The sequence below is a fragment of the Acidocella sp. genome (assembly GCF_052326845.1).
In the GTDB taxonomy this organism is placed as follows: Bacteria; Pseudomonadota; Alphaproteobacteria; order Acetobacterales; family Acetobacteraceae; genus Acidocella.
The window spans coordinates 1-52,506 of the sequence record NZ_JBKQJR010000074.1 but is presented as its reverse complement, the minus strand read 5'-3'; the positions used below and the strand labels follow the sequence as shown (position 1 = coordinate 52,506).

General features: G+C 64.1%; 51 protein-coding genes and 1 tRNA gene. 35 read left to right on the top strand and 17 right to left on the bottom strand.

Translation table 11 applies throughout. The features are described from left to right. From ACLPJJ_RS04910 to ACLPJJ_RS04820, 19 genes are all read left to right on the top strand, one after another. Positions 1-627: FliM/FliN family flagellar motor switch protein (locus ACLPJJ_RS04910; RefSeq protein WP_443589832.1), on the top strand; the 627-nt coding region annotated here is incomplete at its 5' end. Continuing rightward, the gene (locus ACLPJJ_RS04905; protein WP_443589831.1) at positions 624-887 is read left to right on the top strand and encodes a flagellar biosynthetic protein FliQ; all 264 of its coding nucleotides are present in this window, start codon (positions 624-626) and stop codon (positions 885-887) included. The genes ACLPJJ_RS04910 and ACLPJJ_RS04905, both read left to right, overlap by 4 nt. After that, positions 880-2,973 carry a flagellar biosynthesis protein FlhA gene (locus ACLPJJ_RS04900; protein WP_443589830.1) on the top strand — a complete coding sequence of 698 codons (2,094 nt, stop codon included), beginning with the start codon at positions 880-882 and terminating at the stop codon, positions 2,971-2,973. The genes ACLPJJ_RS04905 and ACLPJJ_RS04900 overlap by 8 nt, the downstream gene beginning before the upstream one ends. Continuing rightward, positions 2,966-3,529 carry a sigma-70 family RNA polymerase sigma factor gene (locus ACLPJJ_RS04895; protein ID WP_443589829.1) on the top strand — a complete coding sequence of 188 codons (564 nt, stop codon included), beginning with the start codon at positions 2,966-2,968 and terminating at the stop codon, positions 3,527-3,529. The genes ACLPJJ_RS04900 and ACLPJJ_RS04895 overlap by 8 nt, the downstream gene beginning before the upstream one ends. Beyond that, a complete protein-coding gene (locus ACLPJJ_RS04890; protein WP_443589828.1) occupies positions 3,526-4,323 on the top strand; it encodes a flagellar motor protein in 798 nt (265 codons plus the stop codon). The genes ACLPJJ_RS04895 and ACLPJJ_RS04890 overlap by 4 nt, the downstream gene beginning before the upstream one ends. 3 nt (positions 4,324-4,326) lie before the next feature. After that, complete coding sequence (locus tag ACLPJJ_RS04885; RefSeq protein ID WP_443589827.1) at positions 4,327-5,136, top strand: OmpA family protein; 810 nt, start codon at positions 4,327-4,329, stop codon at positions 5,134-5,136. Between the two features lie 9 nt (positions 5,137-5,145). Continuing rightward, on the top strand, positions 5,146-5,397 hold the full coding sequence (locus ACLPJJ_RS04880; protein ID WP_443589826.1) for a hypothetical protein: 252 nt from the start codon (positions 5,146-5,148) through the stop codon (positions 5,395-5,397). Continuing rightward, the gene (locus ACLPJJ_RS04875) at positions 5,394-6,047 is read left to right on the top strand and encodes a FliH/SctL family protein (protein ID WP_443589825.1); all 654 of its coding nucleotides are present in this window, start codon (positions 5,394-5,396) and stop codon (positions 6,045-6,047) included. Before ACLPJJ_RS04880 ends, ACLPJJ_RS04875 begins: the two co-directional genes overlap by 4 nt. Further along, entirely contained in the window at positions 6,044-7,384 is a 1,341-nt protein-coding gene (locus tag ACLPJJ_RS04870; protein ID WP_443589824.1) for a FliI/YscN family ATPase, read from the top strand. Before ACLPJJ_RS04875 ends, ACLPJJ_RS04870 begins: the two co-directional genes overlap by 4 nt. Further along, complete coding sequence (locus tag ACLPJJ_RS04865) at positions 7,381-7,806, top strand: hypothetical protein (protein WP_443589823.1); 426 nt, start codon at positions 7,381-7,383, stop codon at positions 7,804-7,806. The genes ACLPJJ_RS04870 and ACLPJJ_RS04865 overlap by 4 nt, the downstream gene beginning before the upstream one ends. Before the next feature lie 47 nt (positions 7,807-7,853). Continuing rightward, positions 7,854-9,071 (top strand): flagellar hook-associated protein FlgL, encoded by a 1,218-nt coding sequence (gene flgL / locus ACLPJJ_RS04860; protein WP_443589822.1) that lies wholly within the window; start codon positions 7,854-7,856, stop codon positions 9,069-9,071. Between the two features lie 11 nt (positions 9,072-9,082). Further along, positions 9,083-12,523, top strand: coding sequence for a sulfotransferase (locus ACLPJJ_RS04855; RefSeq protein ID WP_443589821.1), 3,441 nt, complete (start codon positions 9,083-9,085; stop codon positions 12,521-12,523). Beyond that, positions 12,520-13,197 (top strand): flagellar basal body P-ring formation chaperone FlgA, encoded by a 678-nt coding sequence (gene flgA / locus ACLPJJ_RS04850; protein ID WP_443589820.1) that lies wholly within the window; start codon positions 12,520-12,522, stop codon positions 13,195-13,197. Before ACLPJJ_RS04855 ends, flgA begins: the two co-directional genes overlap by 4 nt. Before the next feature lie 105 nt (positions 13,198-13,302). Further along, the gene (locus ACLPJJ_RS04845; protein WP_443589819.1) at positions 13,303-14,772 is read left to right on the top strand and encodes a flagellin N-terminal helical domain-containing protein; all 1,470 of its coding nucleotides are present in this window, start codon (positions 13,303-13,305) and stop codon (positions 14,770-14,772) included. Between the two features lie 66 nt (positions 14,773-14,838). After that, positions 14,839-16,233 carry a flagellar filament capping protein FliD gene (gene fliD, locus ACLPJJ_RS04840; RefSeq protein ID WP_443589818.1) on the top strand — a complete coding sequence of 465 codons (1,395 nt, stop codon included), beginning with the start codon at positions 14,839-14,841 and terminating at the stop codon, positions 16,231-16,233. A 14-nt stretch (positions 16,234-16,247) separates the two neighbouring features. Then, on the top strand, positions 16,248-16,622 hold the full coding sequence (locus ACLPJJ_RS04835) for a flagellar protein FliS (RefSeq protein WP_443589817.1): 375 nt from the start codon (positions 16,248-16,250) through the stop codon (positions 16,620-16,622). Positions 16,623-16,666: 44 nt separating this feature from the next. Next, a complete protein-coding gene (gene flgM / locus ACLPJJ_RS04830; RefSeq protein WP_443589816.1) occupies positions 16,667-16,921 on the top strand; it encodes a flagellar biosynthesis anti-sigma factor FlgM in 255 nt (84 codons plus the stop codon). Continuing rightward, a complete protein-coding gene (locus ACLPJJ_RS04825) occupies positions 16,918-17,382 on the top strand; it encodes a hypothetical protein (protein ID WP_443589815.1) in 465 nt (154 codons plus the stop codon). Before flgM ends, ACLPJJ_RS04825 begins: the two co-directional genes overlap by 4 nt. Before the next feature lie 176 nt (positions 17,383-17,558). Further along, positions 17,559-18,977, top strand: coding sequence for an APC family permease (locus ACLPJJ_RS04820; RefSeq protein ID WP_443589814.1), 1,419 nt, complete (start codon positions 17,559-17,561; stop codon positions 18,975-18,977). A 42-nt stretch (positions 18,978-19,019) separates the two neighbouring features. On the opposite strand, the gene ACLPJJ_RS04815 is transcribed toward ACLPJJ_RS04820, so the two are convergent. After that, positions 19,020-19,355 (bottom strand): (2Fe-2S) ferredoxin domain-containing protein, encoded by a 336-nt coding sequence (locus ACLPJJ_RS04815; protein WP_443589813.1) that lies wholly within the window; start codon positions 19,353-19,355, stop codon positions 19,020-19,022. Between the two features lie 57 nt (positions 19,356-19,412). On the opposite strand from ACLPJJ_RS04815, the gene ACLPJJ_RS04810 reads away from it, so the two are divergent. Together ACLPJJ_RS04810 and msrB are read left to right on the top strand one after the other, a co-directional pair. Beyond that, the gene (locus ACLPJJ_RS04810) at positions 19,413-21,401 is read left to right on the top strand and encodes a thioredoxin domain-containing protein (RefSeq protein ID WP_443589812.1); all 1,989 of its coding nucleotides are present in this window, start codon (positions 19,413-19,415) and stop codon (positions 21,399-21,401) included. Next, on the top strand, positions 21,398-21,847 hold the full coding sequence (gene msrB, locus ACLPJJ_RS04805; RefSeq protein WP_443589811.1) for a peptide-methionine (R)-S-oxide reductase MsrB: 450 nt from the start codon (positions 21,398-21,400) through the stop codon (positions 21,845-21,847). The genes ACLPJJ_RS04810 and msrB overlap by 4 nt, the downstream gene beginning before the upstream one ends. Before the next feature lie 6 nt (positions 21,848-21,853). Here msrB and ACLPJJ_RS04800 read toward each other — a convergent pair whose 3' ends face one another. Then, a complete protein-coding gene (locus ACLPJJ_RS04800; protein WP_443589810.1) occupies positions 21,854-22,867 on the bottom strand; it encodes an isopenicillin N synthase family dioxygenase in 1,014 nt (337 codons plus the stop codon). A gap of 47 nt (positions 22,868-22,914) precedes the next feature. Here ACLPJJ_RS04800 and xylB point away from each other — a divergent pair, with 47 nt between their 5' ends. Then, complete coding sequence (xylB, locus tag ACLPJJ_RS04795) at positions 22,915-24,405, top strand: xylulokinase (RefSeq protein WP_443589809.1); 1,491 nt, start codon at positions 22,915-22,917, stop codon at positions 24,403-24,405. A gap of 163 nt (positions 24,406-24,568) precedes the next feature. Here the strand turns inward: xylB and ACLPJJ_RS04790 are convergent, their stop codons facing one another. Both ACLPJJ_RS04790 and ACLPJJ_RS04785 read right to left on the bottom strand, forming a co-directional pair. Further along, positions 24,569-26,548, bottom strand: a complete 1,980-nt coding sequence (locus ACLPJJ_RS04790; RefSeq protein WP_443589808.1) for a hypothetical protein — start codon at positions 26,546-26,548, stop codon at positions 24,569-24,571. A 186-nt stretch (positions 26,549-26,734) separates the two neighbouring features. Next, on the bottom strand, positions 26,735-27,514 hold the full coding sequence (locus tag ACLPJJ_RS04785) for a DODA-type extradiol aromatic ring-opening family dioxygenase (protein ID WP_443589807.1): 780 nt from the start codon (positions 27,512-27,514) through the stop codon (positions 26,735-26,737). Positions 27,515-27,655: 141 nt separating this feature from the next. On the opposite strand from ACLPJJ_RS04785, the gene ACLPJJ_RS04780 reads away from it, so the two are divergent. The 5 genes from ACLPJJ_RS04780 (at position 27,656) to ACLPJJ_RS04760 (ending at position 31,430) form a co-directional block, all read left to right on the top strand. After that, positions 27,656-28,210: a NifU family protein gene (locus tag ACLPJJ_RS04780; RefSeq protein ID WP_443589806.1), complete on the top strand. Its 555-nt coding sequence runs from the start codon at positions 27,656-27,658 to the stop codon at positions 28,208-28,210. A gap of 19 nt (positions 28,211-28,229) precedes the next feature. Next, positions 28,230-28,814, top strand: coding sequence for a malonic semialdehyde reductase (locus tag ACLPJJ_RS04775; RefSeq protein WP_443589805.1), 585 nt, complete (start codon positions 28,230-28,232; stop codon positions 28,812-28,814). Further along, positions 28,811-29,452, top strand: a complete 642-nt coding sequence (gene tsaB / locus ACLPJJ_RS04770) for a tRNA (adenosine(37)-N6)-threonylcarbamoyltransferase complex dimerization subunit type 1 TsaB (RefSeq protein ID WP_443589804.1) — start codon at positions 28,811-28,813, stop codon at positions 29,450-29,452. The genes ACLPJJ_RS04775 and tsaB overlap by 4 nt, the downstream gene beginning before the upstream one ends. Next, the gene (locus ACLPJJ_RS04765; protein ID WP_443589803.1) at positions 29,449-29,862 is read left to right on the top strand and encodes a GNAT family N-acetyltransferase; all 414 of its coding nucleotides are present in this window, start codon (positions 29,449-29,451) and stop codon (positions 29,860-29,862) included. Before tsaB ends, ACLPJJ_RS04765 begins: the two co-directional genes overlap by 4 nt. A gap of 68 nt (positions 29,863-29,930) precedes the next feature. Then, positions 29,931-31,430, top strand: a complete 1,500-nt coding sequence (locus ACLPJJ_RS04760) for a Ppx/GppA phosphatase family protein (RefSeq protein WP_443589802.1) — start codon at positions 29,931-29,933, stop codon at positions 31,428-31,430. A gap of 17 nt (positions 31,431-31,447) precedes the next feature. Here the strand turns inward: ACLPJJ_RS04760 and ACLPJJ_RS04755 are convergent, their stop codons facing one another. The 6 genes from ACLPJJ_RS04755 to metZ form a co-directional block, all read right to left on the bottom strand. After that, a complete protein-coding gene (locus ACLPJJ_RS04755; protein ID WP_443589801.1) occupies positions 31,448-31,957 on the bottom strand; it encodes a flavin reductase in 510 nt (169 codons plus the stop codon). 21 nt (positions 31,958-31,978) lie between these two features. Beyond that, a complete protein-coding gene (locus tag ACLPJJ_RS04750; RefSeq protein ID WP_443589800.1) occupies positions 31,979-33,229 on the bottom strand; it encodes a DNA polymerase IV in 1,251 nt (416 codons plus the stop codon). Positions 33,230-33,242: 13 nt separating this feature from the next. After that, a complete protein-coding gene (locus tag ACLPJJ_RS04745) occupies positions 33,243-34,025 on the bottom strand; it encodes an SDR family oxidoreductase (protein WP_443589799.1) in 783 nt (260 codons plus the stop codon). Beyond that, entirely contained in the window at positions 34,016-34,681 is a 666-nt protein-coding gene (locus ACLPJJ_RS04740; RefSeq protein WP_443589798.1) for a hypothetical protein, read from the bottom strand. The genes ACLPJJ_RS04745 and ACLPJJ_RS04740 overlap by 10 nt, the downstream gene beginning before the upstream one ends. Positions 34,682-34,693: 12 nt before the next feature. After that, the gene (locus tag ACLPJJ_RS04735) at positions 34,694-35,752 is read right to left on the bottom strand and encodes an acyltransferase family protein (protein WP_443589797.1); all 1,059 of its coding nucleotides are present in this window, start codon (positions 35,750-35,752) and stop codon (positions 34,694-34,696) included. A gap of 118 nt (positions 35,753-35,870) precedes the next feature. Then, a complete protein-coding gene (gene metZ, locus ACLPJJ_RS04730; RefSeq protein ID WP_443589796.1) occupies positions 35,871-37,055 on the bottom strand; it encodes an O-succinylhomoserine sulfhydrylase in 1,185 nt (394 codons plus the stop codon). A gap of 196 nt (positions 37,056-37,251) precedes the next feature. Between metZ and ACLPJJ_RS04725 the strand changes: the two genes are divergently transcribed. Further along, positions 37,252-37,325 (top strand) — tRNA-Gly (locus tag ACLPJJ_RS04725). Between the two features lie 190 nt (positions 37,326-37,515). On the opposite strand, the gene hrpB is transcribed toward ACLPJJ_RS04725, so the two are convergent. After that, a complete protein-coding gene (hrpB, locus tag ACLPJJ_RS04720) occupies positions 37,516-39,906 on the bottom strand; it encodes an ATP-dependent helicase HrpB (protein ID WP_443589795.1) in 2,391 nt (796 codons plus the stop codon). A gap of 45 nt (positions 39,907-39,951) precedes the next feature. Here hrpB and ACLPJJ_RS04715 point away from each other — a divergent pair, with 45 nt between their 5' ends. The 4 genes from ACLPJJ_RS04715 to ACLPJJ_RS04700 all read left to right on the top strand — a co-directional run bounded on the left by ACLPJJ_RS04715 (position 39,952) and on the right by ACLPJJ_RS04700 (position 44,669). Then, positions 39,952-41,835, top strand: a complete 1,884-nt coding sequence (locus ACLPJJ_RS04715) for a protein-disulfide reductase DsbD family protein (protein ID WP_443589794.1) — start codon at positions 39,952-39,954, stop codon at positions 41,833-41,835. Between the two features lie 82 nt (positions 41,836-41,917). After that, on the top strand, positions 41,918-42,577 hold the full coding sequence (locus tag ACLPJJ_RS04710) for a class I SAM-dependent methyltransferase (RefSeq protein ID WP_443589793.1): 660 nt from the start codon (positions 41,918-41,920) through the stop codon (positions 42,575-42,577). Positions 42,578-42,634: 57 nt separating this feature from the next. Then, positions 42,635-43,474, top strand: a complete 840-nt coding sequence (locus tag ACLPJJ_RS04705; protein ID WP_443589792.1) for an AAA family ATPase — start codon at positions 42,635-42,637, stop codon at positions 43,472-43,474. 1 nt (position 43,475) lies between these two features. Next, on the top strand, positions 43,476-44,669 hold the full coding sequence (locus ACLPJJ_RS04700) for a vWA domain-containing protein (RefSeq protein ID WP_443589791.1): 1,194 nt from the start codon (positions 43,476-43,478) through the stop codon (positions 44,667-44,669). Positions 44,670-44,803: 134 nt separating this feature from the next. On the opposite strand, the gene ACLPJJ_RS04695 is transcribed toward ACLPJJ_RS04700, so the two are convergent. The 6 genes from ACLPJJ_RS04695 to ACLPJJ_RS04670 form a co-directional block, all read right to left on the bottom strand. Then, positions 44,804-45,292, bottom strand: a complete 489-nt coding sequence (locus tag ACLPJJ_RS04695; protein ID WP_443589790.1) for an Hsp20/alpha crystallin family protein — start codon at positions 45,290-45,292, stop codon at positions 44,804-44,806. 155 nt (positions 45,293-45,447) lie between these two features. Further along, on the bottom strand, positions 45,448-46,038 hold the full coding sequence (locus tag ACLPJJ_RS04690; RefSeq protein WP_443589789.1) for a nitroreductase family protein: 591 nt from the start codon (positions 46,036-46,038) through the stop codon (positions 45,448-45,450). Positions 46,039-46,151: 113 nt separating this feature from the next. Beyond that, positions 46,152-46,895, bottom strand: coding sequence for a CHAP domain-containing protein (locus tag ACLPJJ_RS04685; protein WP_443589788.1), 744 nt, complete (start codon positions 46,893-46,895; stop codon positions 46,152-46,154). 289 nt (positions 46,896-47,184) lie between these two features. Beyond that, positions 47,185-47,535 (bottom strand): RidA family protein, encoded by a 351-nt coding sequence (locus ACLPJJ_RS04680; protein WP_443589787.1) that lies wholly within the window; start codon positions 47,533-47,535, stop codon positions 47,185-47,187. 12 nt (positions 47,536-47,547) lie between these two features. Continuing rightward, on the bottom strand, positions 47,548-47,877 hold the full coding sequence (locus ACLPJJ_RS04675) for a hypothetical protein (RefSeq protein WP_443589786.1): 330 nt from the start codon (positions 47,875-47,877) through the stop codon (positions 47,548-47,550). Between the two features lie 53 nt (positions 47,878-47,930). After that, positions 47,931-48,932, bottom strand: coding sequence for an NAD(P)H-quinone oxidoreductase (locus ACLPJJ_RS04670; protein ID WP_443589785.1), 1,002 nt, complete (start codon positions 48,930-48,932; stop codon positions 47,931-47,933). Between the two features lie 76 nt (positions 48,933-49,008). Here ACLPJJ_RS04670 and ACLPJJ_RS04665 point away from each other — a divergent pair, with 76 nt between their 5' ends. The 3 genes from ACLPJJ_RS04665 to ACLPJJ_RS04655 all read left to right on the top strand — a co-directional run. Next, complete coding sequence (locus ACLPJJ_RS04665) at positions 49,009-50,157, top strand: ABC transporter substrate-binding protein (protein ID WP_443589784.1); 1,149 nt, start codon at positions 49,009-49,011, stop codon at positions 50,155-50,157. A gap of 196 nt (positions 50,158-50,353) precedes the next feature. Next, on the top strand, positions 50,354-51,214 hold the full coding sequence (gene coxB / locus ACLPJJ_RS04660) for a cytochrome c oxidase subunit II (RefSeq protein WP_443589783.1): 861 nt from the start codon (positions 50,354-50,356) through the stop codon (positions 51,212-51,214). Positions 51,215-51,226: 12 nt separating this feature from the next. Continuing rightward, positions 51,227-52,506, top strand: a 1,280-nt coding sequence (locus ACLPJJ_RS04655; RefSeq protein ID WP_443589782.1) for a cbb3-type cytochrome c oxidase subunit I, incomplete at its 3' end; no start/stop codon positions are given.

Sequence of the window (52,506 nt, the reverse complement as noted above, 5' to 3'; positions counted from 1 at the left end):
GAGGATGTTGGCTGGATTAACACCATTGAAAACTTGACAGAAGCAACGCCGGTTGAGTTGCGTTTCGAGCTGGCACGAGCCGTGTTGCAACTGGCTATTTTCGAAAATGTTCTGCCAGGCAGTATTTTACCTTTCACCCTCTGGCCGGATGCAGTGGCGGTGTCGGGCGACATAGACTTGTTCCGTGCTGATTATGGTCAGGACGATGGCCGTATCTGCTGCCGCATAAAAGCAGTGGAAGATGAAGGAGACGAAAATATGTCTGAACAGAAGAGCCGCGTAAATACATCCGGGAAGCTCGCCGATTCGGAGCGGGTTGAGCTTGAGAGTATCCAGGCATACCCTCGCGGTGGCCAGGTCATTTCCACACGTAATGTGCTCGACCGCTTGCAGGTTTCGGTTTCCGTGGAGCTGGGGCGTACGCAGATTACGGTGAAGGATCTTCGTGCGCTAAGGCACGGCCAGATTTTGTCGTTGGACCAGATGGTCGGCGAGCCGCTGACCATCTTTGCGAATGGTCAGAAAATGGCATTTGGCGAGGTCGTTGCCGTAGCAAACGACCGTTACGGCGTACGCGTTACGGCGTTAGTTGATGACGCAGGGCAGGATGCCGGAGGTACAACATGAGCGCGTCTGGCGTCAGTATCGGTGCCTGGATTGCGTTTGGTGAGTTCGCTGGCCCGGTCTTGCTGGTGATGCTCGTCATCGGCCTGGCAGCCGGCGTTTTGCAGACGGTAACGCAAGTGCGGGAATCTTCCATTCCTTTTGTACTGAAGCTGGCTGGGATGGCCGCTCTTATGACCGCTTGCGGGCAAATGATGCTTGGTGGTGTGGACGATTACGCTACCCGTTTGTTGAACGCAATTCCGGGATTGCTGCATGGCTGAAACCGCCGTTCTGCCGCGTGAAGGCGGCTTTAACCTGTCACAACTCTCTGGCCCCATCGTTATTCTTCTGGTGTTAGCGATGCTGGTTGTCCCGCTTCCACCGGCAGCCATCTCATTCTTGTTTGCGCTCAATATCTCGGCTGGCCTCGTTATTCTGGCCTCATCTCTCTATATCCATTCCCCGGCAGAATTTTCTTCTTTTCCGTCGGTTTTGCTAGCGACAACGCTGATGCGCCTGGCGCTCAATGTCGCCACGGCGCGCGCCATTCTGCTTAATGGTTATGCGGGACCCGGCGCGGCAGGACGGGTTATCGAATCTTTTGGCCAATTTGCAGTCGGCGGCAATTACGTGGTCGGCGGGATCATCTTCGTTATCCTTATCATCATAAACTTCGTGGTGGTAACCAAGGGGGCAAGCCGCGTGGCGGAAGTCTCCGCGCGCTTCATGCTCGATTCGTTGCCGGGACGGCAAATGGCGATCGATGCCGAGATTAACGCCGGCATTCTTTCGCCTCAGGCGGCTGAGCGGCGGCGTGATCTGCTACGGCGAGAGGCGGATTTCTTTGGCGCGATGGATGGTGCCTCGAAGTTCGTCCGCGGAGATGTTGTGGCGGCAATGATTATTCTTGTCGTTAACATGGTTGGCGGGTTGATTATAGGTACGCTGCAATATGGCCTTCCTGTCGCAGACGCGGCGCGCACCTACACGCTGCTGACGGTAGGTGACGGCCTGGCTGCACAGATTCCATCGCTGACCATCTCCATTGCGGCGGGCCTCATTGTAACGCGTGTTGCTACAGGCGAGGACATTGGCGCACAGATTAAATCTCAGCTGTCCAAATACCCGCAGGCGCTGGCTATTGCTGCGGGCATTACCGGCGCCATCGGCCTGGTGCCGGAGATTGCGCATATCCCGTTTCTGTTGCTTGCGGCGGCGCTTGGCACTGCGTCCTGGCGCCTCAGCCAAGCGGCAAAGGAGCCTGAAGCCGCAGCGGCCGGTACGCCGCAGGCAGCCTCCGTGGCGGGTGAGGTGAAGGTTGACTCCCTCATAGATGTCACAGGTGTTGATCCGTTGGGTATGAATATCGGTTTCGCCTTGGCGCCATTGGTTGGTCAGGGTGAGGGGCGCTTGCTCAATCGTCTTACCGCCGTACGCCAGCGTTATGGCCGCGCAATGGGTTTTCTTGTGCCTGCCGTTCATATCCGGGATTCGTCGGAATTGCCGGCGCATGGCTACCGCTTCACGCTACGCGGTGCTGCCATTGGCGGTGGAGAGGCGTGGCCGGGCCAGTGGCTCGCCATAGAAGGACCGATGGTAACGGAGAAGCTGTCCGTCGGGCGTGCCGTGAAGGACCCGGCGTTCGGTCAACCGGCCATATGGATACCGCAGGGCGCCATTCCCGCGGCGGAGGAGTTTGGCTACACGGTCGTTGACGCGCCGAGCGCGATAGCCACGCATTTTGCAGAAATTCTTAAGCGTCATGGTGCAGAATTGCTGGGGCGTCCGCAGGTGGAGGGGCTAATGACGCGTCTGGCAGAAACGACGCCGCGCTTGGCGGAAGATTTGCGGAGTAATCTTTCAGTAGGCCTTGTACGCCAGGTGCTCCAGGGCCTTCTGGCTGAGGAGGTGCCGATCCGTGACTTCGAGCGCATTGTCGAGGCGCTGGTGGAGGCTGCTGATGGCGGCGTTAAGGATGCGGAGAAATTGCTGGCCACCGTGCGGGTTCGTCTCGGACGCTTTATTGTCAGCCAAATCGTGGGGACGGACGCTACGTTGCGCGTTTCCGTACTGCCGCCGAAGCTGGAAGAGCTTGTAGGGAAATCCTTGCGTACTGCAAAGGATAGCGGCATCGGCGCGGAAATAGAGGCGGAGACCGCAACGCATTTGCGTGAAGCCGCAATGCAGGCAGCCCGCGCTATGCGAGCCCGCAGCATCAAGCCGGTACTCGTGGTGCAGGGCGTCATGCGCCGTGCGGTGGCGCGGGCGGTTGCCGGGGTTATCTCTGTTATCGCGTTGGAGGAAATTCCTGACACGACGCCATTGCAGGTGGTGTACACGGCTACCCCGGGAGAGACCAATGCATGAGATTGGGGCTGAAAGCCAGCCACAGCTTGCGGCACTCTACGGCCATTGGGTCAAACGCATGGCGTTGCTGCTCCAGGCGCGCATGCCATGGGCTGAGGTCGATGATTTGTTGCAATGGGGCGCCGTTGGCATGATGGAAGCGATGCAACGTTTCGATCCGTCAGTCGGTGGCAATTTCCAGGCCTTCGCGGTGCGGCGCATTCGTGGTGCAATGATCGATGGGTTGCGCCACGAAGGTTCGCGCAGGCGCGGGCAGATCATGTTCGAGCCCGAGGATATAGATGCGGCGGCACTCGCGAATGGCACAGCGCCAGAGGACCCCTTGGCGGCGCTGGTCCGGGCCGACAATCGCGCTCTGCTGGTGGAAGCCCTCAAGGCGCTGCCCAGGCTCGAATACCAGGTCTTGGCACTGCACTTCTATGAAGAGCTGAATAATCGTGAGATTGCTGCGATTCTTGATATCAGCGAAGGCTATGCCTCGCGCATTCGCAAGCGCGCATTGGAAACGCTTGCCATTTACATCAATGCCGCGACGAAAGGAGAGCCTGTCTCGTGACAAGTTTATTGGGGATTCTTGCCGGGTTCCTCGTTATCATCGGCGGCGCGCTCTCCGATAACGACCCGCTATCGTCTTTGTTCAGCGTCACGGCTGTCATCATCGTCATCTGCGGCTCCTTAACGGCCGTTACCGTGCAATTTGGCCTGCGTCAGATTCTGCTCGCATTCGAAGGTGTATTCTGGCTGGTTAAGCCGCCCCGGACTGATCTGCGCGCTTTTATCGAACAGGTGTCAGAATGGTCAGCAATGGCACGCAGCCATGGCACGTTAGTGCTTGAGTCTGTGATTCCAACGGTGGCTGACCCATTCCATAGGCAGGGTCTGCAGATGATTGTGGATAATACCGCGCCGCAGGATTTCGCCGCAATTCTTGCTATCATGGCAGAAAAGGCCGGGCGGACGCAGGAGGCGCCTGCCGAAGTCTGGGAGGCGCTGGGCGGTTATTCGCCGACGATCGGCGTGATGGGTGCGGTATTGGGGCTGATCCATGTGATGATGCGGCTCGATCATTCGGAGGAACTGGGCGAGGGCATCGCCACAGCCTTCGTTGCCACTATTTACGGTGTCGGCTTTGCGAATCTTGTTGCCTTGCCGCTGGGGGCGCATTTGAAGCAACTGGCGCGGGAGCTGGAACGTGAGCGCCACGTCGTCATCCAGGGGTTCTTACTGCTAGCTGAAGGGAAACCGGGCATGGTTATCAAGCAGCATCTGCAGAGTTTCCTGGAGGATGAACCAAAGGGCAAAGCTGCCCCAGATGGCGAGCCGGTAGTCATGCCGCAGGCGGCGGAGTAGTTCATGTCGTATGCCCGCTTACCGGGGCCAGGCAAGAAGCGGGAGAAGGGGCTCAACCACGAACGTTGGGTCGTCTCTTACGCTGATCTGCTGACCCTCCTGCTCGCCACGTTTGTGGTGCTATATGCATCCTCTACCAGGAACAAGAACAAGGAAGGTGAACTGACGGAAGCGTTCATCAAAGCCTTCCACGGTACGCCTCCCGCCGTTGTCGTGGCACAGCCCTCAGGTTCGCGTGGCGTGTTGCAGCATCAGGTCTCGCCTGTGCCTAAGCCGGTGGAAGCTCCCTCATCGGCGGCCTCGAAAATTCCCAATGACATGGCGCGCCAGTTGGCCGATGAGATGGCGACGCTGCAAGAGCTGCAAATGAAGCTCTCTGCCGTGTTCCAGCCGATGATCGACAAGCACCAGGTGACGGTGGCCAACGCGCCCTTGACCCTGACCATCCAACTCGATGCTTCGGTGCTGTTTTCTTCCGGTGAGGCAACGCTGAAGCCGGAGGCGGTGGCGTTGCTGAACCGGGTGGCAGCGGGGTTCGTCAAACTGCCGGACGGCTTCCGTATCGTTGTGCGGGGATACACCGATAATCAGCCGATCTCTACGGCGCAATTTCCGTCCAACTGGTCGCTTTCGGCCGAGCGCGCCGTAACCGTGGTGCAGCTTTTTGTAAAGAATGGCGTGAATGGAAACCAGCTCGCCGCAGAGGGCTTCGGTGAGTTCGCGCCTATCGCAGATAATGTCACCGATGCCGGACGGGCGCAGAACCGGCGTGTGGTGGTTGTGGTGCATGCACCGGACCCGGCACAGAAATAGGGGGAGTCAATGGGAAAGACCTCGCATAAGGCGAGTACGAAGAACACGCTGATGACGATTGCGGCGGCGGCCTCGTGGGCGGCGATGCACGAGCCTACGGTCCTGGATTTTGGCAGCGTAAGCGTATGGGGGTTGCAGACGCTGGCTGTAGCATTATTGGTGCGCGCCGTGTTGGCATTGCTGGCACCGGCGCTCGGTCTTTGCGGCGTGTTGCTACAGCACGCGTCGGCTGAAAGCCGAAATAAAGGCAGCGGCGCGTGAGCTTCGTCACAGTCTCCAGCATTCGCAACAAGGCGTTCGTACAAACCGTATTGGCGCAGGACACCGCCACGATTGCGGCGCAGGAAGCAGAAATCGCCCGGCGCGTGCGCCAGGAGGTTGCCAAGCTGCGGGAGAAGGCCGAAGCCGAGGGACGCACGGCAGGCGAGGCCGCAATGCGCGCTGAGATGGAGCCATTACAGGCTGCACTGGCCAGCGCCGTTGGCGTGCTGCACGAGGCGTCGGCGCAACTCGCCGCACCGCTGGCGCAAAAGGAACGTGACCTCGCAGGGCTGGTGATTGAACTTGCCTTCCTGTTGGCCGGACACATCGCCGGTGTGGATTTGTCTGGCGGCAATGCAGGGCTTGAGGCTCTGGTGACGAAGTTGCTCGATGAGGCTGCCGCTGAGCGAAGCCCTCGCCAGAGCGTGCAATTGCGGCTCAACCCTGCCGACCATGCGCAGTTGGCGTCAAAAATCTCTGCCGAGACGGCGCAGCTGATTGCTGACCAGAACATCGCTCCCGGCGGAGCGATGGTTGAAATCATCAGCCCTCAGGGCGACCCGCTCGACAAGATCGAATGGGATGCGACTCTGAAAGGCCGAACCGAGGCCATCCGCACGGCGCTGGGCCTGTCCGGAGCTGGGCCATGATCACCATGGAGGCTGTGCGGGCAATGGCCCAGGAGCGCGTGCGTGCCGCGCTGTCGGTTGACCCTGTGCGGCGGTTCGGAAGGATCGTGCGTTCCAATGGGGAGGTTCTGCATGCGAGCGGTATTCGCGCGCCGGTCGGCTCGCGTTGCCTGATCGAAATGGAAGCGGGAGCCCATCTGGCGGCGGAGATTGTGGGGTTCGAGGAAGGCGGCTTGATCCTCATGCCCGAGCAGGGCACGCGCGGTGTGATGCGCGGGGCAAGGGTCCGTGTCGAAGGCAGCGCGCATACGCCACTGATGGGTCCGGCGCTGCTCGGCCGGGTGCTGGATGCACGGGGCGCGCCGCTCGACGGGTTGCCGCCGCCAGCCGTCTCCCACCCCTGGCCGCTGATGGGTGTGCCGCTGAACCCGATGGCGCGCGAGCGCCTCGCCAAGCCGTTCGACGTTGGCGTGAGCGCCATCAATGCCCTGACCACGTTCGGACGCGGCATGCGTGTCGGGCTGTTCGCCGGCTCCGGCGTGGGCAAGACCACGCTGCTGGGGATGCTCGCGCGCCACGCCCAGGCGGATGTGGTGGTGCTGGCGATGATCGGTGAGCGCGGGCGCGAGATCCGCGAGTTCATCGAGGATCATCTGGCCGCTGCCCGGCCGCGTAGTGTCGTCATCGCCTCCCCGGCGGACGATACCGCGTTGGGCCGCGTGCATGGCGCCTACCGCGCCGCGGCGATCGCGGAGTATTTCCGCGACCAGGGCAGGCATGTGCTGCTTGTGGTGGATTCGCTCACCCGCCTGGCCATGGCCCTTCGGGAGATCGGCCTCGCGGTCGGCGAACCGCCAGCCACAAAAGGCTATCCACCCTCTGTCTTCGGGGCGCTGGCGGCCTATTTGGAGCGCGCGGGCATGGGGGCTGCGGGGCAGGGCTCCATCACCGGCATCTATACCGTGCTCGTTGAGGGGGACGACCATGTTGGCGACCCAGTGGCCGACACGGCACGCTCGGTGCTGGATGGACATATCGTGCTCTCCCGCGCCATGGCGGAGGCCGCGATCTACCCGCCCATCGACATCACCGCTTCGCTCTCCCGTCCCATGCCGGGCCTGGTGGAGCCGGAGCATATGCGGCTTGCCTCCCGTTTCCGCGCGCTCTGGGCCCGTAAGCAGGAGAAGCAGGACATCATCGATCTCGGTGCTTATGCCCCGGGCCGTGACCCTCTGCTGGACGAGGCGATCCGCCGGGCGCCTGCCATGGAGGCGGTCCTCCGCCAGGATAAGAACGCGGGCGTGACCCTGGCTGAGAGCGTCGCGGCGCTGCGGGTGGCACTTGGGGAGGCAGCTTGAAGGCAGCCACGCTGAAGCGGCTGGATCTGCTGGCCGCTTCCCGCGAGGTGGCGCTGCTGGAGACGATCCAGCGCCATAACGCGGCGCTTAAGCAGAACGAGTATCAGCGCGGCATGCTGGAGGCTTATCGCAGCCGCCTGGCGGCCAGCTGGCAGAGCGGTTCCGTGGTGAGCGCTGCCCAGGCGCGCCGGGCTGGCCAGTTCGCGGCCGGAACGCTCGGCGCGGAGGCGCAGATTGCCGAAAGCGCCGTGCGGACCAGGGAGCAACTGGAAGCCGCCATTGCCGACCTGGCCAGGTTGAAAGCGCACCGGCGCAAGCTGGCGCAGCGCCTGCGCGAGGCCGCGCGCCGGGCAGAGGCGCAGGCGGAGGTAAAAGCGGAACGCGACCGGCCTGTTCGTGGCAGGACACGGCACGTTTCGTAATCATTTCTAAAGAATTTACCTGCCATATGGTCTGAAAGGAGGCCAAAATGGACCTGTCATTCTTTTCCAGTTTCGGCACGTCGCTGGCCGCGCAGGAAGCGCAAATCAATACCCTGCAGCAGCAGGTCACCACGGGCCTGTCGGTGCAGACACCGGACCAGAATCCGGCAGCGTATGAAACCGGGGTGCTCGGCATGGACCAGGTCAACCAGCTGAATAACGACAATACCACCCAAGCGGCGATACAGGTTCAGCTTGGCAGCGTGAGCAACAGCTACACCTCGATGAGCAACGTGCTGGACAATGTCCAGGGCATTGTCCAGCAGGCGCTGAATGGCACGACGAGTGCCCAGAACATGCAAGCGCTGGGGACCCAGGTGCAGTCGGCGTATCAGCAGCTTGTTAGCATTGGTAACGCCACGGCGCCGAACGGCACTTATCTTTTCGGTGGATCACGTGGTGGCCTCACCCCGTTCCAGCCGGATGCGAATGGCAATATCGTTTACTTTGGCGACGGCGCGTCCTCACAGGCAGCAATCGGGCAAAATATGACGGCGAGCACCATCGCCAATGGCGATGCGTTCCTCTCCGGCCTGAGCGGAGATGGCGTTTCCAACGTCACTGCCACCAGCACCAATACCGGCAGCGGGCAGATCCTCCAGCAGGGTGTCGTCAATGCCGCGGCGGCAAATACGTTTCAGCAGGGGAATGCCGCCATCACCGTGAGCTTTGCCAATAGCGGCAACGGCACGACCTACACCGCCACGCAGAATGGCAGTGCCATCGCCAGCGGTGCGCTCTCCACCAGCAGGACGGGCGGCACCACGGTCCAGCTCGGGGGCGTGGATTACCAGATCAGCGGCAGCCCGGCCAATGGCGACAGTTTCACCATTTCGCCCAGCCGCCCGCAATCCGCCTTCGCGCTGCTAAAGACCGTGTACAATGCCCTCTCCAGCGCGGCCACGACGCCGGCGCAGGTGGCCCAGACCAACCAGGTGCTGAACCAGAGCCTGGCCGGGTTGGCCCAGTACCAGCAGACGCTGGTGAACGCGCAGGCGCAGAACGGCGTCACGCTGCAGGCGATTTCCGCCGCAGCCGCAGGAAACAGCAGCCAGGCCACCGAGGCGCAGACCAACGTGGACAACGCCACCGCCGCGAATATGCCGATGGCCATCTCCAACCTGGACCAAACCGTTACAGCCCTTCAGGCAGCGATGAAGACGTTCGGCACAGTGCAGAACCTCAGCCTGTTCAACTACGTATAAGCGAGGCCGCAATGTCGAATGCCATTTTCATCGTCGGCTATTACCGCAGCGGTACTTCCGCACTCTCCGGTGCTTTGTCCCGCGCCGGGGTCAAATTCTATAACGAGGCCGACCCGAACGAGCACAACCCGCTCGGCTTCTACGAAATTCCAGAGCTGATCCAGTATGACGTTGATCTCTTCTCCCGGCTGGGCGTGGACTGGATGGATGTGCGCAGCCTGCCGCAAGGCTGGGCTGAGCGCGCGGATCTCAGCGGTTATCTCTCACGGCTGGAAGAGATACTCCGCCGCCGCTTCAGCCAGAAGGACAAGATATGGGGGCTGAAGCACCCGCATCTTTGCCGCACCTTGCCAATTTACGAGCGCGCCGCGCGTCAGGCCGGGCACAAGCCGCATGTGGTGCATATCTTCCGCGACCCCTGGACGGCGGCTTCCAGCCAGCAGCGCAAGAACGGTCTGAGCCGTGCCCACGCCCTGCTGTTGTGGATGAGCTACCTCACCACGGGTGAACGCCAGGCCCGTCATTTGCCGCGCAGCTGGCTGACCTACCATGATCTGCTCGCCAAGCCGGCGGAGCAATTGCGCCGGATTGAGGCGGAGACTGGCCTTCCCTTCACCAAGCTGGTGCCGGGCGGGTTGGGGCAGGCCGCAACCTACCTCACGGCCCAACTCAACCGCAGCGAGGCTCTGCCGCAAGAGGGGCTGCTCCGGCCGTTGCACAAGCTGGTCGCGCGTGCCTGGGAGGCCATCCGGGCCCACGAATTCCAGCCTGCGCTATGGGACGAATTCGCCGAGGAAACATCGGATCTGGTCGGCTTCCTTAACGAGATCGGCGCGAGCCGGGGGCGGGCGATTCCCGCCCTGGGCGGTTCGCTGAGTCAGGCGGCGCCCGCCCTGGCTGAAAGGGCGGCGCTGCGTCCGCCGGAGCGTTTGGACGAGGGCGGCCAAGCCCGCCTGCTGGCGTTGCGCGAGGCGGCGGGGGCGCTGCCTCGTCTTACCGTCATCATTGCGGCGCCGCGCGGCCGGGTTCATGCGGTGAACGACACCCTGGAGTCCCTGCACGCACAATGGGAAAAACCGTCTAGTATCAAAGTCATCACCGCAGATCCGCTAGAGATCCCCGGCATCACCGCCATCGCCGCGCCGCCGGAGCCGGAGGCAATGACCCGGCTGGCCTGCGCGGAGCTGAACCAGGAAGCCGCATCGGCCGATTACGTGGCGATCATCAACGCGGGTGACACGGTGGCGCCGGATGCCTGCCTGCGCTTCGCCCTGGCGGCATCGGCCAGCGGCGCGGACATGCTGTATTGCGACGAGATCGTTCCGCGCGATGGCGGCGCCTGGGTGCGGCACAAGCCGGGCTGGGATGTCACCCGCCTGCGCCAATCGGCCTATATCGGCGACTGGGTGTGGTACGGCGCCAAGGCCGTGCTCCAGCTCGGCGGGTTCGATCCTGCACGAGCCGGGGCTGAGGAATTCGACTTCCAGCTCCGCCTTGCCGAACACGGCGCCAAGGTGGAACGCTTGCCTGAGGCATTGTTCTCCCGCTGCCCGCAGAGCCGGCGGGATGACATCAAGGCCGATATTTTCTGTGCTCGCGCGGCAATGTCTGTCGCGGCGCATTTGCAGCGTGCCGGCATGCCGGCGGAGGTGCAGAACCGCCAGCATCTTGGTCTGTTCCACCACATGCGCACGGCGGAAGATCCAGGCGCCACCGTCATCATGCTCTGCGATGGCGCGGAGATCCCGATGCTGGATCGCTGGATGACCGCGCTGCTTACCGGTCCGGTCCTTACCGGCCCCGTGATTCTTGCCGGTGCGGCGCTGAACCAGGGCATGCATAATTACCTGGCTGCGGTAACGCAGCAGGCAGCGGCGCTGGAGGGCAAGGTGCTGGCAGTCCCGCCCGCGCCCGGCCTCACCCCGGCAGATGCGCTGCGCCAGGCCCTGGCGATGGTGACGACGCCTTATGTCGCGGTGCTGGATGCGCGTTCCGAGGCTCTTACCCCTTACTGGCTACCGGCCCTACGGATGCGCCTGGCCGACCCTGGCGTGGCCATGGCGGCGGCGCGCACGCTGGTTCCCTTTGGCGGCGAGAAGAAGATCGCCCTCGTGCTGGGGCCAATTGTCATTGGTGCCGAGACGCGGCTTGGCGCGGCGCATACGGCGGAAGATCCTGGCCCTGGCGGCTGGCTCCTGGTCGACCAGGAGGCGAGCGCCATCGCCCCGCCCGGCCTGTTGGCCCGCACCCAGGCCCTGGCCGCCTGCACCTTCCCCGATCTGAGCGGCGATGCGCTCTGGATCGACCTCGGCGCGCAGATTCGTGCCCGTGGCGCCCGGCTGGTGTGGACACCGGACGTTTCCTTTGCCTCACCGCCCGAGGCGGTAAAGCTCGATGCGGCAGTGGATTTCCGCCGAGGGTCGAAAGTGGTGCAGGCGTTGCCCTGGGCCGATCCATACCACCACCCCGCGCTTTCGTTGCGTGGCGATCTGCTGGCCAGCGAAGCAAACCCCGGGCTGGTGCGCGCAGCGCCCGCAGATGAGCGTGACATGCTGATCACTGGCGCCCCGGAGTCCGGGGCGGCGGTAATGAACGCGGCGCGCGCATTGCGGCGCAGTGGCGCACTCTCGGCGGATTGGGCGCCGGAGCTGCCCACCGCTGCCGAGCTGGGCCGCCGCGCTCCGGCCGCTTGGCTGCGGGTCAACCCGCAACGTCCGCCTGCGCCGTACAGCCCGCCGTACAAGGCGCTGTTCACCACCCTGCCGGAACCGGAGGCAAAGCCCGTGCTTGCGGCGGCAAGCCGTGTCTACGCCACTTCTCCGGCGTTGGTGACACAGCTGAGCCGCATGTGCCCGCCCGGCCAGTCCGTGCAGCTTTGGCGCCCGGCCTTGTCCAGCCGCATCTGGGCTGAGTGGAAGCCAAGCACGGGGTTAAATACCAAGCCGCGCATCCTCTGGATCGACGAGGGCATCGCGCCGCCATGGTTCACCGATCTGGTCAACGCCACGCTGGACATCGCGGCCTGGATCGTCGTTGAACGCCCCGGCGGGAACTATGCCGGCCAGGTGGTGCGGATCGCCCCGCCTGAGTCCGAATACGCATGGGCGCAGACATTTGCCGAGCTCGGCCCGCAGATCATGGTTCGTCCGGCCAATACCGCCACATATGCCGATCATTATCCGGTGCTGCTTGCCGCCGTGGCGGGATGCCATGCCCTGGTTGACGAGCGGTTTGACATCCCCGCCAGTCTCGGCGCGGTGCGGCTGAAAAACCGCCTCTCCGCCTGGCAGATGGCCCTGAAGAGCGCCATTGCCGGCTTGGCCGGCACGCTGGCTCAGGGGGAGCGCGCGCGCAAAGCGGCGCTGGCGCTGCCCAGCATCGAGTCCGAGCTGCCGCCCTGGGCCGAGTTCCCCGCTGCGGACAGCGCTTTGCTGCCGAGTGCGGCCGAGTGAACTGGCAGGCACGGTCGCTTCTCACCGGCGCGCTCCTGGCCTGGCCAGCTTTGGCCAGCGCCAGCCAGAGCGTGGATGCGGTAACGGCTGCTGTCCAGCAGGCGGCGCAGATGGTCGCGCTGCCCGATGCCACCATCACCCTGGGGCCGGTGACGGGGGCGGCTTACATGCAAGTCTGCACGGCGCCGCTTGTGGTGAACATCAGCGGCGTCGCCCCCTACGAGCAGGCGGCGGTGAATTGCCCCGCGCCGGTCTGGACACTGTATGTCACCGTCACCGTGGCGCAGAGCGAAGATGTCGTGGTCGCCGCCCATCCTGTCACGGCGGGGCAGGTGCTGGCGGCTTCCGATCTCATGGTGCAACGAGAGCCGGTGCAGCTCTTCGCGGGCAGGCAGGTCTATTTCGACCCGGCCCAGATCGTGGGCGCGAGCGCTGTGATGTCTCTCGCCGCTGGCATGGTCGTCACCCAGGACGCGGTGCAGGCGCCGATGGTTGTCAAGGCGGGCCAGACGGTGGCCGTGCAGGTGACGAGCGGCGGGGTCGCCGTCTCCATCAATGCGGTCGCCAGCCAAGCCGGGCGGATCGGCGACACCATCCTGCTGACCAACCCCTCCTCCGGCCGCCGTTTTTCCGCGCAAGTCACTGAGGATGGGGTGGCTCTCAAGCTGCAATAAGCGGCTGTTTTGCCGGATTAAAAACCTAAAGAGGCAAAATCAGTAAAACATCACAACCAAAACGCGAATAAATAGGTACGGCAACCACAACCCAAGGAGATCACCATGTCGGCCGTAGGTTCCATTCTGACCAATACCGGGGCGCTGCAGGCGCTCAACTCCATCGCGAACACATCGATGACCAACAACAACCTGGAAAGCCAGCTCTCCAGCGGCCTCTCGATCAACTCGCCGTCGGACAATCCGGCTGGTTACATCACCGCCCAGGGTTTCACCTCCCAGCTGAACGGCCTGACGCAGGCGATCTCCAACGCCAACCAGGGCGTCTCCCTGCTGCAGACGGCGCAGGGAGCCATCGGCCAGCAGGTCAGCGTCGTGCAGCAGCTCAACTCCATCGCCGTGCAGGCCGCCAACGGCACGCAGACCTCCGCTGAATCGCAGTCCCTGCAGAACCTCGCCAGCCAGCTGACGGGGCAGGTCTCGACCATTGCCAGCCAGACCCAGTTCAACAATATCAATCTGTTGGACGGCAGCTTCACCGGCAAGCAGTTCCAGGTCGGTGCCAATGAGGGGCAGACGCTGAACCTCTCCATTGGCAACACCTCGGCCAACAGCATTGGTATGTATGCCACCGGTGCCGATACGGCGAATGTCTACAAAACTGGCGCCAGCTCTGCGAGCGGCGTTGTTTCGGCCGCTGGTGTGTTTGGTGCAGGGAAGGAAAAAATCACCGGACCAACGGGCGGCTCCGGTTCGTTTACCGTAGCCGCGAAAGAATCTGCGGCGGCGCTAGCAACGGCGGCCAATGGTATCTCCGGCCAAACTGGTGTTCAGGCCCAGGCGACCAACACAGCTACTTTCAGCGTGGCTGCTGGCACGACTGACCACAAAATCGCGTTCACGCTCCAGGCTGGCAATGGGTCTGGCGGGGCTAGCTCTGCGATTGGCACGGCGGTCAGTGTTGATGCGTCCAGCCTCGCGGAAGCTGTTTCTCAGATCAATCAGCAGAGCAGCACCAGCGGCATTGTTGCCTCTGACAGTAGCGGTAAGCTGACCCTGACGCAGACGGCTGGTCAGAATATCGCTTTCACGGCTGTCGGCACTGCAGCCAGCGGTGGCACGCTCAAAACGACGGCGGCGGCGCCACACACCGTCGCAGCCAACGATATTCAGCAGGGCCAGGTGCAGCTCCAGTCCAGCGCTGCTTTCTCGGCTGTTGGGTCGGCTACAGCGACGCTCGGTCAATCGGCGGCCTCGCTGAACTCCCTGGCGTCGATCAATGTCAGCACCACCGCTGGCGCCAACAAGGCGATCAACGTGGTGAAATACGCGCTCGCAGCGCTGAACAACCAGGGCGGGCAGCTCGGCGCGGTGCAGCAGAGCCTCACGGCCAACATCAACAACATGAACACCACCAGCCAGAACCTCACCACGGCTCTGGGCGTGGTGCAGGACGCCAACATCCCGCAAGTCAGCACCCAGCTGACCCAGTCGCAGATCCAGGCGCAGTCCGGCGTTGCCGCTCTGAAGTCTTCCACCCAGCTGCAGCAGTCCTACCTCTCGCTGTTGCCGTAAGCCAAACCGCGAGGCCGGGGCGCAACGCTCCGGCCTCCGTCCCTAAGCTCTTCCAACAGGTGACTCATGACCTCTGTCAGCTCCCTCAGTTCGTCGGCCATTACGTCTCAAATTGCCACGTACGAATCCAAGCTGCAGGCGCCCATCACCCAACTCCAATCCCAGGTTACGGCCGACAAGGCCCAGATTTCCGCCTGGGGCAAGATCAGCGGAGCGGTCTCGACGCTGTCCCAGTCACTGTCGAACATCAAAGACATCAGCTCCATCAACAACAAATCAACCAATACCACCGACAAATCGGTGGCCACTGTTACGGCCAGCAATTCGGCGGCGTCCGGCACGTATAATCTGACGAACGTCACTCTCGCCAAGCCGCAGGAAATCTACTCATCTTTGCTCGGCTCAGGTAATTCAACGCTCTCCGGCGGCAACGGCTCGCTCGTCTTCACGCTGAAAAGCGGCAAGAGCGAGACGGTCTCCATTGGTTCCGGCAGCCTGACGCTGAACGATGTTGCGGCCGCGATCGACAAGCAGGCTGGCGGCGTGCAGGCGAGCGTTATCGGCACTTCGGCCGGGGCGCGTCTGGTGCTGCAAAGCAGTGGTACCGGCAGCTCCGCGGCCTTCACGGTTTCGGGCACGGGCGCGCTGGCGCAATTCGATTTCAATCCAAGCTCCAGCACTGCCAATGGCGGCGAAACCCTGGCGCAAGCCGCGGCCAACGCATCGCTTACTCTCAACGGCGTGCCGATCATCAGCCCCACCAACACGCTGGGCAGCGCTATCGCCGGTGTCACCATCTCCCTCGTCGGTTCGGGTACCACGTCGCTATCGGTCAGTTCCTCGCCGACCAATCTTTCCAGTTCCGTGCAGGGCGTGGCCACGAGCCTTAACGCTGCCATTTCAACCATCGCGGCGGCAACGAAATTCGTTCCGGCGAGTTCGTCCAACGGTTCCGCGCAGTCAGGCGTTCTGCTGGGGAATTTCTCTGCCACGGAGCTGAAGAGCGAGCTGATGACGTCGATCAGCGGGCTGGTCTCCAGCGGGGTCAGCGCGGGCGCCGCAGGCTTGTCCATCAACAGTTCCGGCGCCGTCAGCTTCAATTCGACGAGCTTTGCCAGCGAGTACGCGAAGAACCCGGCCGCCGTGCAAAAGCTGGTCGCCAACCTGTATCAAAAGCTCAATACCATCACCGCCAGTGCAATTGGCAGTTCCGGCAGTTCGACAAGCAGCGCTGGTACAACGGCGAAGAGCACCGGCTTCATTGCGGCGCAGACGGCGTCATTGAACGGTGTGATCACTTCCATCGACAGCCAGGTCACGCAGCTTACAAAACAAGGCTCGGCGGCGCTGAAGAATTTGGAATCTCTGTATACAACGGCTGAAACCAAAGCCAGCTCGGCGTCGATCACCCAGACTTATCTCAACATTTTCAATAGCTCGTCCTCCACGAGCGGCGGCTAACCGGGACCAAGACCATGGATATGATCAACGAATACCGGGCGTCGATGTTCGACGGAAAATCTGATGTCAGCTGGCTGCATCAGGGGTGGCGTGGGCTGCGCCTGTATTGTCGCAGAGCCAAGGCCGCCATCGAGGCTGGGGACATGGCGACCAAAGCCGCGATGCTCGCCCGTGCTGATGAATTGTTGAATCTGATGAGCGGGATTCTCGATACCAGCGAGGGCAGCAAGCTCGGTCCTGCGCTCATGACCATCTACTCCGCCTTGCGCTTTACGCTGCTACGGGCCAATACGGACGACAGTAAATCGGCGCTCGACGACTTCGAGGCAGCGCTGGCGATTTTGGATCGTGATATGACAAAAGCGTCTGAAGGTGCATTGGCCGCATGAGCAACACCATTCCTCCGTTTCCGGCAGTATCGTCAGCTGCAATCATGAATGAAGCCGCCCCCACCACGACCGCCAAGCCGCGGGCAGCGGCGGAGGCCACGCCACAGACCGAGGCCGTGACCCTGAGTGATGCGGCGCAGACCAGTACGCAGTTGCTCTCCTCTGCACACCAGTCGGACGGCATGGATCACGCGGAAGTGGCGCGCATCCGCAGTGCGCTGGCCACGGGCAACTACAACGTGGCGCCGGAGGATCTGGCCCAGGCGATGGTCACCGTACTGAAAGCAACAAGCAAATGAGCATTACCGGCAAATTCCGTACCTTGGAGGTTAAGCCGGAGGCGCAGTCGGTATCCGGCACACTGGCCCGTGGCTTGGAACTGGTTGAGGATCTTGGCCGCAAGTTGCACCACCTCGACGACGTGATGCTCACTGGCAGGCCGAATGAAATCTCGGACGCTGCCGCCGCGGTGGAGTGGGCACTGAAGGATGCCTCTCCCGCCTTTGCGGAAATTGCCGCAACCATGGGCAGGCTCGGCGCCTCCAATTTAACGACCGCTGCAGAGCAGTTGCGGAGGATTCAGGAAGAGGACGCCGCCGGGCTTGCCGAGGCACTGCGCGGCTCGCTGGCTCGTTTTGCCAAACGGTCTTTCAGCGCCAACCGCCGCGCTCAGCAATTCAACAGAGGGCTGAGCGCGGCGCTTCAATCCCTCCAGGCGCTTGGTATGCAGGAGAGTGGAAGGCTGATCGCTGAAGCCTGACGTAAATTTGTTGCGCTGCACAAGACCTTTCGGGGCCGGTAAATAACCTAGGAAACGGAGAGAGGCATTGCCTTGTGCCTCAAGTTTGTCATATTGACGGATCGGGGCTGATGGCAGAGTTTGCCGACGCCACGTCACCGGCACAAAAAATGCATAAAACCTGAAGGGTTAAAAAAATGGCTACAATCACCCGGAGCGGACACCGCCTTCAGCGGGATAGCCTCGGCCTGTCTCAAATCGTCGCCGCCACGCTGGCCAATATTGCGCCGGCCATGAGCTTCTTCTTTGGCTTCGGCCTCATCGTTTCTGGCGCAGGCGTTGGCGCGCCGATCACCATTCTGGTGGCGATGGTGGTTGTGCTCTTCCTTACAAATACGCTGGCGGAATTTTCCAAGTATCGCCCCAGCGCCGGTTCCTTCGTGACGTTTATAGGCATGGCGTTCGGCCCCACGGCGGGTGCGGCGGCGTCCCTTTTCGTCGTTACCGGCTATTGCATCGCCGCCTCCTCGGTGGTCGTCATCGCCGGCGGCTGGGCGGCAAGCACGCTGCACCTCTTCCTAGGCATCAACATCCCCTGGCAGGTGCTGGCCGTCGTCGTCACCGGCATTGTCGGTATGCTGGTTGCGCGCGGTATCAGCCTCTCCACCACCTGGGCAGCGATCTTTTTCTATTTTGAGCTGGCCCTGCTGCTCATCGGCGCGGTGATCATGCTCGTGGTCAACCACGCTTCCATCTCCGCCGCGCCGCTGCTGTTTTCCAGCGTCAGCGGCGGCTGGAAGGGCATTGGCCTCGGCTTCCCGCTCGCCATCTACCTCTTCATCGGCTGGGAGAACTCGGCGATGCTGGCGGAGGAAACCACCAACCCCCGCCGGAACGTGCCGCGCGCGCTGATCATTGGCACGCTCTCCATCGGCATCCTCTACATGTTCCTGGCCTTTGCGACTGAGACGGCGTTCCACAACAATGTCACCGCCATCAGCAATTCCAGCATCCCGTTCGTCGACGCCTTCAAGGCGTCCGCCGCCGGGGTGCTGCTCATCGCCTATCTTGCCGGCGTGACCTCAATCTTCTCCTCGCTCATTGGTCTGACCAACGCCCAGGCGCGTATCCTGTTCAGCTCCTCGCGCGAGGGGTTGCTGCCGCCCTTCTTCGGCAAGATCCACCCGCGGCATAACACCCCACATGTCGCGATGTGGACATACGTGGTCATTGCGCTGCTTATCGTGCTGGTGTTTGGCACGGCTTATGCCATCGATCCGGTGACCTTGTTCGGCGATACGGGCACGATGGGGACCATTCCCGTCGTCATAACCTATCTCCTGACGAACTTGGCGTTGCCGGTGTACATGCTGCGCCATCACAAGGAGGATTTCGGCGTGGTGCGGCACCTCATAGTGCCGGTGCTCGGCACCGTCTTTATGCTGTTCCCGCTTTGGGGGCTGGTGCAGCCCGGTCAGCCATATCCGTTTAATCTTTACCCGTACTTGACGCTCGGCCTGTTCGTGCTGTCGTTGGTTTACGGCGCGATCCTCGCCAAGCGTGACCCGGAACTGGTGCAGCGCATCGGCTCCTACGTCGCCGACGAGGAATACTAACCAAAAGCTCAAGGGCGGCACTCAGGTGCCGCCCTTGGTGTTTCAGGGGAGCATCCGCTCCTTTACCCGCCCCCCGGCCTGGACGTGCTTTTCCAGCACCTCATCCACGGCTTCAAAGGAATCCAGCTTGTACCAGACCCCCTCCGGGTACAGCACAGCGCAGGGGCCCAGCTCGCACCGGTCCAGGCATCCCGCCTGATTGACGCGCACTCCCTCGATCCCCAGTTCCTTCACCCGCGCCTTCATATAGTCGCGGATTTTCTCGCTGCCTTTGCTGGCGCAGCATCCGCGCGGATGCCCCTCTGGCCGCCGGTTGCCACACACGAACACGTGGGTGGAGAAATAAAGTGCCGGATCATCGTCGAGCCGCTTACCCAAACCTGTTGCTCCTTGCCATTCGCACCTATCTAAGCCGCAAACTGGGGAGCAGGCAAAATGCGGAACATGCTGGGTGAGGCCTCCTCGCCCTATTTGCAGCAGCACAAGGATAATCCGGTCCACTGGCAGGTCTGGTCGCCCGAGACGCTGGCGCTGGCCGCCCAGCTTAACCGCCCGGTCCTGCTGTCCATCGGCTATGCTACGTGCCACTGGTGCCATGTCATGGCGCATGAAAGCTTCGAGGACCGGGAAACGGCGGAGCTGATGAACCGCCACTTCATCAACATCAAGCTGGACCGCGAGGAGCGCCCGGACCTCGACCAGATCTTCATGTCCGCGCTGAACGCCATGGGCGAGCAGGGCGGCTGGCCGCTGACCATGGTGCTCACGCCGCAGGGCGAGCCTTTCTGGGGCGGCACTTATTTCCCGCCCGCACCGCGCTTTGGCCGGCCCAGCTTCCGTCAAGTCCTCACGGCTTTGGCCAATGCGTGGGAGACCGATCAGGTGCGTGTCGGCGATTCCGTCGCCGCCTTGCAGAGCGTCCTCGCGGCGCAATCCGCGCCCCGCCCCGGAGACCCGCCCGGCCCGGCCACGCTGGATGCCACCCGTAACGCCTATCTGAGCGCCATGGACTGGCGGCGCGGCGGCATTGGTCAGGCGCCTAAATTCCCCAACACTCCTATCTTCCGCTTCCTCTGGCAGGAGAGTTTCCGCAGCGGCGATGCCCGCGCCGCCCATGCGGTGGAGTTGCTGCTGGAGCGCATGTCCCGGGGCGGCATCTACGACCATCTCGGCGGCGGCTACGCCCGCTACGCCACCGACGAAGCTTGGCTGATCCCGCATTTCGAGAAGATGCTCTACGACAACGCGCTGATTCTGGACCTGCTGGCCCTGGCCCATGCGCGTACGCCCAATCCGCTCTATGCCGCCCGGGCGCGGGAGACGGTGGCATGGCTGACGCGGGACATGCGCGCCGAAGGCGCGTTCGCCGCCGCCGAGGATGCGGATTCGGAAGGCGAGGAGGGAAAGTTCTACGTCTGGATCCGCGCGGAAATTTTCGACACCCTGGGTGAAGACGCCGAGTATTTTGCCCAGCACTACCCCGCGCCCGAACAGGGCAATTGGGAAGGCAAGGTCATCCTCGAACGCCGCACGCCCTTGGGCGAGGAAGACCGCCTGGCGCCGCTGCGCGCCAAGCTCCTCGCCCGGCGCGGCACGCGCACCCGCCCCGGCCGGGACGACAAGATTCTCGCCGACTGGAACGCGCTCACCATCGCGGCCCTTGCCCGGGCCAGCGCCGTGTTCGCCGAGCCCGCCTGGCTGGCCCTGGCTGAGGAGGTGTTCGCCAACATCCTGGCAAACCTCTCCGAGCCCGAGGGCGGCATCGCCCACGCCTACCGCCACGGCAAAATCTCCGCGCCCGGCCTGCTGGAAGACCAGGCCGCCATGCTCCGTGCCGCCCTGGCACTGTATCAGGCAACCGCCAAGCCGAATTACCTCGCCACGGCGCAGCGCCTGCTGTCCGTAACCGAGCGCAAATTTGGCGATGGCGCCGGATCGTTCTTCATGTCGGCCGACGCGGCGCAGACATTCGCCCCGCGTGCGCGCAATGTGCAGGATGGCCCGACCCCCTCCGGCATTGGCCTGATGGCCGAGAACTACGCCCTGCTGCACGCCCTCACCGGAGAGGCAGAGTACCGGCACAAGGCCGAGGCACTGCTCGCCGCCTTCGCCGGCAGTACAGACCGCCTCACCGGCTCGCCGGTGCTGCTGGCAGCGGCGGATTTGCTGGAGAATGCCGCCTGCGTCGTTGTCACTGGCGGCAGCGCCGAACTGGCGCAGGCCGCCCTTACCGCGCCGGACCCGGCCGTGGCCGTGCTTCAGGTTTCCGCGTCCGCCGACCTGCCGCCCGGGCACTCGGCCCAGGGCAAGACATCCACCCAGCCGGCGGCTTTCATCTGCCGCAGTGGGGTGTGTTCCCTCCCCGTGACCACGCCGGAAGCAGTGCGCGCCGCACTTCGCCGTGGCGGGGAGCCTGCGCCATGACCCGCCGTGAACTCCTCGCCGCCAGCGCTCTCGTGCTAATCTCCCGGCCCGCCGCCGCTTACGAGGTCTCGCATACCGATGCCGAATGGCGGCAAATCCTCACCGCCGCGCAATATTACGTGTTGCGGCAGCAGGGCACCGAGGCGCCATTCTCCTCCCCGCTGCTGAATGAGCACCGCAACGGCATCTTCGCCTGCGCCGGATGCGCGCTGCCCTTGTTCTCCAGCAAGACGAAATTCGACTCCGGCACCGGCTGGCCGAGCTTTTACGCGCCTCTGCCGAATGCCGTGCTGACCTCGGATGACAACTCAATGGGCATGGAGCGTACCGAGGTACATTGCCGCCGCTGTGGTAGCCATCTCGGCCATGTGTTCCCGGACGGCCCGCCGCCAACCGGACTGCGCTATTGCATGAACGGGTTGGCGCTGACGTTCATCCCCGCCTGAAACGCTTCAGGCTTTTTCGCGGTGATAGCCGAACGAGGCGTTGATCATGTCCAGCAGATGCTGCCCCGCCGTCGTCGGCTTGTATTTCGGCGTCTCCCCCGGGCGCAGGCATGTCGGCAAACATTCCACCGGCGCGTAAAAATCGGGGTCGAAGAAGAATGGCAGCGAGTAGCGCTCCTTGCCGGAAATGTTGATCACGCGGTGCTGGTTGGACTGGAACACGCCGTTCGTCCAGCGCTCCATCATGTCGCCGATATTCACCACGTAGCTGCCCGGCACCGGCGGCGCGTCGATCCACACGCCATCCCGCCTGCGCACCTGCAACCCGCCCGACATATCCTGGTGCAGCAGGGTCAGGCAGCCGTAATCAGTATGCGCTCCGGCGCCCAGGCGTGCCTCGGTCACGCGTCCGGTCTGCGGCGGGTAGTGCAGCGGGCCGAGCGTCGTCATCGTTATCCCGAGCCAGGGGGCGAAAAACTCCTCCTCAAGCCCCAGTGCCAGCGCGAAGGCGCCGATCATTAACCGCCCCAGCTCCACCATCTCGTCGTAATAGGACTGCATCACCTCCCGCCAGCCGGGGAGGAAATCCGGCCACTGATTAGGCCCGTGCAGCGGCACACCGGCCAGCACACGCGGGTGATCCGGTGGCAGGTCGCGGCCGATTTTGTAGCCTTCCTTCAAATCCCCTTCCGCTTGCTTGGCCGGGTCCAGGTTCTCGCCGCCCATGCGGAACCAGCCGCGATGGCAGGGGAATTTTTCGATCGCCACCTTTTCTTTTACCGCCTCGGGCAGCGCGAAAAACCGTTTCGCCTCGGCATAAACACGCGCGATCATCTCCTCCGGCACGCCATGGTTCACGGCATAGAAGAAGCCGATCTCCCGGCAGGCCCGGCTGATCTCCTCGACCATGGCCGCCTTGCCCGGCCCGCCGCGCAGGGGGGAGATGTCGATAATCGGGATTTGCGTCAGCGGCATTTGCGCGCCGCGCAGTGTGGGGTCCAGCTGTATGGTATCCGGCATGCCGCGGATGCTAATCTTCCCCCGTATTGGTTTCCAGGACAAAAACATTGGCAAAATATCTCCTCGGCATAGATCTCGGGGCCGGCAGTCTCAAAGCCACGATCATCGACGATGCCGGGCATGTCCTGGGCGAGGCGGGCCATCCGGTGACGACTTCGGTGCCGCGTTTCGGCTGGTCGGAGCAGGACCCCGCTGAGTGGTTCGCAGCACTTTGCAGCGCGGTGCCGCAGGCCATTGAGGCCGCCGCCATCCCTGCCAGCGCCATCGCGGGCATCGGCATCTCCGCCGGAGCCCATATCCCGGTTCTCACCGACGCGCAGGGCAGGGTGCTCCGCCCGGCCATCATGTGGAACGACCAGCGCGCCGCTGCCCAGGCCGCTGCCCTGCACGAGCGGGCCGGGGAGCAGATCATCGCCACCGCGCTCAACCGGGTGAATCCGACCTGGACCCTCGCCATGCTGGCCTGGCTGAAGGAGAACGAGCCGGAGGTGATGGCCCAGGCCCGGCACCTGTATCTGGCCAAGGACTACCTGCGGTTTTGCCTTACCGGCACGTGGGAGACGGATTTTTCCGACGCCATCGGCGCCCTGCTGGCGGATAACGCCAGCAAAACCTGGTCGCCGGAACTCTGCGCCCTCATCGGGCTGGACATGTCGCTGCTGCCTCCCATCGTGCCCGCGGAATCTGTGGTCGGCGGCGTCACGCCGGAAGCTGCCGCCCGCATTGGGCTGGCCGCTGGAACGCCGGTTGTCTGCGGCTCCAACGACACGACAGTGGAATTTTTTGGCGTCGGCGCCACCACGCCGGGCATTGGCGGGGTGAAGCTGGCCACCGCTGGCGTGCTGTATCTGGCAACCCATGGGCCCAGCGTGAACCCGCCAATCTCCTGCTACCCGCACATCATGCCGGGCATGTACTACACCGCCACCGGCACCAATTCCTGCGCTTCCGCGCATCGCTGGCTGCGCGACCTGCTCTTCGCCGAGGACGGGTTCGAGGGTATGGACGCACTGGCCGCCGCCACGCCGCGCGGCGCCAAGGGGCTGCTCTTCCACCCTTACCTGCAGGGCGAGCGCGCCCCCTACTGGGACCCTCTGCTGCGCGCGGATTTCATCGGCCTCACCATCTCCCACGGCAAGCCGGAATTCGCCCGCGCCCTCTACGAAGGGCTGGCCTTTTCCATCCGCGACCTGCTCCAGGCCGCGCAGGCTCTCGGTCTCTCCTTCGGCGCAATCCGGCTCATGGGTGGCGGTGCCCGCAGTGCGTGCTGGCGCCAGATCATCGCCGACGCCACCGGCCTCACCGTGGAGCGCACCGAAGCGGCGGATGCCTCCTTCGGCGCTGCGTTGGTCGCAGGCATCGGGGCGGGCGTGTTCTCCGGACCGGAGGACGCCGTGGCACGCTGCGTGCGGCTACTGGATACGACAGTGCCCGACGCCGAGGCGCATGAATTCTACACCCGGCTGTTCGGTATTTATAAGGATGCCCAGGCCGCGCTGGCGGGGATTAACCATCGGCTGCATGGGCTGGTGGAGTAGGGGGAGGTGGGTTTGGGTGGATTTACGACGGTCCACTTCTGGATCAGGGCTTTGAATACCGGACACTCGGCTCACCGCCGGAATGCGCGGACGCCCGCCTTTCGGCTTCGGCGCCTCAGGCGGCAGCAAGGGTTCAAGGGACTCTTAAAATCAGCTGCCAAGTTTAGCCTTTCTCCAGCGATAACATGACAGACAGTTCTCGTTTGTCGCCATTGTGAATAATCCCATCCGGAACAAACGTTTGATTTGCCGTCAAGGTAACAATCGAATCCGCTGGTATGTGAATGACCTGTACGGTTGCTTGCCCGATGAGATAAATGGCCTGACCCGATGGGGTGGTAACTGTAATTTGTACTGGGGCAGAAGGAGGCGGCCATTTCCGCGCTAATGTCAGCGTTATCTGTGTTCCGTGGGTAACAATACGAACCTGCCGCCCCATCCAATTCTGCGGTGCGGCTGAAGGCCAGTAATCGCCCTCCGTATAATAATAATCAAGCGCTGATGATAGCGGCACCTTCACGACATCGATCCCGTGGTCCATGTGCTGCGGCCAGCCCTGTGCGGTAATTGCGGCAACCAGCGCGGGCTTTGTGCCCGGTCCGATCAAAATGTCATCCACACGATGCATTCCGCAAAAAGCGGCAAGATCATTGCCGAAGTCGGGCCCAGGCACCCCCGTAAACAGCTCATTCAAAATTGGAAAACTCTGTTCCGAGGATGGAGTAAAGCCGGTATAGCCGCCCGATTGGGTGAATTGCATGCCTGCGTCCATCTGCCAGGCCATGCCACTCCCGCCTGCTCCAAAGGGAAGAATGATTACATTTGGCTTCGTCCCGAGCACTTGCTTTTCATTTTGCGGCGTAAAAAACGGCTGTGCTGGCCAGCGGGTCCAAGCATGCAGAGTTGAATTAGGCAAAATAAATAGGCATGCTAACCCAGCGAGTGCAAACCGCCATGACCGTTCGCGCCCAGTGCCCGGCGTCGCTAAGTATAACGCCGCGACAATCGCCGAAATAAGGGACACGTACATCGTGAAACGTGTTGGCAAGGCTGACCGCATCAAAGGAATTTTTTCGCCAAGCCACCAGGGTAATGGCATTTGAGTCTGCACTCCGGCGACATGAAGCCAGGGGCCCAGGCTCAATACAGCGAGCACAATCACCGTGATCAACAAGGCTTTAACATAGGGAAGAGTAATTTTGGCGTGAAAATAAAGCGCCATGAGAAAGATCAGGGGTAATCCCAGGTAGGCGCCCTGCTCCGATGCAAAGCCTGTGAACTGATCTGCCACAGCGGCAAATACCGTCCTCCCAAGGCGGGTAACGCCTGTCGGTATCAAGTAGTTTAGTGGGTCAGCTGAAAAAAATGTTGCGGAGTTAATTGCTGGCGGAACATCTGACAAACCTTTCACCAGATAAAACAAAAATGGCGTGGCCAGTATTGTCATGACCACACCGGCAAAAACAATATCGATTGCCAGACGCCACAAGCCTGGCCGATCCGTCTTTGGAGCAAAGGCTATGAAGATGGCCCAGGTGATTGCGCCGAGAAAGCATAATGTCGCCAAAATCTCGCTTGAAAGCCCAAGTTGAACCAAAAGAGTTACTGCTAGAGCCGTCACGAAGCCTGTGCGTCCTAGGTGTCCCTGCGCGCGTCGTACGCACAACAAGACCGCAATAGGCATCAGGAAGGTTAGATCGAGATTAAGATGTCCCAGAAGCTGGCCGTTTTCGTAAGACGAGAACCCAAATAAGTAGCCGCCAACAAGGGCAGCGGCCCAGTCGCCTGTCAGGTACCGCACCAACAGAAAGGCCGTCCACGCGGATAGGACTGGTGCCATCAAGGATAACAGGTTGTAGGATAGGACTGCGCCACCCAGCACCGTGATCGGGAAGCTTAACAGCGCAGCTGACGGCACTGATGTCCGCCATGTCATGTTATCGCCGTGAGGAAACCAAACATAATTTGAAATAAATGGATTAAGACCATGAGAAATAGCAAAGGGCCACCAATGGAGGAACCATATGAATGATGCCGCGTCTCCGCCATCTCCCAAGTACCAGCGTGTCCAGCTCCCCGTCTTCCCGAAATAAATCAAAGAAAAAATGACATAGATAAATAAAGGAAGAGCAACTATCAGCATGAAATGAGTCGTTGTCGTGCGAGTCTTGGTTTTTTGGGGACAAGCCATAAACGTATCACTCCAACTCAAAATTCAGTTTGATCGATCAAGTAGATCGGGACGCCGTTGCAGCTTGGGCGCTGAACGTCCGCGCCTGAGATCACCGTTCGGGTCGGCCTATGCCCGGCTTTGGCCGAAACCCGCCCCCTACTCAAACCGATAAGCATCCATCCGCAGCAAGCCGTACTCAACCGAGCTATGCAGAAGCTTGGCTTTCGGCGCAGGGCCCGCGGCGCCGATTGCCACATGCAGCGGCAGCAGATGCTCATCCGTGGGGTGCTCGTCCCGGGCATGGGGGGCAAGCTTGCGGTAATTCGCCAGCGCCGCCAAATCCCCGGCAAGGATCTTCTCGTTCATCCAGTCGGAGAAGACCTTCACGTCGGGCATTTCCGGCGCGTTGAAATCCCGCCCCCCGCGGAAACGGCTGAGGTCATGGGTGAAGCTGCCGCTGCCGATAATCAGCACGCCTTCCTCGCGCAGCGGGGTCAGGGCCGCGCCGAGGGCCAAATGATGGCCAGGACCAAGCTGGGTTTGCAGGGAAAGCTGCATTACGGGAATATCCGCCTCTGGATAGGCCAGCAGTAGCGGCACCCAGGCGCCATGGTCCAACCCGCGCGACGGATCCGTTTCGCAGCCCAGCCCGGCTGCCTGCAGGAGTGCCGCCGTCCGCTGCGCGAGCCAAGGGGCTGTCGGCGCATCGTAACGCAGCTCGTAGAGCGGCCGCGGAAAGCCGAAAAAATCATGGATCGTCGTATTGCGCGCCGGCGTGTTCACGGCGGGGGACATGGTTTCCCAATGCGCGGAGGCGACCAGAATGGCTTGCGGCCGGGGGATAACGCTGCCGAGCGTGCAGAGGAAACGGCGCGCCGGGGTATCCTCCAGGGCGGTCATCGGCGAGCCATGGCTCAGGAACAAGGTTGGCAACATGGAACGAGCTTGCCCGAGCCGCCGCTGCCCCGCAAGCCAAGCAACGCACGTTCCATCCATCCGGCCCCTTGTCAGACCGGGAAAAACAGCCAAACTAAAGCGCTATCAGGACTGTCCTTGTCCGCTTTTTGGGGAACAATAATGTTTATCGAGACCGAAGGCACGCCAAACCCCGCCACGCTGAAATTCCTGCCGGGGCGGGACATTCTGGGCGACAAGACCGCGGATTTCGCCGATGCCGACGCGGCGCTGATCTCCCCGCTGGCCGAGGCGCTGTTCGGCCTGCCCGGCGTGGCGCGGGTCTTCCTGGGCGCGGATTTCGTGACCGTGACGAAGACACAGGATGCGGATTGGCAGGCGCTGAAGCCGCAGGTGCTTGGCCTGCTCATGGAGCATCTGGTCAGCAACCGCCCCATCCTGCGCGAGAACGTGATCCTCGATGCCGAGGATGTGGACCCGGCGGATGCCGAGATCGTGGCGCAGATCAAGGAACTGCTGGATACGCGCATCCGTCCCGCCGTGGCGGGCGATGGCGGCGACATCATCTTCCGCGGCTTCCGTGACGGTGTGGTGAGCCTGAAGATGCAGGGCTCCTGCGCTGGATGCCCGTCCTCCACGGCCACGCTCAAGCATGGCATCGAGAACATGCTGAAGCACTATATTCCTGAAGTGGTCTCGGTTACACAGGCGGCCTGAGCTTCAGGAGAGAGACCAGATGGCATTGGATGACGCGGCGCTCGACGTGTTGTTCCGCAACGCGCGGACACAGTGGGAGTTTGCCGATGAACCCGTCACCGATGACGATCTGAAAGCCCTTTACGAGCTGGCGAAGCTGGGGCCGACTTCGGCCAATTCCTCGCCTGCCCGGTTTGTCTTTGTGCGCAGCCCGGAAGCCAAGGAGAGGCTGAAAGCCTCCCTGAGCCTGGGGAATATCGAGAAGGTGTTGGCCGCGCCGGTCACGGTGATCATCGCCTACGACCCGCATTTCTACCTCAAGCTGCCGCAGCTCTACCCCACCGGCGACGTGAAGGGCTGGTTCTCCGCCAACCCGGACCTCGCCGAGGAGACGGCCTTCCGCAATTCCACCCTGCAGGGCGCGTATTTCATGATGGCGGCCCGGGCGCTGGGCTTCGGCTGCGGCCCGATGTCCGGCTTCGACCGCGCCAAGCTGGACCGCGCCTTCTTCACCCAGAACAGCTGGAAGTCCAACTTCCTGCTGAATCTCGGCCGTCCCAAGGCGGTGGAACTGCCGCCGCGCCTGCCCAGGCTCGGCTTTGACGAGGTGGCGCAGTTCGCGTGAGCTGGCTGGCGATAGATGCGTCCGGCGGCCGTGCCGGTCTTGTCGTGGTCGGCGAGGATGGCGCAGCGCGGCACAAGGTTTTTGCGCCGCTGCGGCCGGGGCTGATCGAAACCCTGCCGGTGCTGCTGGCCGAGGCCGTGAAGGATGGCGGGATCACCAATGTCGCCGTCACCATTGGGCCGGGGAGCTTCACCGGCCTGCGGACCTCCATCGCCCTCGCCCAGGGTTACGCCGCCGCAGCTGGGTTGCCGCTCTGGGGCGTGAGCGTGGCCGAGGCTTATCATGTCCCATTCCCGCAGCTGCATCGTCCGCTTTGGGTGGTGGTCCGCGCCCGCCGTGGCCGGGTGTTCCTGCTGCGCGATGGCGCGGCGGAAGCCTTCGCCGATGAGGACGTCCCGGCAGCGCGCACGCCCATCGCCTTGGCGGGTGACGCGGCGAATGACATCGCCGCCCGGCTGGCCGCGCGTGGTGTGGATGTGATGCTGACCAACGCCAAGGCCATCGACCCAGTCTGGGTGGCCAGGGCCGCAATGGCCAGGCTCGCGGCCGGTCTCGCGCCGCAGCCCGCCCAGCCGCTTTACGTGGACCCGCCGGAAGCAAAACTCCCCGCCGCCGGGTTGCGCCCGCACCCGGTATGATCCGCGCCGGACTAGCCCACGCGCCGCTCCTGGCCGCGCTGCACGCGGAAGCCTTCCCGCGGGACCCGTGGGACGCCGCCAGCTTCGCCACCCTCTTCGGGATGCCCGGCGTCATCGGCCTGATCGACGAGCGCGGCGGCTTCCTGCTCCTGCGCATTGTGCTGGATGAGGCGGAAATCCTCACGATCGGCGTGACGGCGCCGCGCCAGGGCATAGGGCAGGCGCTGATGCGCGAGGGGCTGAGCTTGGCCGCCGCCAATGGCGTGCGGGAGATGCATCTGGAAGTCGCCGCCACCAACGCCCCAGCCCGCGCGCTTTACGGCAAGCTTGGCTTCGTCCAGGTGGGCCTGCGCAAGGCCTATTACCCGGATGGCGGCGATGCCCTGACATTGCATCTGGTTTTGGCCTAGAACGGCGCACTGAATATTTTCACGGAAAGTTATCTATGGCTAAAAATTTTCCCGGTGGAGAGTGGAGTATGGAGCAGATGATCTCCTCACCGGCCCAACACGCGCTGCGCCGCGCTGTTGTCGACCTTGGCTCGAACTCCGTCCGTCTCGTGATCTACGAGGGCGAGGCGCGGAATCCGGTGCAGATTTTTAACGAGAAGGCCGTGCTGCGCTTGGCCAGGGGCATGACCAAGACCGGCCTGCTGGATGAGGCCGCCATGGCCCAGGCGGAGACCGTGCTGCATCGCTACGCCGCCATTGCCCGCGCCATGGGCGCTGTGCCGTTCGACGTGCTGGCGACCTCCGCCGTGCGCGATGCCGAAAACGGCTCCGAATTCGTCAGCAAGATGATGGCGCGCAATCCGGAGATGCGGATCAAGGTCCTTTCCGGCGCGCAGGAGGCGGAACTCTCCGGCGAGGGCGTGCTGTGCGGTATCCCCGGCGCTGATGGCATTCTGGCCGATCTCGGCGGCGGCTCGCTGGAGCTGATCCGGCTGGATGCCGGCAAGGTGGGGCAGGCGGCGACCCTGCCCGTGGGCGTGATCCGCCTGGCAGACCGTTCCGGGGAGGATTTGCTGAAGGCCCGGACCATCGTCACTGCGGAGTTGGAGGCGGTTCCCTTCGCCGCCGAGGCGGCTGGTAAGGATCTTTACGTTTCCGGAGGCGCTTTCCGGGCGCTGGCACGCATCCACATCGCCCAGACCGGCTACCCGCTCAACATAGTGCATCACTACACCATCGGCCGGGAGGAAGCCCGGGACCTCGCGGGCGTGGTCAGCGAGGCCGGACGCAAGCTGATCGAGCGGATGCCCGGCGTGCCGCGCCGGCGCATCGAAGATCTGCCCTACGCGGCTGTCATCCTGCGCCGCTTGCTGCGCGCCACGGGTGCCGCCCGCGTGGTGTTCTCGGCCAACGGCCTGCGCGAGGGCTGGTTCACACGCATGCTGCCCGAGCATATCCGCGCCGAGGACCCGCTGCTGGCCGCCGGGCGGGACCTGACGCGCGGCATCATCCGCGACGCCAATTTGCCGCCGGCGCTGGTCGGGTGGACCGCGCCGCTCTTTCCCAATGAAACCCCGTCGCAGAAGCGCCTGCGCGATGCCGCTTGCTGGCTCTCCGACATCGGCAGCCACGAGCACCCGGAATACCGGGCGGAACAGGCCTTCCTGCGCGTCCTGCGTCAGGCCGGGATCGGGCTCGATCATCACGCCCGCGCCTTCCTCGCCCTGACCATGGCGCTGCGTTACGAGGCGCCGCCGGACGCCGCCTTCCTCGCTCCGGCCCGCACGCTGCTGGATCTGCACGCCACGCGCCGGGCGGAAACGCTGGGGATTGCTCTGCGCCTGGCCTACACGCTCTCCGCCGGTACGCCGCATCTGCTGGCCGGCACGGAGCTTGCCATGTCCGCTGAGCGCCTGACCCTGAGCCTGGCCGAGGCGAATGGCGTGTTCGCGGGTGAGGCTGTGCTGCGCCGCCTGGAGCGGCTGGCGCAGATGCTCGGGCTGGAGGCCGAAACCACGCTTAAATAAGCCGCAGCTATTCGCGGCTATTTCTGCTGGCCGTGGATGTGGTGATAGGCCCTGCCGTGATAGACCAGCCCGGACGAACTGGTGCCCAGGCGAATGGCCTGCACAGCGCAGAAGAACACCGTATGGGTGCCCACCTCAACGGTCTGGTCGATCTTGCAATCCAGGCTGGCGGCGGCGTTCTCCAGCGCCGGGGCGCCGGTCACAAGGCGGGTCCACCTCGCGCGGGCGAAGCGCTCCCCCATCGGCAGATTGCCCCTGCCGGCGAAGATGGGGGAAAGCTCCTCCTGCTCAGGCGCAAGGATGTTCACACACAACACACCGGCGTTCTTGAGTGTGTCGTGCAGGCGGCTGCTGCGGTTGATGCAGACGAGCATGGTGGCCGGGTCGTCGGTCACGCTGCACACGGCGGAAACGGTGATGCCGGCATCCCCCTCCGGACCTTTGGTGGTGACAATGTTCACCGCCGCGCCGAGGCGGGCCATGGCTTCACGGAACTGGGGACGGTCGATTGCGACTGATTCGCTCATGTGGATACTCTATTCATCCGATCAGGATTTCCGCAAGCCTCGCCCCCGGCGCACGACAGCTTCGCCAAACCGCGCCCGCAGCGTGTCGATGGCGGTCTGCCGGGCCAAGCGGCGTGGCGTGAGCGTGTCGGCAAGGTCGCCTTTATCCGCCAGCGCGGCATCCGCCAGCGGGCTGGCGCCGATGCCGATGAGACGGAACTTGGTGCCATCAGCCTCGCGCTTCAACAGCGGGCGCGCGGCTTCGAACAGCGTGTCGGGGAGCTGCGTGGGGTTGGGCAGGCGCTGGCTGCGGGTGCGCAGGGCGAAGGAAGCTGTCTTGAGTTTCAGCACGATCCCGATTGCGGCATGATCTTCCCGCCGCAGCCTGCGGCCCAGTTTCTCGCAGAGTTGCCAAAGCTCATCCTCCAGCGCCGATAGCTCGCGCAGATCGGCGGTGAAGGTGGTTTCCGCGCTGATGGATTTGCTCTCCCGCTTGGGCCGGACGGGGCGGTTATCCAGGCCTTGCGCCCCTGCCACCAAGGCGGGGCCATCCTCGCCCAGCGCCAGGGCCCGCCGCTCATCCAGCGCCGCCAGCTGCCCCACCCGTGTGATGCCCATGGATGCCAGCCGCTTCACCTGGACCGGCCCCACGCCAGGCAGGATTCCCACTGGCTCCGGTGCCAGCGCCTCCGCCGCTTCGGCGCCGAAGACGAAGAAGCCCCGTGGCTTGCCCCGCTCCGCCGCCAGCTTCGCCAGCAGCCGGTTGGGCGCCAGGCCGATGGACACGGTAATGCCCAGCTCCCTCTCCACCTGCCGGGCGAAGCGGTTGAGCACCACGGCCGGCGGCGCGCCGTGCAACGCTTCGGTGCCCGAGAGGTCCAGCGCGGCCTCGTCGATGGACTGCATCTGCACCAGCGGCGTCAGCGCTTCCAGCATCGCCCGCACCTGGCGCGAAACCCCGGCGTATTTCGCGCCGTCCGGCTTCAGCACCACCGCAATGGGGCAGAGCTGGCGCGCCTTGAACATCGGCATCGCCGAGCGCACGCCGGAGAGCCGGGCGATGTAGCAGCATGTGCTGACCACGCCTCGCGCGCCACCGCCGACGATGACAGGCACATCCCGCAGCTCCGGCCTGTCCCGCTTTTCCACGGCGGCGAAGAACGCGTCACAGTCCACATGGCCGATGGCAAGTTCGAACAGCTCAGGATGCCGGACGATGCGCACCGAGCCGCATTGCGGGCAGGCATTGCCCGTCTCAACCACCGCATCGCAGTCACGGCAGATCGCCGGCATGCCGCCTCACAGATCAAATCACCGAGTCGTCGATCACGTAGGCGGCGGTGAGCCCGCCATCAATGGTATAAGCCGAGCCGGTGATGAAGCTGGCCTCGTCCGACGCCAGGAAGGCGACGAGATTGGCGATTTCCGACGGTTGCGCGAGGCGGCCCATCGGCAAATAGCGGCGGCGGAGCTTCCAGGCTTCCTCATCCGCCAGGAAAGCCTGCACCAGCGGCGTGGCCGTCGGCCCCGGGCAGATGGCGACGGCGCGGAGCTTCTTGCGCGCGTACATGATGGCAATTTCGCGCGTCATCGCCAGCACCCCGCCCTTGGCCGCCGTGTAGGCGATCTGCGGAAACGCCGAGCCTACCAGCGCCACGATAGAGGCGTTGTTGATGATAACGCCGCTGCCGGATTTCAGCAGATGGGGAATCCCCGCCTTGCAGCACAGGAACACCGAGGTGAGATTCGCTGCGATGGTCTTGTCCCAGGTGGCGAGCGGGGTTTCCACCGGCCCGGAATCGTCATCGGCGCAGATCCCGGCATTGTTGAACAACGCGTCGATCCCGCCGAACGCCTCCGCGCCCTCGGCGAACATCGCCTCGCACGCCGCGTCATGCGTGAGGTTCCCGATCACCGCCACGGCCTGCCCGCCCGCGGCGCGGATCGCAGCGACGGTCGCTTCCGCGGTTTCGGCATGGATGTCCGCGCAGATCACCGCTGCGCCCTCGGCCGCGCATTTCTCCGCCGTGGCGCGGCCGATGCCGCTGCCCGCGCCGGTGACGAAAATACGTTTGCTCTTCAGACGCATGCCAGAATCTCCCGTAACTGCGCGGTCAGCCCGCCTGCGCCGGGGGCGACTGTTCCCTCGAACACGGCGGAGCCGATGGTGAAGGCATCCGCGCCTGCCTCCCGTAATGCCGCGATGCGTGCTGGGCTGTCGACACTGCCGGCGCAGATCAGCCGCCCTGTTCCGCAGCCACGCCGCGCGGCGCGCACCAGTTCCAGCGGCTCGGCTTCCGTGGCGCGGTAGGCGAGCAGATCTACCCCCGCGCAGCCCTGGGCGACGAATTTCGCCGTATGGGCCTCGATCAGTGCCGCATCGCCGCCGAGCCGCGTGGGGTGGCCGGATGGCGTGCCGGGGAACGGATAATACTCCACCTTTGTGCCGCGCAGAATCTCCAGCGTCTCGGCAACCTGCGTCCCGCCCAGCAGCCGGTCCACACCCAGCTCGGCACCCACACGAGCCGAGTGCAGCGCCGCCTCCGGCGAGGTGGCGACAACCTCCAGATAGCTCACCGCCCCGAGCGCCTTTATCTCCACATGCAGGCGGCGGAGCGTTTCCGCGTCAGCGCCGATGTCCTTGAAGCCGATATGGCGCAGGCCCAGTGCCGCGATCTCGGCCAACACCTCCAGGCAATCCGGTACCGTGCGGTCCTGCCGCGTCAGCATGAAGATGAAATCCATGCGCCATTAGTCTCATTCCCGCCCCGTGACGGCAATAACGCCGAACGAGAATCGATTATTTTGTTGCCGCATCAAGGGGCGCTCCATGGCGTGGTGCATCCAGGCCGCGCACAACAGAGTCAGCCCGATGCTCAGCGGCAGGAATACGGCGGTGAACCAGGCCGCGTTCCCATGCGCCAGGGGGCCCAGCAGCAGAGCCATGGCGCGCTGCACAGGTTCGTTCACCAGATAAAGAGGGTAGGATACTGCGCCGAGATACTGCACCGTCCGGCTTTCCAGCACCGCTCCCCAGGATTGGCGCTGCGCCAGCATCACCAGCCCCCAGGCCAGCGGTGTGAACACCTTCTCGACCCCGCCCGGCAGCGCCAGGGCGCAGGCGCCGATCAGGCAAAGCCAGAAGCTGCGTGCCCCCCCGCCGCGCAGCAACACGGCGCTGGCCAGCCCCAATGCGAAGAACGGCGCGGCATCCGGCAGAAAAGCGCGGCTAAACTCACTCCCCAGCGGCAACGCCCGGTACGCGGCGCCCAGCGCGAGCAGCGCCAGGGCAAACCGCCCGAGCCGGCGCGGGGCGGCAAGCCCGATCAGCACGTAGAATTGCCATTCCGTGGACAAGCTCCAGGCCGGTCCCAGCAGCGTGACATAGGCGTAGGGCAGGGCGCTCTGCGGTATCAGCCCATGCACGAGGGTAAGGTGCGCCAGCAGATGCGGCAGCAGCGGTTCCGGCAGCGCCGCCGCCATGATGTTCCGCCCTTCGGCCCCCACCCAGGGCAGCGCCGCCAGCGGATCGCCCAGCGCGGTGAGACACACGCTCGTTGCGAGAACCAGACAGTAAACCGGCAGCAGCCGCCTCGCCCGCGCCACCATGAAAGGGGCGAACCGCCAGTCGAAGCGCTCGAGAGAATTGGCGATCACCAGCCCGCTCAGGGCGAAGAACAAATCCACCGTGGCTTCGCCATGGTGGAACGGCGCGGTCACCCAGCCCGGCAGGCAGGTGAACGGCAACGCATGGCCGAGCATGACGTAAACCGCCAACACGCCCCGCAAGCCGTCCATTCGCGCCAGGCGCTTCATGAGTGCAACCTAAAAGAGAATCTAGGCTGAATAAATGCCTCAAATGATAGATTTACAACTTTAAATAGAAAAACATCCCACCCGGCCATGGGCATGGCGGGATGCCGCGTATCGTGGCTTAAGCCTTGGTGAGTGCCTGGGTCAGATCGTCGATCAAATCCTGCGTATCCTCAAGCCCCACCGAGAGCCGGATGCAGCCATCGGTGATACCCAGTTTCGCGCGTTCCTCCGCCCCGATGCGCATATGCGTCGTGGTCGCCGGATGGGTGGCGAGGGATTTCGTGTCGCCCAGATTGTTCGAGATGGTGATGATCCGGAACGCATTCATGACGCGGAACGCGGCGTCCTTGCCGCCCTTCACCTCGAAGGTCACCAGCGTGCCGCCGCCCGACATCTGCGACATGGCCAGCTCCCGCTGCGGGTGCGAGGCCAAGGTGGGGTAAAGCGCGCGCGCGATCTTCGGCGAGCTTTCCAGGAACTGCGCGATAGCCTCGGCGGATTTTGACTGTGCCTCGACCCGCAGTTGCATCGTCTCCAGCCCCTTCAGGATCACCCAGGCATTGAACGGTGACAACGCCGGGCCAGTATTGCGGAAGAAGGGCTGGAACACCTCTTCCATCCACTGCTTGCGGCCGAGCACGGCGCCGCCCAGCACGCGGCCCTGGCCGTCCATGTGCTTGGTGGCGGAGTACACCACCACGTCGGCGCCCAGCTCCAGCGGCTTCTGCAGCAGCGGCGTGGCGAACACGTTATCCACCACCACGATGGCGCCGGCCGCATGCGCCAGGGCGGAGACGGCACGTAGGTCCACAATGTCCAGCATCGGGTTGGAGGGCGATTCCAGCAGCACAAGCGCGGTGGGCTTGCTCAGCGCCTCTTTCCATCCCTCAAGATCGGTGCCTTCCACAAATACGGTCTCGATGCCGTATTGCGGCAGCAGCGTGCTGACGATCCAGTGGCAGGACCCGAACAGCGCCCGCGCCGCGACCACGCGCTGCCCGGCCTTCAGCCCGCACAGCAGCGCCGAGGAGACAGCTGCCATGCCCGTGGCGGTGGCGCGGCAGACCTCGGCGCCCTCGATCTTGGCCAGCTTCTGCTCCAGCATCGTCACCGTCGGGTTGGCGAAGCGCGAGTACTGGAAATGCTGAACCCGGTTATCGAACACGGCCTCCGCCATCTCGGCGCTCTCGTAGGTGAAGCCGGAGGTCAGGAACAGCGCTTCCGCGTTTTCCTCGATATTGGTCCGGATGCGACCGGCATGAATCAGGTCGGTGGCGAGGCGGGTCTTCGGCGTGTCGGACATAAGCGTGGCCTATCCAAAAATGCGTCCAGCCACGGGAGATTAAGGCGCGTCCGCGCCGTAGCCTCTTTAGCGCGCTTGTTTTGCTCCTGGCGGCTGCCAGCCTCGCCGCAATCCGGCCGGACAAATCACGAGGTTCCCATCGCTACGCCGCCCCGCTTGCGCGGTCAATGCTCCCGGGATATGTACGCCCCCATGGGCGGGTATGATGTAATGGTAGCCTGCTAGCTTCCCAAGCTCGATGCGCGGGTTCGATTCCCGCTACCCGCTCCAGTTTTCCCATTTAGAGGCTGTTTCAGAACTCGCTCTGGCGAGCTGGATAGCCGTGTTTTTCGGGTTGCGAAGCGCGCGCCATCGGTTCGAGCGCGCTGAGCAATGAGCGGAGCGTACTCAAGGTACGTGAGCACCGGAGCGCAGAAAAACGGGGCTAGGCAGCCGCCAGAGTAGAGTTCTGGAATAGCCTCTACTCAGTCCACGGCGTCTCCGGCCAATCATGCTTGGGGTAGCGCCCGCGCATGTCCCGCCGCGCATCCGCCCAGCCGCCACGCCAGAAACCGGCGAGGTCCGCGGTGATGGCGATGGGCCGCCCGGCCGGGGAGAGCAGCGCGAGTTGCAGCGCTACCTTGCCGCCCGCGAGTTTGGGCGTGGCGTCCGTGCCGTAGAACACATGCGCTCGCGCCGAGGCCACTGGCACCGGGCCGCTATAGTCGATCCGCACCGTGCCGCGTTTCAGCCTCAACTCGGCGGGCAGCTCCCGGTCCAGCCGCATGGCGCGCTCATGTCCCACCCAGTCCCGCAGCAGGGCCAGAACATCCACGCTTTTGGCGCCGCGCAGGCTGCTCATCCCGGCCAGGTAGGGCGCCAGCCAGTCCTGCACCGTGGCGGCCAAGGCAGGGCGGGAGAGGTCCGGGTAGTCCTGGTCGATCCCGCGCATCACCGCCACGCGGGCGCAGAAATTCTCCGCCGCCTCGGTCCAGTCGAGCTGGTCGAGCCGGGTGGAGAGCGCAATGGCGAGCGCCGCCTGCACCTCGTCCGGCGTCGCCGGGGCGTTGCGGTCGGCCAGCACCAGCGCGCCCAGCCGCACGCGCTCGCGCACCGAGACACTGCCGGACACCGGGTCGAACCCAGTCTCGCGCATGGTCCTGCATCTGGCGCGCAGGCCGGCGGGCAGCGCCTCCAACTCCAGCGGCGCGGCGAGCCTGATGCGGCTGCCCTTGGCCTCCAGCCCCGCCACCACCAGCAGCCGCGCCCGCACCAGCGGGTCGGCGGGGGAGAGATTGCCGGACCCGCCGCCCGAGAGCCGGTAGGAGCCAGCCTCGCCCCGCGCCTGGCCGATCCGGTCCGGAAACGCCGCCGCCAGCAGCGCGCCCGGTTCGCCGGCGGCGGGTGTTGCCCCCACGCCTAGCCGGTTGCGGTAGATTTTTGCCGCTTGCCGCACCCGCGCGAGCACGGCGCGGTCGCCTTCCCCGCGCCCTGCCAGCGCTTCCAGCCGCAGCTGCAAATCGGCCGAGGCATCACGGGATAGAAAATCCTTCTCCTCCAGAATCGCCGCGATCTCCGCCGCCATCGCCCGTTCCGGTTTGGCCTCGCTGGCCAGCATCATCGCGGCCAGACGAGGCTCGGCCCGTAGCCGCGCCATCTCCCGCCCCAACGGGGTGATCCGCCCGGCCTCATCCACCGCGCCCAGCTCCTCCAGCAGGGCGCGGGCGGCTTTCACCGCGCCTTCGGGTGGCGGGTCGATGAAGGGCAGGGTGGCAGGAGGCTCGCCCCAGGCGGCGCAGGCCAGCACCATGCCAGAGAGTTCCGCCGCCAGGATTTCAGGCGTCTCGAACAAGGCGAGGCCCCGGTGCAGTGCCTCCGACCACAGTCGGATGGCGACACCCGGCCCGAGCCTCCCCGCGCGCCCCGCGCGCTGTGTCGCCGCCGCCCGGCTGATGCGCAACGTGGCCAGCCTGGTCAGTCCGGTGCCGCCATCCAGCACCGGCGCGCGGCGGTACCCGCCGTCGATAACAATGCGCACGCCCGGCACGGTGAGCGAGGTTTCGGCGATGGAGGTCGAGAGCACCACGCGCCGCCCCTCATGCTCGCGCAGCGCCGTGTCCTGCGCCTCGCGCGAGAGGTCGCCATGCAACGGCAGCACCAGCGCGGGGCATTTCTCCAACGCCGTCTGGGTGCGGCGGATTTCCGCCATGCCGGGCAGGAACACCAGAATATCGCCCGGATGCGCCACCAGCGCCTCGCGCACCGCTTTCGCCGCGGCCTCCGGCAGATCCCGGGCGGACATGATGTCCCGCTTCGCATGCTGCACTTCCACCGGGAACATCTTCCCCGCGCTCTCGATCACGGGCGCGTCGAGCAGCGCGGAAATCTTCTCCGCCTCGGCGGTGGCGGACATGGCGAGAATGCGCAGCTCCGGCCGCAGGCTGCGCTGCAAATCCAGCACCAGGGCTAGCGCCAGATCCGCCTCCAGGCTGCGTTCATGCACCTCGTCGAAGATCACGAGGTTCACCCCGGTCAACCCCGGGTCGGCCAGCAAACGGGATGTCAGCAACCCCTCGGTGATGACCTCAACCACTGTCTCCGGCCCGACGGCGCTTTCCAGGCGGGTGCGAAAGCCGATCCTCTGCCCAGCGCTTTCGCCCAGAAGTTCCGCCATGCGCATCGCCGCCGCCCGGGCCGCCAGCCGCCTGGGTTCCAGCAGCAGGATCTTGCCCATGCCCGCCTGCATCGCCGCCAGCGGCACCAGCGTGGTCTTGCCAGCACCAGGCGGGGCGACCAGCACGGCGTTGCGGGCCTCCTGGTTCAGCGTGCGCAGCAGCTCGGGCAGAATGTCTTTTACGGGCAGGTCGATCATCGCGCCCGGATACCAGAGAGCGCCGCGCCATGCGATATTGCGACCATGCGCGCTTTGCTGGCCCTGTTGCTGCTGCTCCCCCATTTCGCTTTTGCTGCGGCCAGCAATGCGTTCACCTCTCCGCGCGACACGGTGCGGCTGATCTCGGAGACGAACGCAGCGCAGAACGGGGAGGTCCGCCTGGCGCTTGAATTCTCGCTGCAGCCGGGCTGGCATATCTACTGGCAAAACCCGGGGGATGCCGGTTTTCCGCCAAGGCTCACGGCATCGCCGCCCGTCAGCGTGAGCCCCATCACCTTCCCGCCGCCCGAGTATCTGCTGCAAGGCGGGGTGGGGGCCTATGTGCTCTCCGGCCATGTGGTGCTGCCCTTCACCGCCACGGGTGTTGGCGGGAGTGTCTTGGCCACGGCGTCCTGGCTGGTTTGTTCCGATACCTGCGTGCCCGAGCGCGCGAAGTTTTCCCTCAGCCTCACGGGCGGCGCCTCCGCCGAGCAAGCCCTGTTTTCGCCGCCATCTATTGTGTCGTCGCCCTTTCCGGCCATTCTGGCGCCCGATGGCACCCTCGCCGTCACCGGCCTGGGCGCGGGGCAGGTCGCGTCGGCGCGTTTCTTCCCCATTGCCCAGGGTGTGCTGGGCAATGCGGAGCTGCAGCCGCTAAGCTTCACCGCTACCGGGCTTACGCTGCGTTTGCCGCTCACCGGCCCGGCTCCGGTGCCGCTAACCGGCGTGCTGGAACTCACCGACCATTCCGGCGCGATGCAGGCGCTTGCCATCAGCGCTCCGCCCGGCGCAGTGCCATCTCATCTGCCATACTGGCTGCTCGCCCTGGCCGGGGGGCTGATCCTCAACCTCATGCCCTGCGTGTTCCCCATATTGGCGATGAAGGCCTTCGCCTTCGCCCGGCTCGGCGGCGCGGCGCATGGGCATATAAGGCGGGAGGCTCTGGGCTACGCCGCGGGCGTGCTGACGTCCATGCTCGCCCTGGCCGCTCTGCTCCTGGCCCTGCGCGCGGCGGGGGGGGCGGCGTTCTGGGGGTTCCAGTTCCAGTCCCCGGTTTTCGTGGCGCTTGCGGCCTGGATCATCCTCGCCGCCGGGCTGAACCTCGCCGGGCTGTTCCACCTCTCCGCGCCCGGGCTCATCCGGCACATTCCGGCCCAGCATAGTTTTCTCACCGGCCTGCTCGCTGTGCTCGTGGCGACGCCCTGCACCGCGCCCTTCATGGGCACGGCCATTGCCGCCGCTTTGGCGCTGCCCGTCCTGCCGGCGCTGGGCATCTTCGCGGCACTTGGCTTGGGGCTTGCCTTGCCCATCCTCATCATCGCCTTCATCCCGCAACTGGCGGCGCGGCTGCCCCGGCCGGGCGCCTGGATGCTCTGGCTGCAACGCGCTCTGGCGCTGCCGATGCTCGCCACCTTCGCTTGGCTCGCCTGGGTGCTGTTCCGCCAGTCCGGCGGTGTGGGGCTCTCCCTCCTGCTCCTGGGCGCCGCGATGCTCGCCGTGGCGCTGCGGCTTAAGCCCCCGGCTGCCCTGGCGGCGCTGGCGCTGCTGCCGTTTCTGCATGCCGCCCCGGCCGCGCAAGCTCTCACATTGCCGGGCGCGCAGCCCTATTCCGCCACCCGGCTCGCTGCCCTGCGCGCGGCCAACCAGCCGGTATTCGTCGACCTCACCGCCGCTTGGTGCGTCACCTGCCTGATCAACGAGACCACCTCCCTCGCCACCCCCGGGGTGCAGCGCGCTCTCGCCGCGCATCATGCCGCTTTGCTGGTGGGGGATTGGACGGATCGTGACCCTGCCATCACCGCCCTTCTCGCCGCGAATCACCGCGCCGGCGTGCCACTTTACCTCTACTACGCTCCCGGCGCCCAGGGCCCGCAGATCCTGCCGCAAATTCTCTCCCCTGGGCTGGTCATCGCCACGCTGAGCCGCTGAGACGTCGCGCCGCCCATTGCGCCGCCACGGCATTCTGCGCCAAGCTGAATGACAATTCGGTGACGGGATGCGAGGATTGCGTATGGGCCATGGATACGGGGCGGTGCTGAGGGAACGGCATTCGCCGATGGACGCGGACGAAATCCGCGCCGCCTATGAGCGCCAGGCCCGCACTTACGACAATCTTTTCGGCTTTGTCTCCCGCCGCGCCAGGGATGAGGCGATCAAGGCGGTCAACCGGCTTCCCGCCAAGACGGTGCTGGAGGTCGGCGTCGGTACCGGCCTCGCCTTGCCGCATTACAACCAGGACAAACGCATCACCGGCATCGACCTGTCCCACCACATGCTGGCCCAGGCCCGCGCCCGTGTCTCAGCACTTGGCCTGCGCCATGTCGAGGCTCTGCTAGAGATGGACGCACAGGCGACCAGCTTTGCCACCGGCAGCTTCGACGCCGCGGTTGCCATGTTCGTCGCCTCCGTGGTGCCGGACCCGCACGCCCTGGTGCGGGAGCTGCGCCGTGTGGTGAAGCCGGGCGGGACCATCCTGTTCGTTAATCACTTCGCACGGGAAAAAGGGCCGATGTGGTGGGCGGAGCGCGCCATGGCGCCGGCTTCATCCGCGCTCGGCTGGCACCCGGATTTCCGCCTCGGCCATATCTTCAGCCATGCCGATCTCGCCCACGCCAAAATCCGCGTGCTGCGCCCGCTTGGCCTGTTCCGGCTGGTGGAAATCCCCAACTAAGCCTGGGTTGACGTAGCGATGCGCGCGGCTACCCTCTGGGGATGAAGGGGACAGGCCATGCGCTTTGAAGGTACGGATAGTTTCGTCGCGACGGAGGATCTGAAAGTCGCGGTCAACGCCGCGGTGGCGCTGGAGCGTCCGCTGCTCATCAAGGGCGAGCCGGGCACGGGCAAGACCGTGCTGGCGCAGGAAATCGCCAAGGCGCTGAGCAAGAAGCTGATCTCCTGGCATGTGAAATCCACCACCAAGGCGCAGCAGGGGCTTTACGAATACGACGCCGTCTCCCGCCTGCGCGACTCCCAACTCGGCGACCCGCGCGTGCATGACATCGGCAACTATATCATCCGCGGCAAGCTGTGGGACGCGTTCGAGGCCGAAACCGCCCCCGTGCTGCTGATTGACGAGATCGACAAGGCGGATATCGAATTCCCCAACGACCTGCTGCTCGAACTCGATCGCATGGAATTCTTCGTCTACGAGACCCGGCAGACGATCAAGGCCCGGCAGCGCCCGATCATCGTCATTACCTCCAACAACGAGAAGGAGCTGCCGGACGCCTTCCTGCGCCGCTGCTTCTTCCACTACATCAAGTTCCCGGACCGGGAGACGATGCAGCGGATCGTGGATGTGCATTACCCCGGCATCTCCCATTTGCTGCTGCACGAGGCGCTGATCAGTTTCTTCGAACTGCGCGAGCTGCCGGGGCTGAAGAAACGGCCCAGCACCTCGGAGTTCCTCGACTGGCTGAAGCTGCTCCTGGCCGAGGATATCGGGCCCGAGTTGCTGCGCGAGCGCAACGCCGCCAGGCTGATTCCGCCGCTGCATGGCGCGCTGCTGAAGAACGAGCAGGACGTGCACCTGTTCGAGCGCATCGCCTTCATGGCGCGGCGGGGATAGCGTGTTCCTGGCCTTCTTCCTGGCTTTGCGTGCGGCGGGGGTGAAAGCCAGCCTGCGCGAGTTTCTCACGCTCCAGGAAGCCATGCTCCAGGGGCTGGCCGGGTTCGATGTCGAGCATTTCTACTACCTCGCCCGCGCCACGCTGGTGAAGGACGAGCGTTTTCTCGACAAGTTCGACGCCGTTTTCGCCGAGCATTTCAAAGGCGCGTTGAGCCCGCAGCCAGAAGCGGTGGGTGAGGTCGCGCCGCAGGAAATCCCGCGCGAATGGCTTGAGAAATTGGCGGAAAAGCTGCTCACCGAGGAAGAGAAAGCGCAGATCCAGTCGCTCGGCGGGTTCGAGGCGCTGATGGAAACGCTGCGCCGGCGCCTGGAAGAGCAGAAGGACCGCCACCAGGGCGGCAATAAATGGATCGGCACCGCCGGCACCTCGCCCTTCGGCGCCTATGGCTACAACCCGGAAGGCGTGCGCATCGGCCAGGAGGGCAGCCGTCATCGCCGGGCGGTGAAAGTGTGGGACAAGCGGGAGTTCCGCAACCTCGCTGGCGATGCCGAGCTCGGCACGCGTAACATGAAAATCGCGCTGCGCCGGCTGCGCCGCTTCGCGCGCGAGGGCGCGGCCGAGGAGCTGGACCTGACCGGCACCATCCGCTCCACCGCCCGCAATGCCGGGTATCTCGACCTGCAAATGGTGCCGGAGCGCCACAACGCGGTGAAGCTGCTGCTGCTGCTGGATATCGGCGGTTCGATGGACGAGCATGTGCATCTTTGCGAGCAGCTCTTCACCGCCGCCAGCTCAGAGTTCAAACATCTGAAGCATCTCTACTTCCACAACTGCCCGTATGAAACTCTGTGGCAGGACGCGCACATGCGCGCGGCGGACGCGGTCTCCACCGCCGACGTGCTGCATACCTATGACCATACGTGGAAGCTCGTGATCGTCGGCGATGCGGCGATGAGCCCTTACGAACTGCTCTCCCCGGGTGGGGCCATCTCCTCCTGGAACCAGGAGAGTGGGCAAACCTGGCTGAAGCGGATCCTCAATGCCTACCCCAAGGCGGCCTGGATCAACCCGGCGCAGGAGCGCCTGTGGCACTACACCCAGACCACGCGGCTGATCGCCGAGCTGATGGAACAGCGCATGTACGGCCTCACCCTGGAAGGGCTGGATCAGGCGATGCGCCGGCTGATGCGATAGAGCCCCCCTCAAAACCCTACTATGCCGGCCGCCTGGCACCGCATTTCTGCGCTCCGGTGCTCGAAATACGGCACCATTCAACTCGGCCTAGCGGGCTTTGTAAGGAGCTCTAAGCTTCAACCGGCGCAATTGGGTCAGGCCGTCTTCACTTCGATCTTCTTCGCTGTGTCGGCGGGAGAAGGCACTTTGGGCAGCGTTACCGCCAGCACGCCCTTGGCCACGGAGGCACTGATCGCGTCCGCATTCACCCCGTCCGGCAGGTAGAAGCTGCGCTCGAACGCGCCGTAGGTTCGCTCCGTGAGGTGGTAGTTCTTCTCCTCGGTCTTGGTTTCCTGCTGCTTCTCGCCCTTGATCACCAGGGTCCGGCCTTCCAGGGACACATCCACGTCTTCAGCCGCCAAGCCGGGCAGTTCGGCGGTCACCATGAAGGCCTTGTCGTCCTCGGTAATGTCCACCGAGGGTAGTTTTATGCTCTCGGCGCCCCGGAACAGAGACCAGGGCGACAGCGTCTGGCCGAATTGTTCGAAGACCCGGTCCAGCTCATCGCGGAAGGAGCGCCACGGATCATTGGGCTGCGGCGCCAGTGTGCTGCTTTTCTTCACGTCGACTTGTGTATCAGCCATGTGTGTCTCCATTGCAGAAGCATCAACCACGCGGAAATGGCCGAACGCCGCCTTCACGGATCTTCAGGACGGCAAAGCCACTCCCGCTCTTGGCGGCGCCATTTTAGGGAAATGCGCCCCGGATGTCTTGATCAAAATCAACTGGCCGAGGTGGCTCAGAAGCTGCCCTCGGAGACGAAGTCCGACAGCGGCTTGCGCGGGCTCGGCACCTCGCGGGCTTGCAGGGCCTCGGGCAGCAGCGTCTTCGGTCCCTGGCGGCCGATCGCCACCGCGGCTTCAACCTGGTAGCCCGCCGGCACCTTCAGCGCGGTGTACGCCCGGTCCCATTCGATGCCGGCCATGCCGTGGGCGTGCCACCCCATGTAGGCCGCCTGCAGCGCCAGATAGGCCCAGGCCGCGCCGGTATCGAAGGAATGGGTGCGCGAGGGAACCGGCGTGTCCTTGCCCGGCAGGGACATGGTTTCGGAGGACACGATGAACACGAGGGCGGATGCGGTCTTCGCCCAGGAGCGGTTGAACTCGTTCAGCAGGCCGAGCAGCTTGTCCCAATGCGCGTTGTCGCGCCGGGCATAGATGAAGCGCCATGGTTGCGAGTTGTAGGAGGAGGGTGCCCAGCGTGCCGCCTCGAACATGGTGCGCAGCGTGGCTTCGGAGATTTCCTCGCCGGTGAAGGCCCGCGGCGACCAGCGCTCCAGGAAGATCTTTTCGATGGGATGGTCAGCGGTGCGAGAATTGGCAGTGGTCATGTCTTGGATGCTCCTGTCTTTTTCCAGGAGCAGGCTAAGCAAAAACCACCAGTTTGGCAAAAGCTAATCGAATTTATGGAGTTATGCCTGTTCCCGTTCAGGAGCAGGAGGGGTTACTGCAGGTTGCGATCCGGTGCTTCGTCGCTCACCTGGGTAGCCGCAGGGGCTTCCGCCACTTCGTTGCCCTGGCCGTTGGAGGCGATCACAGTACCGGTGTCGGGCCGGTTATAGATGAAGCCGTAGGTCGGGTAAGGCGCGCCCCACTTGCTGCTGTCGCCGAGTTCGACCTGAACTTCCGACCAGTCGTTATTCGCGGAAACGTCCTGCACCGTCACGTCGTTGGTGATGGTGCCGGGGACCCAGTTAGCCTGGGTGATGAGGATGGTGCGGCTATCCATTACGGCGGTCACCACGGCCACGTGGCCGAGCGGCATGCGGCCGATGGAGCGGAAGTTCAGCACAGCGCCTTCTTCCGGCGCATTGCCGCGGGCATAGCGGCCGGCGGCTTCCGCCCACCACAGGAAGGCGTTGCCGGAGAGGTCGACATGCGAGACCTCGCGCGCATAGGGCACGCATTGCAGGCCGGAGTGGCGGTACTGCGCAGAGCGCAAGTGGCGGTAGTGGTAGGCGGTCGCAACCGTGTGGAAATGACCGGTTGAGGCCACATGATGCGTGTGGCTGGTGCTCGCCAGGGCGTGGTGCCCGGCGCTGGCGGTATGCACGTTGTGGATGCGCTTGTGGTGGATCGAAGCCATCGCGGCGTGGGAGGAAACGAGGGACGCGACGTAGAAGGAAACGCCCATAAGGATCTTGCGGGCAAAGCCCGAGAGACTGCAGGGTGTCTTTGTGCCGCCCATAAAATGCCTCATTCCCAGATCGCCAAAGTGAAAACCACTATGTGTCCGGGCTAAGGGTGGTTTGCGTTCTGCGCAACCCGCTACTGAGGCAAAAATACCACAGTGTGAAGATTTTGTGGTTTTTCTGTGGAGGTCGCAACAGAACTTAAGACAAAGTTCCTATCTGTTGCATTCGTAATGATGTTGCGGTGCAGCAGATACGAAAGCGCCGCCGCGAAACTCGTTTCCCGAGTCCGGCGACGGCGCTTAACTGGCTTAATATAAACGAAATAATTTAGGAAATCGGGTCTTACCTGCAGGCCGTGATCATGATTTCCACGAGGTAACGCGGGTCGGCCAGCTCGGCCTGGACGCAGGCGCGCACCGGGGCGGCGCCTTCCGGCAGCCAGGCCGTCCACACTTCATTCATCGCCGCGCGATCTGCAATATTTTTCAACCAGATATGCGCCTGGAGCAGGCGGGTATTGTCCGTGCCATGCGCTTCCAGCAGGGCGTCGATCTGCGCCAGGACATTCTCGGTCTGCGCGGTGATGTCCGCGTCCGGGTTCGTGGCGACCACGCCCATCGTGTAGACGAAGCCGTGGTACTCCACCGCCTTGGAGAGGACCGGGCTGGGTTCAGTGCGGATAATGCGGCTCATAGGGATACTCCGTCAGTTGATGATGTGCGGGGCCACGACCGGAACGCCGTTCACCACGGGTTGGCCGTTATTGTTGCCCGTTTCTTCGCAGTTCTGGATCTGGCTGTCGCTCTCGTGCAGCGCGCCCATGTGCTCGGCGTCGAACACATGCGTCGGCGTGGCGCCGTACATCAGCCCGTTCTGCGCCGTGTGCCCGGCGTCGCTGATGGTGTCCTGGTTGTACTGCGCGTCGGCCTGGGCGGTGCAGGCGGCATCCTCGGCCTGCTGCGCCGGGCTTTCAGGCGTGGAGGCGCAGGCGGCGAGGCCAAGGCAGGCGGTGGCGGCCAGCAGAATATACTTCATGTTATACGATCCCGGCTTCATGCGGCTCCGCAATAGCCCGATTTGGATAAAACTCAATCGGCGATGTGCAGCATGATCTTGCCGATATGCGCGCTGCTTTCCATGAGCGCATGGGCCGCCGCAACGTCTTCCAGCTCGAACACACGGTCGATGACTGGCGCCACCTTGCCGGAGGCCAGCAGGGGCCAGGCCTTCTGCTTCAGCGCCTGGGCGATGGCGCCTTTCTCGGCGGTCGAGCGCGGGCGCATGGTCGAGCCGGTGACCGTCAGCCGCCGGACCATCACCAGGCCCAGATCGAACCCGTCCGCCTTGCCGCCCTCCATGATGGCGACCAAAACCAGCCGTCCGCCCCGGGCCAGGCTCCGCAGGTTCCGCGTCGCGTAGGAGGCGCCGACCATGTCCAGCACCACGTCAACGCCGCGCTTGTCCGTGAGCTTGGCGATCACCTCGGCGAAATCCTGCCGCTTGTAGTTGATCGCCGTGGCGCCGTAGCGCTCGATGACCGCGCATTTCTCGTCCGACCCGGCGGTGGCGAAGACAGTCGAGCCCTGGGCGCGGGCGAGCTGGATGGCCGTGAGCCCGATGCCCGAGGTGCCGCCATGCACGAGCAGGCTTTCCGTTGGCTTGAGCCCGGCGATGTCGAACAGATTGGCCCAGACGGTAAAGAAATTCTCCGGCAGTGCTGCGGCGCGGATCGCGTCATAGCCCTCCGGCCAGGGCAGGCATTGGGCCGCCGGCACGGTCACGTATTCGGCATAGCCGCCGCCATTGCACAGGGCGGTAACACGGTGGCCGGGGTAGAAGCCGCTGGCCGTGGCGCCCAGCGCCACCACCTCGCCAGCCACTTCCAGGCCAAGGATCGGGCTGGCCCCTGGCGGCGGAGGATACAGCCCCTTGCGCTGCTGCACATCCGGCCGGTTCACCCCCGCGGCCATCACGCGGATCAGCACCTCGTCATCCTTGGGAACGGGGAGGGCTGTTCTCTCCACCCGCATCACCTCCGGCTCGCCGGGGGCGGTGACATTCACGTAGCGCATCGTGTCAGGCAGCGTCATGGCGCTAGAACTCCGCCCTTCAGGGCGTGGCGTCAACCCTTGCCCCCGCCCGGCGCAGATGCGAGTTAGGCTGTAAATGTCTCTCTCCCGCCGCCTCATGCTGGGTTTTGCCGGTGCCTGCGCGCTCGCGTCGCGGGCCGGGGCTTCCACGGTCTCTGCCCCTGCCGCGCCGTCTGCGCCGGTCATCGGGACGGTGCTGCCGCTCTCCGGCAATGCGGCGCTGCTGGGGGATGAGGTGCTGCGTGGCATTCTGCTGGCGGCTGACGCGGTGAACCAGGCGGGCGGCATTGCCGGCAAGCCGGTATCGCTGGTGCCGACGGACACGCCGGATCAGGCTTATGCCACGCAGGCGGTGGGGAACCTGATCTCGGGCGCGCATGCCAAAGTCATCCTCGGCAGTGGCATCTCGGCGCTTTCCTACCCTGCCTCCGCCGCGGCCGAGCTGGCGCAGACACCTTTTATAGAACTGACGGCCCTGGCCGACGGCATCCTCACACGCGGCTTCAAATACACTCTCCGCACCGGGCCGAGCGCGTTCATGGTGGGGCAGCTTGCCGCAGCCACCGTTCAGGCCCGCTTCGCCGGGCGCACGCTGGGGCTGCTGTACAATACCGGCGCCGATGATGGCGCAATTGCCGCCGCCGTGACCAGCGCGCTGAACGCGGCGAAACTGCCGGTGAAGCTCGCCATTGGCTATCCCGACGACGTGGCCGATCTGTACGACCAAGCCGGGCGGCTGATGCGCGCCAAGGTGGACGTGCTGCTGCATGCCGCCGGGCTGGATGACGCGCTGGGCCTCGCCTTGGCCATGCAGGCGCAGGGCTGGCGGCCCGGCACTCTGATCGGTTGTGGCGCTGGCTACCAGCTGCGCGAGACGCAGGCGGCGCTCGGTCCCGCCCTGGCGGGCACGTTTGTCATCGGGGCGCCATTCTACCCGGCCTCGGCAGCGGCGGTGCAGGAGGCGTATTTCGCCAAATTCGGCACCAAGCCGCGCTCGGCGGCCAGTCTCACCGCCTATGTTGGCGCAAAGCTGGTATTCGGGGCCCTGAACAAAACCAGTGGCGACCCGTCCAAACTCATCGCCACGCTGCGTGGCACGAATTTGCCGCGCGGCACGCTGAGCAACGGTTTTGGCGTGAATTTCGACCTGAGCGGGCAGAATGCCGGGAGTTTTGTCGTTCTGCAGCAATGGCATGGCGGCGGTCTTGTGCCGGTTGCCACCTAGGTGCGGCGGGCAAGCGTTCGACCCGCCTGACCTCTGCTTCCGCTGCATTGCAACAAACCCGCAAGTAAACTTGATATTGCGAGGTCCGCTCTATATCACTGATGATATACAAGGACCGATTGCACGGTCTGAATAAAAAGAACGGGGCACCAGAACAATGAAGCGGAGTGTTGTATCAGCCTTGGGCGCAGCAGGTTTGCTGGTCCTTTTTGGGCATGTCGCACTGGCCCAGGCCGCGGCGCCGGACCCCACCGCCGCGGTGAATAGCTATGTCGATGCGCCGTTCAATTGGGAACTGTGGTTTCCCGTGGCGGGCAGCCCGATGCAGGCCCAGATCGACTGGCTGATGCAATACGTACTCTGGATCATGGCCGGGGTCGTCGGCTTTGTCGGCATCCTCATGCTGTACGTGATCATCCGCTTCCGTGCCAGCCGCAACCTGAAGCCCAGCCAGGTCACCCATAACACGCTCATCGAGGTGATCTGGATCGTCTTGCCGGTGCTGATCCTGGCCGTCATCATCGTGCCGTCGATCGACCTGATCTATTATGAGGCCGATGACAGCAACCCGTACATGACGGTCACCGTCACCGGGCATCAATGGTACTGGGAATATAATTACAATTCCGTGCCGGGGCTGGATTACACGAGCTACATGGTGCCGGACGACCAGATCAAGCCCGGCCAGCTCCGCCGCCTCTCGGTGGACCACCCGATGGTGCTGCCGGTGGGCGAGAAGATCAGGTTCGTCATCACCTCCGGCGATGTGCTGCACGGCTTCTACCTGCCTTCGCTCGGCGTGCAGAAATACGCCATCCCCGGCACCACGCTCACCAGTTGGACGACGATCACCAAGCCCGGCACCTATTTCGGCCAGTGCAACCAGATCTGCGGCCTGGACCACGACGCCATGCCGATCGAGATCAAGGCTGTCCCGCTGGCCGACTATATTGCCTGGACCAAGACCGCGCTGGCCACCTACACGGATAACACCGTACCTGCCGCGCCGCTGTCTTCGCCCATGCCCCGCAACCAGCTGGCTGACGCCACGCGCTGAGGAGCCTGCACCATGTCCACAACCGCTCACGACCATGCTCACGGCCACGAAGGCCATGGGCACCACAAGCAGAGCTTCATCAGCCGCTGGCTGATGAGCACCAACCACAAGGATATCGGCACGCTCTACATCACCGCGGCGTTCATCGGCGCCTGCGTCGGCGGCGTGCTCTCCATGATCATGCGCCTGCAGCTGATGTATCCGCACAACGACATCATCACCAGCGGCAGCACCTGGAACGCGATCATCACCGCCCACGGGCTGATCATGATCTTCTGGTTCGTGATGCCGGCGCTCATCGGCGGCATGGGCAACTGGTTCGTGCCGATCATGATCGGTGCGCCGGACATGGCCTTCCCGCGCCTCAACAACATGAGCTTCTGGTTCCTGGTGGCGGGCTTCGTTTTCGTTATGCTTGGCCTGTTCCTTGGCTCCGGCACCGGTGCGGGGTGGACGCTCTATCCCCCGCTGGACAACGCGGAGTACTCCCCGGGTATCGCCACGGATTTCTCGCTATTTTCCATCCACCTTGTCGGCATTTCCTCGCTGCTGGGCGCGATCAACTTCATCGCCACCATCCTGAACATGCGCGCCCCCGGCCTGACCATGCACAAGATGCCGCTGTTCTGCTGGTCGATCCTGGTCACGGCCTTCCTGTTGGTGCTGGCGATTCCGGTGCTGGCCGGCGCCGTCACCATGCTGATCATGGACCGCAATTTCGGCACCTCTTTCTTCGAGCCCGCCGGTGGCGGCGACCCGGTGCTGTTCCAGCATCTGTTCTGGTTCTTCGGCCACCCGGAAGTGTACATCATGATCCTGCCGGCCTTCGGCATCATCAGCCATGTGGTTTCCACCTTCTCCAAGAAGCCGATCTTCGGCTATCTCGGCATGGCCTATGCGATGGTGATCATCGGCTTCGTCGGCTTCGTCGTGTGGGCGCACCACATGTTTGTCTCGGCCATCAGCACGGACTCGAAGATCTATTTCGAGGTCGCCACTCTGGTCATCGCCGTGCCGACCGGCATCAAGGTCTTCTCCTGGATCGCCACCATGTGGGGCGGTTCCATCGAGTTCAAGACACCGATGCTCTGGGCCGTGGGCTTCATCTTCCTGTTCGTCATCGGCGGCGCCACTGGCGTGGTGCTGGCCAATGCCAGCCTCGACCAGGAGTTGCATAACGACTACTTCCTGATCGCCCATTTCCACTATGTGCTGTCCATGGGCGCCGCCTTCGCGATCTTCGCCGGGTTTTACTACTGGATCGGCAAGATGGCCGGGCACCAGTACCCCGA

Coding starts and splice junctions, on each gene's coding strand:
- flgM (WP_443589816.1), top strand. CDS start 16,667: ATGAATGAAGCCGCCCCCACCACGACCGCCAAGCCGCGGGCAGCGGCG.
- flgL (WP_443589822.1), top strand. CDS start 7,854: ATGGACCTGTCATTCTTTTCCAGTTTCGGCACGTCGCTGGCCGCGCAG.
- msrB (WP_443589811.1), top strand. CDS start 21,398: ATGACCCGCCGTGAACTCCTCGCCGCCAGCGCTCTCGTGCTAATCTCC.
- ACLPJJ_RS04790 (WP_443589808.1), bottom strand. CDS start 26,548: ATGCTGATAGTTGCTCTTCCTTTATTTATCTATGTCATTTTTTCTTTG.
- ACLPJJ_RS04665 (WP_443589784.1), top strand. CDS start 49,009: ATGTCTCTCTCCCGCCGCCTCATGCTGGGTTTTGCCGGTGCCTGCGCG.
- ACLPJJ_RS04785 (WP_443589807.1), bottom strand. CDS start 27,514: ATGTTGCCAACCTTGTTCCTGAGCCATGGCTCGCCGATGACCGCCCTG.
- ACLPJJ_RS04895 (WP_443589829.1), top strand. CDS start 2,966: ATGCATGAGATTGGGGCTGAAAGCCAGCCACAGCTTGCGGCACTCTAC.
- ACLPJJ_RS04675 (WP_443589786.1), bottom strand. CDS start 47,877: ATGAAGTATATTCTGCTGGCCGCCACCGCCTGCCTTGGCCTCGCCGCC.
- ACLPJJ_RS04680 (WP_443589787.1), bottom strand. CDS start 47,535: ATGAGCCGCATTATCCGCACTGAACCCAGCCCGGTCCTCTCCAAGGCG.
- ACLPJJ_RS04880 (WP_443589826.1), top strand. CDS start 5,146: ATGGGAAAGACCTCGCATAAGGCGAGTACGAAGAACACGCTGATGACG.
- ACLPJJ_RS04750 (WP_443589800.1), bottom strand. CDS start 33,229: ATGCCGGCGATCTGCCGTGACTGCGATGCGGTGGTTGAGACGGGCAAT.
- ACLPJJ_RS04905 (WP_443589831.1), top strand. CDS start 624: ATGAGCGCGTCTGGCGTCAGTATCGGTGCCTGGATTGCGTTTGGTGAG.
- ACLPJJ_RS04825 (WP_443589815.1), top strand. CDS start 16,918: ATGAGCATTACCGGCAAATTCCGTACCTTGGAGGTTAAGCCGGAGGCG.
- ACLPJJ_RS04740 (WP_443589798.1), bottom strand. CDS start 34,681: ATGGATTTCATCTTCATGCTGACGCGGCAGGACCGCACGGTACCGGAT.
- fliD (WP_443589818.1), top strand. CDS start 14,839: ATGACCTCTGTCAGCTCCCTCAGTTCGTCGGCCATTACGTCTCAAATT.
- ACLPJJ_RS04885 (WP_443589827.1), top strand. CDS start 4,327: ATGTCGTATGCCCGCTTACCGGGGCCAGGCAAGAAGCGGGAGAAGGGG.
- ACLPJJ_RS04845 (WP_443589819.1), top strand. CDS start 13,303: ATGTCGGCCGTAGGTTCCATTCTGACCAATACCGGGGCGCTGCAGGCG.
- ACLPJJ_RS04810 (WP_443589812.1), top strand. CDS start 19,413: ATGCGGAACATGCTGGGTGAGGCCTCCTCGCCCTATTTGCAGCAGCAC.
- ACLPJJ_RS04690 (WP_443589789.1), bottom strand. CDS start 46,038: ATGACCACTGCCAATTCTCGCACCGCTGACCATCCCATCGAAAAGATC.
- ACLPJJ_RS04745 (WP_443589799.1), bottom strand. CDS start 34,025: ATGCGTCTGAAGAGCAAACGTATTTTCGTCACCGGCGCGGGCAGCGGC.
- ACLPJJ_RS04755 (WP_443589801.1), bottom strand. CDS start 31,957: ATGAGCGAATCAGTCGCAATCGACCGTCCCCAGTTCCGTGAAGCCATG.
- ACLPJJ_RS04820 (WP_443589814.1), top strand. CDS start 17,559: ATGGCTACAATCACCCGGAGCGGACACCGCCTTCAGCGGGATAGCCTC.
- ACLPJJ_RS04780 (WP_443589806.1), top strand. CDS start 27,656: ATGTTTATCGAGACCGAAGGCACGCCAAACCCCGCCACGCTGAAATTC.
- hrpB (WP_443589795.1), bottom strand. CDS start 39,906: ATGATCGACCTGCCCGTAAAAGACATTCTGCCCGAGCTGCTGCGCACG.
- ACLPJJ_RS04870 (WP_443589824.1), top strand. CDS start 6,044: ATGATCACCATGGAGGCTGTGCGGGCAATGGCCCAGGAGCGCGTGCGT.
- ACLPJJ_RS04710 (WP_443589793.1), top strand. CDS start 41,918: ATGGGCCATGGATACGGGGCGGTGCTGAGGGAACGGCATTCGCCGATG.
- ACLPJJ_RS04765 (WP_443589803.1), top strand. CDS start 29,449: ATGATCCGCGCCGGACTAGCCCACGCGCCGCTCCTGGCCGCGCTGCAC.
- ACLPJJ_RS04800 (WP_443589810.1), bottom strand. CDS start 22,867: ATGCCGGATACCATACAGCTGGACCCCACACTGCGCGGCGCGCAAATG.
- ACLPJJ_RS04760 (WP_443589802.1), top strand. CDS start 29,931: ATGGAGCAGATGATCTCCTCACCGGCCCAACACGCGCTGCGCCGCGCT.
- ACLPJJ_RS04685 (WP_443589788.1), bottom strand. CDS start 46,895: ATGGGCGGCACAAAGACACCCTGCAGTCTCTCGGGCTTTGCCCGCAAG.
- ACLPJJ_RS04695 (WP_443589790.1), bottom strand. CDS start 45,292: ATGGCTGATACACAAGTCGACGTGAAGAAAAGCAGCACACTGGCGCCG.
- ACLPJJ_RS04715 (WP_443589794.1), top strand. CDS start 39,952: ATGCGCGCTTTGCTGGCCCTGTTGCTGCTGCTCCCCCATTTCGCTTTT.
- ACLPJJ_RS04900 (WP_443589830.1), top strand. CDS start 880: ATGGCTGAAACCGCCGTTCTGCCGCGTGAAGGCGGCTTTAACCTGTCA.
- ACLPJJ_RS04775 (WP_443589805.1), top strand. CDS start 28,230: ATGGCATTGGATGACGCGGCGCTCGACGTGTTGTTCCGCAACGCGCGG.
- ACLPJJ_RS04855 (WP_443589821.1), top strand. CDS start 9,083: ATGTCGAATGCCATTTTCATCGTCGGCTATTACCGCAGCGGTACTTCC.
- ACLPJJ_RS04835 (WP_443589817.1), top strand. CDS start 16,248: ATGGATATGATCAACGAATACCGGGCGTCGATGTTCGACGGAAAATCT.
- ACLPJJ_RS04670 (WP_443589785.1), bottom strand. CDS start 48,932: ATGACGCTGCCTGACACGATGCGCTACGTGAATGTCACCGCCCCCGGC.
- metZ (WP_443589796.1), bottom strand. CDS start 37,055: ATGTCCGACACGCCGAAGACCCGCCTCGCCACCGACCTGATTCATGCC.
- ACLPJJ_RS04735 (WP_443589797.1), bottom strand. CDS start 35,752: ATGAAGCGCCTGGCGCGAATGGACGGCTTGCGGGGCGTGTTGGCGGTT.
- ACLPJJ_RS04705 (WP_443589792.1), top strand. CDS start 42,635: ATGCGCTTTGAAGGTACGGATAGTTTCGTCGCGACGGAGGATCTGAAA.